The following is a 55,537-nucleotide window of genomic DNA, read 5'->3' as shown; positions in this document are numbered from 1 at the left end:
TGGTGCTTCGCCCGCCCAGACGGCTCCCATTTATGGCGCCGGCTCGGCTCCGGCCTACACCCCGGCCGGCATTACCTTCCCCAGCGAGGCCAACGTGACGCAGGGTGCCGTAGGTACCACGCCCGGCGTAAACCTGCAGACGGCGCTGGCTTCGCTCAACTTCCCGGCCACTGCCTTCTCGGAGGCTTTCGACGAGCCCCTGGACGTGCCGACGGTTTCGACCATTGCCCGCACGTTCACCATCACCAGCAGCACCCTGTTCTAAGCTCCCGGCTCCGAACATTGCCTGCGTACAAAAAGGACGGCCACCCGGTCGTCCTTTTTTTGTTTTAGCTGCCCCGTGCAACTCCGGCCGGGCTTCGGGGCTCCCGGTATTGGTGCATCCCGCATTATCGGAGTACCTTTGTAGAGGGCCGCCTGCGGCCCATCTGATTTTTGCCTGCTAGTCTATTCTGCTGATGTCTGATTCTGTTGCTGACCAATCTTTTCTGGGGCGGGTAATGCGCCGCCGCTCTTTTCTCCGGGTGGCCGGAGCTACGGCAGCCACCTCGGCGCTGGTGCTGGCTGGTTGTGATGATACGGAACCCACCGTGCAGTCACCGTTCTTGAACGTGGGCAAGGGCGACGGAGGGGTTTTCAACTACTTCCTGCTGCTTGAGCAGCTTGAAGCCGCTTTCTACCAAAAGGTGGTGGATGCTCCCCCCGCTGATTTCATTGCCGGGGACCTGGCGTACTTCACTGACCTGCGCGACCATGAAGTGATTCACCGGGAGTTTTTCAACCACGTGCTGGGCGCGAACCGGTTCGGAACCATGGAATTCGACTTTTCCTCGGTCAACTTCACTTCCCGCAGCAGTGTACTGGCGGCGGCTAAAACCATTGAGGACATCGGGGTGGCCGCCTACAACGGCGCCATCAGCCTGCTGGTGCAGCCGGTGTACCTGGCCCTGCTCGCCAAAATTGCCTCCGTGGAAGCCCGGCACGCAGCCCTCGTGCGCGACCTGGCCCAGCCCAGCCTGGTTCAGTCCACTGCCTTTGCCGGTGCCGACGTAGTAGAAGCCACCGGCACGTTTGCCGGCCTCGAACGCGCGCTGACGCCCACACAGGTTATTGCGGCCACTGCCCAGTTCTATAAAATCCCCGTTATCGTGTCAGATCTGCCCACAAGCTAGGTCCGGACTGCTTTCTGCTCTGCCTTTCATGAACATATTCAAACTACTGTCGGCCCTGGCCGAGGCTGATCCTGCCGTTTACGAGCGCCCGAGCGTGCGGCGCACCGTGCTCAGCTCCCTGGGTCGCAAGGCTGTGGCGGCCCTGCCCCTGGCTTTCGGCGCCATGCTGCCCCAGGCCTACGGCCGCAACCTGCGCACGATTCAGGACGTGCTGACCCTGGCCCTGACGCTCGAGCACCTCGAAAACGAGTTTTACCTGCAGGCCCTGGCTCAGCCGGCTTCCTTTTTCCCGACCGGAACCCGGCCCGCCATTGAGTTGATTCAGCAGCACGAAGCCCAGCACGTCGCGTTCCTGACCACTGTCATCCGCTCGTCAGGGGCAGAGGTGCCGGCCAAGCCTAACTTCGACTTCACGGGCAGTAAGAACGGCGCTACGGCTGCTGTCTTTCCCACGGTATTCCAGAACTTCGACGACTTCCTGAAAGTGGCCCAGACCCTGGAAGACGCCGGCGTGCGCGCCTACAAAGGCCAGCTGGGCTTTCTGAGCACCGATAACGCCCTGTTGCAGGCTGCGCTGCGCATCCATGCTGTAGAAGCCCGGCACGCATCCCACATTCGCTCGATGCGCCGCAGCCGCGGGGCGGCGGTAAAAAGCTGGATCAGTGAGTCGGACGCGTCGATTACGGTACCCGGCAAAACGGAGGTAGTGTACGCCGGGGAAAACTCCCAGGTCCAGACCCTGCCCAGCGGGCTCCCGGTTCCGTTCTCGACTTTACCTATCGGCAGCGGGGCCAATATTCTGAAAGCAGTAGCCGAAGCCTTTGATGAGCCCGTTACGGCTGAAGTAGCCACCGACCTGGTAAGTTTGTTTGTGTACTAAACGCAAGCGGCATTTTTACCCCCGGAAAAAGGAGCATTAGTTGCTCCTTTTTTTGGGCCTTTTCGGGTGATTTATATAAAAAAGTATTGCTCAGCTTGCATTTTGGGGGTTTATTTCTTTAAATTCATACATAATAAAAGCTTCATGCCCAACACATGTATGCTTTTTCGGTTTCGACCGTATACATGCCCAGTTTACTGTTCTACTCTCACAACCAAACCTCCCACCCCGATGCTGGAATACGCAAAAACCATCCTGCTCAAAGTCAGCTTCGACCAGATCCTCTTCGAGAAAGAGCTGCGCAAGGCGCTCCGGATGCTTGTCCCCGACGAGCTCGTTCAACTCAAAGAGTGGTGCTACAACCAGTTTTCCAACGTCTACCGCCGGATTCTCAACCGCGTCTTCGGACAGCCGGCGCAGGCGTAGGCAGCCGTCAACTGCAACAGTAGACAACCAGAAAGGGCTATTCAGCCCTTTCTTCGTTTTGGGGCAGTACCAGCTCCCCGTTGGTTATAAACTGAATGTTGCGGGTCAGGCCCGCGTAGCCCGTGCGCTTAACGGCTGACTGCCGGAACAGCTCCGAAAACAACTCGTGCGTGATTTCCTGCCAGTCGGCCGGGCGCAGCTCCTTAAGCTGGGGGTGCGCCTGAAACTGGGGTTCCTGATGGGGCTTGGCAAACCGGTTCCAGGGGCACACGTCCTGGCAGATGTCGCAGCCGAACATCCACTGCCCGAACTTGCCGCCTACCTCCTGCGGAATCTGGTCTTTCAGCTCAATGGTGAAGTAGCTGATGCACTTGCTGCCATCCACCACGTAGGGCTCGGTGATGGCGCCGGTGGGACAGGCATCCATGCATCGGGTACAGGTGCCGCAGTAATCCTTGATCGGCCCGTCGTAGTCGAGGGCCAGGTCGATAATGAGCTCGGCAATAAAGTAGAACGAGCCGGTGCCGGGCGTAATCAGGTTGGCGTTCTTGCCCATCCAGCCCAGTCCGCTCTTTTTCGCCCAGGCCTTGTCCATCACCGGGGCCGAGTCCACGAACACCCGGCCGTCTACCTCCCCGATTTCCGTCTGGATGTCGGCCAGCAGCGTTTTCAGCTTGTCCTTGATGACGAAGTGATAGTCGCGACCATAGGCATACTTGCTGATCTGAAGCGTGTCGGCCGGCTGCTGGTCTTCGGGGGCCGGAAAGTAGTTGAGCAGCAGAGAAACTACCGATTTGGCCCCGGGCACCAGCAGACGCGGGTCGAGGCGCTTGTCGAAGTGGTTGGCCATGTAGCCCATCTGCCCGTGCATGTTGCGGTTCAGCCAGTTTTCCAGCCGGGGCGCCTCCTCCTCCAGAAACTCGGCCTTGGAGATGCCGCAGTACATAAAGCCCAGCTCCGCCGCGCGGCGCTTGATAAAAGCAGTGTACTGGGCGGTGGGAAGCATAGAGAATGGGGGTAGCGGGCAAACCGCCGGGAAAGAATGCGTTGTAGCCGACCATGGCCGGCGTGGCCTAGGCCTCACAACAGCCAGCAAGGCCCGGGTAGTTCAGCGCTGCGGATTAGCGAAACGCTAAAATGTCGCCGGGCTGGCAATCCAGGGCTTTGCACAAAGCCTCCAGCGTGCTGAAACGCACGGCCTTGGCTTTACCGGTTTTCAGGATGGAGAGGTTGGCCAGGGTCAGGTCAACCTTGCCGGCAAGCTCGCTCAGGGACATTTTCCGTTGGGCCATCACGACGTCCAGGTTTACAATAATGGGCATGGCTATACGGTCAGGTCGTTTTCCGCCTGGATGTCGGTGCCCCGCTGAAAAACCTGGGCAATGATGAAGATGATGCCGGCCAGCAGCAGAAACTCCCCGCCGGGCCACGTCAGCGTTTCGACAGCGTCACTTTTCATGAGCCACTTGCTGTAGCGGGTGGCGAGCAGGCCCACTACACCGGCGCCCAGGGCGAGGTGACTGATTTTAGTTATCAGGACGGCGACTTCAGCACTGAAGGGCGCTTCCATATCTATTTTCCGGAAGATCTGAATCACCAGGTAGGCCATGCAGGCTTTAACTGCCACGAAGTACACGTAAAAGGATACAATACTGATGTAATGCGCTTCGCTGTACTTCTTCAGGGCGGCCAGGTTCATTCCCATATAGAGGTTCTGCGCCGCATCCGGGTTGACGAACTCACTTACCAGGAAGGAGATGACCAAGGACCCGGCCTGGATGCAAAAGCCAATGAAAAGTATCCAGAACAGGATGTGCATGATCTTCAGGGGAAGGGTTGACTGTGTCCGCATAGCTGTGGTTGCTAGTTACTACTGGATGCTCCGCCTTGTTTCCGCCCCGTGCGGCAGGCTGTATCCGCCGCAATTATCAATAAATATTTATCGAAAAGCAATAAAATATTTTCACTAATCACTCTCCGTGCTCCTGTTGGTTCAGTTTGCTGTCTGCAATGTCAAATCCAAGACATTCGTGCTAAACCGGTGTATCGACTGACTTCTGATCATATGCCGCCTGCGTGCAAGTCCTTCTTTTTCGAGAAGCGTTGTCCCCAGCCTGTTGCCTTTCAAAAGCACTATATACCGCTTATTGCTAGTCAAGCGGGTGCGGAATAAACCCACAAGCCTCTCTAGAATACCCATCACACCAGAAAAAAGAAGGGCTCTATAAACGACAAAACTTTCGCATGCTGTCCCGACCGGGACAGTATGCGAAAGTTTAAGTGCCGGCTAAGCCGGGCTTTTTACGCCTGGCCGCCGAACAGGTCGGTGGTATTACCGCGCAGATGCTGGGGCAGCAGCTTGCCGAGGTGCACGTAGGCGGCTTCGGTGGCTTCGCGGCCCCGGGAGGTACGCTTGATGTAGCCTTCCTGGATCAGGAACGGCTCGTACACTTCCTCGATGGTTTCGGCTTCTTCCCCGCAGGCGGTGGCAATGGTGCCGAGGCCTACCGGACCACCTTTGAACTTGTCGATGATGGTGTTCAGGATGCGCTTGTCCATGTCGTCGAGGCCGCGGGCGTCCACGTCGAGGGCATTCAGGGCAAACTGGGCAATATCCTGGGTGATGGTGCCGGTGCCTTTGATCTGAGCGAAGTCGCGGGTACGGCGCAGCAGGTTGTTGGCAATACGCGGCGTACCGCGGGAGCGGCGGGCAATTTCGAAGGCGGCATCCTCGTGGATGGGCGTGCCCAGAATCTCAGCCGAGCGCTGCACGATGCTCGTCAGCAGTTGGGCGTCGTAGTACTCCAGGCGGGAGCTGATGCCGAAGCGGGCCCGCAGCGGCGAGGTGAGCATGCCCGAGCGGGTGGTAGCCCCAATCAGCGTGAAGGGCGACAGCGAGATCTGCACCGAGCGGGCGTTCGGGCCCGAGTCGAGCATGATGTCGATGCGGTAATCCTCCATAGCCGAGTACAGATATTCTTCCACCACCGGGTTCAGGCGGTGAATCTCGTCGATGAAGAGCACGTCGTGCGGCTCCAGGTTAGTGAGCAGGCCGGCCAGATCGGAAGGCTTGTCGAGTACCGGGCCGGACGTCATCTTGATGCCGGCACCCAGCTCGTTGGCGATGATGTGCGAGAGCGTGGTTTTGCCCAGACCGGGAGGGCCGTGCAGCAGCACGTGGTCGAGGGCTTCGCCGCGCTGCTTGGCCGCGCCCACGAATACCTTCAGGTTTTCCACCACTTTGTCCTGGCCCGCGAAATCGGAAAAGCTGAGCGGGCGCAAAGCCTTGTCGATTTCCTTTTCGGCCGGGCTGAGGTGGTCGGTGCCACCGGTTAGAAATTGTTCGCGCATAGGGGCAAAAATAGTCGTTGCGTTGTCGAAAGGTAACGCTTTGAATCCGCAAAAAGCTCCCGTTCTTTAGCAAAAAGAAGTCGAAATCCGTCATCCGGCCGACTATTTGCCAACCTTATTAGCAAATTCAGCTGGTGACTGCTAGGCGGCGGCAACTACTGGCTTTAGCGCTTGTTGGGCACCGGTCTTGCGCAGCCGCCACAACTGCCGGATGGACAGCACGTGCAGGCAGTAAGCCAGCGGCACCACGAACGTAGGCAGCCAGATCATCGGGAAATGGGTGATGACGGTGTTGGCCGGCTCGTTGAAGAATTGCCGGATCGGCATCGGGGCCGACAGCATTGCAATCGTCACGATGTTAAGCAGCAAGGCCAGGCCCAGCAGGTTCCAGGCAAGAGCAGCTTTCCAGTGCTGGTGCCCGGCTCTAAAGCAGAAATACGCTGCCAGCGGAGCCGTGAGGCCGGTCAGCACGTCCCAGTTCAGCCCTTCGAACGTCATCTGCACCGGCACCGCGCCGCCCAGAAACAGCAGCCAGAGCACTACCTCCACCACAACCCGGCAGCTTTGCAGGTAAATCAGTCCGCTGCGGGGCACAGCATTGAGCAGCCGGCCCACGGCTGCCGACCGGGCAAGCCAGAAAGCCAGCCCCAGGGGCGGCAGCAACAGCAGCAGCAGCCGGGGCGGGCGGGCGCCGAAGTCGCTAAGCTGGCCCGTGGCCGCCAGCGTTGCCGTTAGCCCCAGCCAGAGCAGCAGACCGGCCCGCACCAGCAGCTTCCCACGCAGCGCAGTGGGGGCATCGTACTGCCGCCGCAGCGCCCGGCTTACGCCCCGGATGACGAGCACGCCTAATGCTGCTACCAAACCAACAAACAACCAGCCGGCCAGCCCGGCAATACCCGTTTCCATTGCGCTTCAGCTTTTGTGAGTGAATGCCCAAAACTAGCCGGGACCGGGCCGGCAGCATTGACAAAAATTGCTAATTCCGGCTAGGCCTGCCGGTACGCCTGGGGCCACTGCCCGGTGCACTGCCGGAATGCCCGGCAAAACGAGCTGCTGCTGTCGAACCCCACGAGGGTGCCCACCTCCCCTACCGGCAACACCCCGGTGCGCAGCAGGCGCCGGGCCTTCTGCACCCGCAGCTGCCGCAGAAAGGCGTAGGGCGTCTGCCCCTGCCAGGCCCGGAACAGGCGCAGGTAATGAAACTTCGACAGGCAGGCTACCCCGGCCAGCTCGTCGAGGCTGAGGTCGGTGGCGTAGCGGGAGTACAGGTAGTCGAGCGACACGCTCAGGCGGCGGAACAGCTCGGTGCGGGTACTGCTGCGCAGGGCGGGAAGGCTGGCTACGCGCTGCTGAAGGCGGCGGTGCTCCCCGAGCAGGTACGCCAGCACCTGCAGCAGCAGCTGCTCCCGAAGCAGAGCATTGGTATTGTAGTCGTCGGCCTGCCGGGTAATAGCGGCCAGCAACGCGTCGAGCGTCGGGTCCTTGCCGTACAGCCGGTTGAAGAAGCGCACGGGTGGCCCGGACGTGAAAGGCTCGTCGAGTAGCTGGCTGGTGGGCGCTACCAGGTCGCGCAGCACGGTTTCGGCCAGGGCGGTGCCGAAGTGGATGTTGAACGTCTCTGTTTGGCCGGGCTCTTCCACGTCGAGCGTGTAGTGCTCGTCGGCGTTGGTGAGGAAGTAGCAGTCGGGCTCGATGCGGACCCGGTGCCGGCCCACCGCGCAGTAGCTGGCCCCGCTGCGGTTGGTAAACAACGACAGGGGTCCGCGGATGTCGGGGCGGTGCTCGGCTGCCGTGGGTCGGGCCTGGATAATGACGCTGGGCCAGCCCCGGCCGGAAGTGAGGTTGCGGGCTACTTCGCTTTTCAACCAGGTGAGGTCGGGAAAGGCGGTGCGAAGCATAGCAGACCAGGTTAGCGCCTTTTCAGATCAGTACAGGGCGGCCGCCCGGAAGCTTTTACGCGTGCTGGCCGGGCAGCAGCACTTCAATCTCCAGCTGCAGCCACTCGTCTTCCCAGTCTTTGTGGGTGAGGCGGGCGGCAATGGGAAAGCCGGCGTCGAGCAGCCGGGCCACGGTTTCGTTGCGCACCTCGGGCAGGTAGCCCAGCCACAGTTCCCCGGCCTCGGCGGTGGTCAGCACTTTCACGGCCCAGTCGTCGTACTTGCTGTCGGGCTCCCGCACCAGCTGCAGGACCTGGCCCACCAGCAGGCCGGGCTCGTGCTGGCGAAGGTTTTCGCGGTGGGTGGTGCCGGCCACGAGGCATTCCAGAAGAACCAGGCCGGTGGGCGGCAGCGAAGGATACGTCGTATTCATACTGCCAAAGTACGGGGGCTACGCGAAGTTTCTACTTTTGCGTCGGCTGCGGGCCGTTCTACAGCTTTTGCTCCCGGCCTGCCGTATGGTATCCTGCCGGTCCTGCCACCCCGCCCGACCCGCTTCCACCTGGCCTGCTTTACCTCGGCCGTTCCCTTATTGATTCAGCTACCTCTATGCCCAGCCAATCCGACATCGATGACTTTCTGCAGGGCCTGCCCGACAACTTCTACGCCACGCTCGCCCCGGGCATTTCCCTGTGCGGCATGGGTTGCCTGCAGCTGTTTGCCCGTCCGCAGGACGCGGCGGCCCAGGAAGTAACCGCGCTGACCGGCCTGGATACGGCGCGGGTGCAGCACATCAGCGCCCTGCAAAGCAACGAAGCCCTGGGCCGGATGCTGGTAGAAGAGCCCGAGCAGCTTTACGACTTTCTGCTGGTGGGCCAGCTGTGCCTCGAAAGCCCCCTGGCCCGGCCGGTCATGGCTTTTTTGCAGCACCAGATGCAGATTCCCTACGAGCAGGTGGAAACCGTGCGCGACCATGCCGCCACCATCAGCACCTCGTTTATGAGCTCCCTGAAAGAGCACCTCGAAGCCCGGGGCGACCAGGCCGCCGAAAGCCTGGCTTTGCGCCGCCTGCAGCTCGAAGGCATCTTTGCCCGCCACTCGGCCGACCTGGAAGCGGCAGTCCAGCCCACCGCAGCCGGAGCAAGCCAGCCGGCGGCGGTTGTGATGCAGGTGTCCTTGAATGCCCCGCAGCTGGAGATGCTGCGGCTGGCGGCCTCCTTGCCGGCGTTGCTGCCCGCGGTATTTGAGCACCCCTTTGCCCAGGCCCTGACCCAGGTAGCGAGCTTCGGGGAAGAAAACCTGGAAGCCGTGCGCGCCGGGCTGCGCGAGATGCCCGTCAACACCCCGGTCGGGCTGACGATGCAGCAGGTGCTGGTGCTTTACCAGGCCGTGCAGGTGTGCGGACTGGTATTCGTATCCGACCAGTTCGTGGAACTGCTGGCTCCCCTGCTCACCGGCGACCCGAATCCCGGAAGTTCCGACATACCGGCTCCTTCGCCTGAGGAAGCCGAAGCTACCTTCCGGCAGCTGCGCGACGGGGTGTGCGCCATGGCCGGCGGCTTTGCCGGTTTGGTCTCGGAGCTGTTCGCCAACGATGCTCAGGTCGCTGCGGCCCGCCAGGAAATCGAAGCCCTGGCTGATCTGCTCTAACCGGTTTTTCGATGCGCAACCATTACCTGCTGGCTGTGGTCCTGCTCGGCGCCCTACCGGCCGTGGCCCAGACCCAGTCCGATTCCCTGGCCGGTCGGTTGAGCCTGAAGCTGGCCCCACTGGCTTTGCTCGACCCTAACTACAGCACCCTGCAGGTGGGCGTCGACTACCGCCTGGACCCGCGCTACAGCGTCTGGCTGAGCTACGGCCTGCAAAGCTCCGTCGTAAAGCTGTTTCAGTGGCATAACGACCGGCCCGACCTTCGGTATCACAAGCTGCGAACGGGCGTGCGCCGCTACTTCCGGGTAGCCCGGCAGCTGGAGTCCTATGTAGAGGCCGAAGCCTTTTTCATTCCGGTGCGCTACACGATTTCTAGCTACCGCACCGCCAACGGGGTGCATACCTTCGACGCTACCCGGGCCCGGCGCGACATCTGGGGCGGCGCCCTGAACGGGGGCCTGCTCTGGCACCTGGGCCCACGCTGGCAGTTCGATGCCGCAGCGGGACTGGGAGCCCGCCACGTAGAGACAAACTACGCGGTGCGCAACGAGCAGATTGTTGCCAGAGGCGGGTTTTACGAACACTTTTTTGAGCAGAGCAACGCGCCGGGCCGATCCGACTGGCGCCCCCACCTCACGTTTCGCCTGGGCATTGGCTACCAGCTTACCGGTATTCGTTAGCATTCCTGACTATGTACAGCAAAACAGAAGTCACCCAGCTGCGCCAGGCGTTCTGGACCACCTTCGGCCAGTATATGCAGCCGGTACCTTCGGCTGAGGGCGGGCCGGTAAACTGGATCAACTACAAAACCGGGCTCAAGCACGTCTACTTCCGCCTGCACGCCGACGTGAAGCGGGCCACCATCGGCATTGAGCTGACCCACCCCGACGCGGGCGTGCGGGAACTGTTCTTCGAGCAGTTCCGGGAGCTGCGCCTGATGCTGGAGGAAGCCCAGGGTGAAGCCTGGACCTGGGAAGCCGACGTGCCCGACGCCAACGGGCAGATCATCAGCCGCATCTACCGGGAGCTGCAGCCCGTGAACCTATTCAGCCGCGACGACTGGCCCCGGCTTATCTCGTTTTTCAAGCCCCGGCTTGTGGCGCTGGATGAGTTCTGGAGCAATGCCCAGTACGCGTTTGACGCGCTGCGGTAGGGCGGCTTACTCGTTCATTTCTACAAGAAACAAAAACGGCCGCTCCCCAAAAGGAGAGCGGCCGTTTTTATAGACTAAACAAGTCTTACTTAAACGCCTGAATGCCGGTAATATCGGCGCCGGTGATGAGCAGGTGGATGTCGTGGGTGCCTTCGTAGGTGATAACCGACTCCAGGTTCATCATGTGGCGCATGATGGGGTACTCGCCAGTGATGCCCATGCCGCCGTGAATCTGGCGGGCTTCGCGGGCAATGTGCAGGGCCATGTCGACGGAATTGCGCTTGGCCATCGAAATCTGGGCGGAGGTGGCTTTGCCCTCGTTCTTGAGCACGCCCAGGCGCCAGGCCATCAGCTGGGCCTTGGTGATTTCAGTTATCATCTCGGCCAGCTTTTTCTGCTGGAGCTGGTAGGAGGCAATCGGCTTGCCGAACTGCTCCCGCTGCAGCGAGTACTTCAGGGCCGACTCGTAGCAATCGATGGCGGCGCCGATGGCGCCCCAGGCAATGCCGAAGCGGGCCGAGTCGAGGCAGGACAGGGGTCCTTTGAGGCCGTCGATGTTGGGCAGCACGTTTTCCTTCGGGATGCGCACGTTGTCGAACACCAGCTCGCCGGTGCAGGACGCGCGCAGGCTCCACTTGTTGTGAATCTCGGGAGTCGTGAAGCCTTCCATGCCCCGCTCCACAATCACGCCTTTGATGCGGCCCTCCTCGTTCTTGGCCCACACCACGGCTACCTGGCACTCGGGGGAGTTGGAAATCCAGAGCTTGGCGCCGTTGAGCAGGTAGTAGTCCCCCTTGTCTTCGAGCTTGGTGATCATGCCGCCGGGGTTGGAGCCGTGGTCGGGTTCGGTGAGGCCGAAGCAGCCGAGCCACTCGCCCGAGGCCAGCTTGGGCAGGTACTTCTTGCGCTGCTCTTCCGAGCCGTACTGGTAGATCGGGAACATCACCAGGGAGCCCTGCACCGAGGCGGTGGAGCGCATGCCCGAGTCGCCACGCTCAATCTCCTGCATGATGAGGCCGTAGCTGATGTAGTCGAGGCCGCCGCCGCCGTACTCGGTGGGGATGGTGGGCCCGAACGCGCCCACGTCGCCGAACTTGCGCACGATTTCGGAGGGGAAGTGGCCTTCCTGGGCCCACCGCTCAATGCTGGGACTGATTTCGCGCTTTACAAAGTCGCGGATGCTCTGGCGGATCAGCAGGTGCTCCTCGGTGAGCAGGCCGTCGATGTCGTAGTAGTCGGTGAAGCCGGCGGCGTTGGTAGAGCCTTTCTGGGCGCTGTGGGCCTTGGCCTGGGGCGAGAGGACGTCGGATTGGGAAGCCATAACGGGTTTTGTGGGTGGGAGTAAGGGCTCAAAGATAGACATTTCAGCAGGTTGGAATAGTGCCCGGGCCACCCGGTTAACCCCGGACTGATGCGAATATTCTCAAAAAGCCGTATCCTTTCCGGCGGCTCCGCTCGTAAGGCAGCCAACCAAGCCCAACCGGGAGCAGTTGCCTCCCCCCTACCCCTGAATCTGCTTCACCTCACCCATGAGCGCCACCCATAAGAAGCTGAACGAGCTGGAGGCTACGGCCATCTGCGGCAACGATATTTCTTCTTCCTGCCTGTACGTCTCGGCCCTGGCCATTTCCTACGCCGGCCAGTACGCCTGGCTTTCATTGCTCATGGTGGGCGCCGTGCTGTTTCTGTTCCGCCGGATCTACGGTGAGGTAGTCGGCGCCCTGCCGCTGAACGGCGGCGCCTACAACGTGCTGCTCAACACCACCAGCAAGCGCAACGCGGCCCTGGCGGCCTGCCTCACCATCCTGTCGTACATGGCCACCGCCGTCATCTCCGCCGCCGACGCCATGCACTACCTGCACACGCTGTGGCACGGGCTGCCCATCATCCCGGCCACGATGGGACTGCTGGGGTTATTCCTGGCTCTTACCCTGCTGGGTATGTCGGAATCGGCCATTGTAGCGGTCGTCATCTTTATCACCCACATGGTTTCGCTCACCCTCCTGTCGGGGGTGGCCATCTGGTTTGTTGCCACCAACGGCCTCGACAACCTGACGATGAACTTTCAGGCGCCGGTGAAGGGCGGCAGCATCGTCGGGGCGCTGTTCTTTGGGTTTAGCGCGGCCATGCTGGGCATCTCGGGCTTCGAAAGCTCGGCCAACTTTGTGGAGGAGCAGGCCCCGGGCGTGTTCCAGAAAACCCTGCGCAACATGTGGGTGGTCGTCACGGTGTTTAACCCGCTGCTGGCGTTTCTGGCCATTGCGGTGCTGCCCCTGGCCGAAATCGGTGAGCACAAAGAAACCGTTCTCGCCTACCTGGGCACCAAAACCGGCGGCCCCTGGCTGGGCACTGCTATTTCGGTAAATGCCGTGGCCGTGCTGAGTGGGGCCGTGCTCACCTCGTTTGTGGGCGTGAGCGGCCTGATGAAGCGCATGACCCTGGACCGCATCCTGCCGCAGTTCTTCCTCAAGGAAAACAAGCGCAAGAGCAACTACCTCATCCTGATTACCTTTTTCCTGCTGTGCATATCGGTGCTGCTCATTACCCGGGGGCAGCTGGGCCCGCTGGCAGGCGTGTACACCATCTCGTTCCTGTCGGTCATGGCGTTTTTCGCCCTTGGCAACTTCCTGCTGAAGAGCAAGCGCCCCCGCCTGCCCCGACCAGTGTACGCCGGCGTGCTAGTGGTGACGCTGGCATTGCTGGGCGTAATCGTCGGCCTGTTCGGCAACGTCAAGATTCACCCGGAGTACCTGGTGGTGTTCCTGCAGTACTTCGTGCCCACCATGCTGGTGGTGTACATCATGCTCAACCGCATTGCCATCCTGAACCTGCTGCTGGCCGCCGCCGACCAGTTTGCCAAGCACTCTCCCCGACTTTCCCGCTTTAGCCGCCTTACGCTGCGCCGCGCGCTGCGGGAGCTCAACCAGCAGGAGTTCGTATTCTTTACCAAAGGCGACAACGTGTCGAACCTCAACAAGGTGATGGCCTACGTGGTGGAAAACGAGTTTACGACCCGCCTGAAAATCGTGACCCTGCTCCGCGACGGCGAGAAGTACCCCGAAGACCTGCTCAACGACATCCGGGTGCTGGACCGCGCCTACGAGCAGATTGTGGTCGACTTCGTGACCCTGGACGGCAAATTCGGACCCGAGCTGATCGATGAGCTTTCGCAGAAGTGGGGCATTCCGAAGAACTTCATGTTTATCGGCTCCCCCGGCGACCAGTTCCCCTACCACATTTCCGAGCTGGGCGGCGTCCGCCTGATTATCTGAGCGGCCGGAATCTGGGACGTGGGCCCACAAAAAACGGCTGCCGGAATTCCGGCAGCCGTTTTGTATTTTCCCGATGACCCACTTTCGAAGCAGGTTCGGGGTAGGTTCGATGGAGCTATATCCAAAACGCCCCGTCTGGGCCCGCCTGGTCGGCGCTCCGGATTGCACATTTCCGGACTGCTAGAACTTCACCCCTACCGACGCCAGGAAATTGCGGGTAGCCTGGGGGTAGTAGAAGTTAAACGTCTGCTGCCGGCCGGCTCCGTCGGGGTAGCCGTAGGTGTAGCCGTTGGCCACGTACTCCCGGTTCAGCAGGTTGCTGACCAGCAAACCCAACTCAATCTCCTTCATAAACGACGGGCGGATGGCGTAGCGGGCCCGGAAGTCGAGGACCTGGTAGGGCTTGATCATCCGGTCCTCGCTCGTGGAGTTGTCGAGGTACTGCCGGCTCACGGTCTTGTAGAGCAAGGCCAGGCGCAGGCCCTTCAGCGGCTGCCCTTCCAGGGTGTGGGCCGATACGGTGCTGGGCGAGTAGGAAATCGTGGTCGTGCGGGCCTCGGCTGCCACCACGGGCTCGAAGTCGGCGTTGTAGGTTACGTCGCGGTAGTTGAGGATGCGGTTGCGGCTCAGCGTGAGCGTGCTGCTCAGGCTGATCTTGTCGTTGGCCGATACCCCGCCGGTCAGCTCGACGCCGGTCCGGTAGCTGCGAGCCACGTTGGTGCGCAGGGCGGCCCCCACGTCGTTAAGCTGCCCGGTAGCCACGAGCTGGTTCCGGTAGCCCATGTAGTAGCCGGTGGCTTCGAAGCGCAGGCCGGTGTTGGCCCCCAGCAGGTCGGCGCGGCTGAAGCGGTAGCCGCCTTCCACATCGTGCAGGGTTTCGGGCCTGGCGGTCTGGTCGCCGACGGGGCGGTCGGTGAAGTCGGATCGCACCGGCTCCCGATTCCCCACGGCGTAGCTGGCGTACAGCTGCTGTCCCTCGGCCAGCGTCAGGGTGGCCCCGCCTTTCGGGTTGAAGAACGTGTAGCTTACGTGGGTACCCAGCGCCGACCGGTCGTCGTCGATGCCGTCGATGTTGTAGTTGATGTGCCGGCCCTGCAGGTCGAGGTAGAGGCTGAGCCGGGGAATCAGCTGCCAGGTAGTGCGGGCGTAGGCGTTGTAGTCGGTCTTGACCGCGTCGCTGAAGTAGTAGCGGTGGCGGATGCTGCCGGTGGAGGCGTACTGGGCCCAGATCACCTCGCCGTAGTGGTCGTTGAGAAACCGGTTCCAGGCCCCACCCACCGTCACCTGTAGCTTATCGTAGCTCTGCGGGTGGAAGCTCAGCGCCCCGGTGCTGCCGAAAAAGTAGTTGTCGAGCCACTTCTGATCGATCAGGTTGGTGCGGCTGATGGTCTGGTTACCGATAACCACGTTCGGCAGGTCGTAGGCCGAGAAGCGGCGGTTGGTCCGGTAGCTTTCGTAGTAGCCAAAGCCCCGGGTCAGGTGGTTGGTCAGCGTCAGGCTCCAGCTGGGCCCCAGCTCCTGGGCCAGGTGCAGCTGGTAGTGGTTCTGCTGGTAGTTGTCGGTCTGGTTGTCGTAGGTGTAGTAGCTGAAGCGCCGCCCTTCCTGCCGCAGCCGCTCGGCATCGGCCGCGCTCAGCTCCCCGTTGTCGACAAACTGCTTCAGCAGCTGCTGGTCGCCGGTGATGCCGGGCTCGGGCACCCCGTTCCAGGCCTGGTAGGTTTTCTCCCGCCCCGAAAAAGTGATGAACTTTACCAGGGTGCTCCTGCCCTGGTAGCCGGCCGAGAGGTAGTACGACTTCAGGTCCGACGCCCCGCGGTTTACGTAGCCATCGGAGACAATGCGCGACAGGCGCCCATCGACGGTGAAGTGCCCGTTGATAAGGCCGGTACCGAAGGAAACGGTGTTTTTCCAGGTATCAAAGGAGCCGAAGGAGTTCTGGCTTTCGGCGTAGGCTTCGCGGCGGTTTTCCAGGGTGCTGATGTTGATGCTGGCCCCGAAGGCCGCCCCCCCGTTCTGGCTGGTGCCCACGCCCCGCTGAATCTGCAGGCTGCTGATGGACGAGCTCAGGTCGGGCAGGTTCACCAGAAACGAGCCGTGCGACTCGGCATCGTTGAGCGGCACCCCGTTGATGGTCATGTTGATGCCGGTGTTGTTGACGCCCCGGATGCGGATGTCGGTGTAGCCTACCCCGGCCCCGGCGTCGGAGTTTACCACCACCGAGGGCGTCTGGTCGAGCAGGTAAGGCAAATCCTGGCCGAAGTTGCGGGCCGCCAGCTGCTCTTTGCTCACGTTGGTGTAGGTGGTGGCCGTGCGCTCGTTGGCGCGGGTCGCCGTCACTACGGCTTCGCCGGTCAGGATTCCGCCCGACTGCAAACCCAGGCTTACCTGCTGGGCTTCGGCCTGGCCCTGCACCGTGCGGGTCAGGGTCTGGTAGCCCAGGAAGGTTACGCGCAGCTCGTGGGAGCCGGCGGGTACGGCGGGCAGGGCAAAGGCCCCGCTGGCGTCGGTAGCGCCGGCCGGCGCGCCGTCGAGCAGGATGGTAGCGCCGGGCAGCGCCGCGCCCGTGCGGGCATCGGTGATGGTGCCGGACACGGGACCCTGCGCCCACGCCGACGTGCAGGGCAGCGCCAGCAGCGCCGCTCCCAAAACCAGAAAGTTTTTCAAGGGTGTAAAAAAGGAAAAAGTGGAACGGGCCCTACGCCAGGGGTCGGCGCACAAGGCTTTCACGCTCGCGGATCGGTTATTCCCTTCGCCGGCATTACCCGGATCAGGTTCAATGGGTATGATCTCAGCCGGGCAGCGGTACGAAGCCGCCAGGCACCCCTAAACTCTGCAACAAACCTACGGCGGGATTCCGCGGCGTGCAATACCCCCCCCGGCAAACACTTTATTTCACCCTCTGAATCAGCTATATTAGCCTAGCGCTCAGTTGATCCGGACATTTTCAAATTAAAGCGCACGACGGGCAAAAAACCCCGCGTTCGGCAAAACAACTCCTCGCCCGGGCCCGTTAATTTCCAGCAGCGTCCCGGCTTCCTTCTCAGCATTTACTGCCATGATCAACCTCGTCTATTTATTCGCGGTCCTCTTCATCCTGGTTTACTTTCTGCTGATGCCCCGGCGCCGCTACCTGCGCCCCCCGGCCCCCGACAATGACGACGACGGGGGTGAGCCGCTCGACGACGGCCTGCCCGATCTGGACCTGCCCCCGGGCATCTCCCGCCCGATCAACGACTGGGAGCCTGACTATGGCACGCCGTACACGCCCCGGCCTACGCCCGAGCCCAACCTCTCCTAAAGCACCGGTGTCCCGGGGCTATACTTCCCGCTGCATCCGCTGGTAGGGAACCGCCCCCTTGTAGAACACCGCCCCCTCAGGCTGCATGCCGAAGCGGTGATAAAAGGCACACGCCTCCTGGCGGGCATCGCACCACAGCGCCCGGGCCCCGAGCCGGCGCGCCTCGGCCAGCACCCGCTCCATCAGCTGCGTACCGATGCCCTGGCGCTGGCAGTCGGGGCGGGTGGCAAACTTGCGGAAGCGCCCTTCGGGCCCGGCCACGAACAGCGAAATAACCGCTACCAGCTCGCCGGCCCGGAAGGCGCCGAAGTGGTACCCCTGCTCGTCGTCCTCGACTTTGACGTACTCCAGCGGCTTACCGGGCCAGAGCACCGCGTGGCGCAGCGGGTACGTTTCGGCGGCGCTGATAACCCGGATTTCCAGCGTGAGGGCGGCCGGCATCCTACCCTACCGTTATGGAGTAGCTTGTCCGAAACTGCTGCCCGGGCTCCAGGCTCAGGATGCCTTCCTTGTCGGCCAGCTCGGGCGGCGGGCCCACGCTGCTGGCAATGCCCTGCCAGGGCTCCACGCACACAAAGCCGGCCCCCTCGCCCTTGGTCCAGAGGCCCAGGTAGGGGAAACCGTCGAAGCACAGGGTTACAAACCGCTCGGAGCGGCGGCTGCGCAGGGAAATGCGGGTAAAGTCAAAGCCTTTGAGCACCAGGGCATCGTCGCGGAACAGGTCGTAGGTGAGCGGCAGCTCGGTCTGGGTGCGGAGCACCGGCGTAGTCTGCCCGTTGAGCAGCCCTCCGCTCAGCAGGTGGCGGTCGAAGCTTACGGGGTGGTCAAACTGAAAGAAGTAGTCCTCAAACGCTTCACCCTCCAGCAGCGGGCAGCGAAAAGCCGGGTGGGCGCCGATACTGAACAGCAGCTCCGCGGCGCCTGGGTTGCTCACTTCCCACTCGATGTGCAGGGTAGCTTCGGTCAGGCGGTAGCGAATAGTCAGCAGAAAGTCGAAGGGAAACTGCTGCCGGCTATCGGCATCCGCCCGGAGCGTAAAGGTGAGCGTGTCGGCCGTCTGAGCCGCCAGGGAGAAGTCCCGGTCGCGGGCAAAGCCGTGCTGGGGCAGCTGGTAGCGTTGGCCCTGGTGCGTATAGGTATCCTGGGGCAGCCGGCCCACGATGGGAAACAGCACCGGGGCGTGCCGGGCCCATACCGCGGGCTCAGCCGGCCAGATGTACTCCAGTCCGTCGGCAACGTCTTTCCGGACAAACGAGCTGAGCTCTGCGCCATGCCGGTTCACGCCCACGCGGCACCGGTTATTTTCAAGGTAGTGGGTCGTCATAGGGTCGGCTTTTGGCTATTAGCTGTTGGCAGATGGCTTTGGTAACAGGCGTAGTAGGGTATAGTGGGCATACTGACGACTTGCTTCTCGACGCAAGCCGGGAAAAGAAACGGTAGCCCGCGTTAGCGGGAGGCCAGCAACGCATCCACGGCTTTGATGGCCTGTTGCAGGCGCTGCTCGGGCGGGCCGCTGATTTCGACGAAGGGCCAGCTGCGCTCGGTCAGCTCCCGGCGGTAGAGCTCGTAGAAGTGCCGGCGCTGGGCAGGTTCCGGATGCTCGCGCAGCGGGTCGGGTTCCCAGGGCAGGTCGACGCCAAGCAGCAGGGTGAGGTCGTAGCGGGGCTCGCGAAGCTGGTGCAGCACCCAGGCCGGGCAGCGGCCAAAGGCGTGTTCGGCCCAGATCTTTATCACCAGCAGGTCGGTGTCGCAGAACAGCACCCGGCGGGAGCGGCCGGTGGTGGCTTCTTCCGCGGCCAGCTGCCCGCGGGCCATCAGCTCCAGGTCCGGCAGCGCGTAGCCCGGGCCGTGCTCATCGAGGTAGGTACGGGCATACTCGGGCACCCAGACCGTATCGTAGTGCCCGGCCAGCAGCCGGCTCAGCGTCGACTTGCCCGTAGACTCCGGGCCGGTTATGCTCACCCGCTTCATCATATGCCTACTGCCGCTTGCACTGCTGCCCGCTCTGCCCGGCGCCATTCCACATAGCCGTAGACGGCCAGCACCAGGTACACGGCGTACAGGCCACAGGTTGGGTACAGCTGCTTGTACCACAGGATCGGTACGTAGATGATATCAACCATAATCCAGAGCAGCCAGTTTTCAAGGCGCTTGCGCACCAGCAGGTACTGGGCCGCCAGGCTGCCGGCGGTAGTAAAACTATCCCAGTACGGCAGCGCCGCGTCGGTGTTATAGCGGAGGTAGTAGCCAAACAGGGCCGTAAATAACGCTATGCCAACGCCTACCAGTAGCCATTCCCCCGGACGGGTCCGCGTCACGACCAGCGTGGTGTTGCGTGCGCCGCCGTACTGCCACTCATACCAGCCATACAGGCTTATGAGAATAAAAAAGCCCTGCAGGCCGCAGTCGGCATAAAGCTGCTTGCCGAAATACACGAAGATGTATAGCGCGCAGCTGATGATGGCGACCGGGAAGTTCCAGAGCGACTCCCGGGCAACCAGCCACACGCAGGCAAACCCGGTGACGACGGCCACCCATTCCAGGGGCGTGTTGCCTGCGGCAGCGGTCCAGAGCTCGTAGAGGGAATGTAGCAAGCGGATGGAGTTAAGCGGAAAAAGGCCGGTACCCGGCCGGCCAAAGCTAGCAGGTTAAGCCGGGGCCGCCAATGGGGCTGACAGCACCCGACAAGTCCTGTAGACTTTCTCTTCCATTTTTTTAAAAGGTCTACTGACTTGTAGACTTCATTTCATTTTATCCGAAAAAGTCTACAAGCCGGATGCCGGCTTATGCAGAGAATACGGCGCTTGGGCCGGCCAGTTGAAAGCGCCGGCATTCAGTGGTGAGGTCAAATAGCTAATTTTGCTTTCCCATCCCCACTGCCTTAGCCTCCTTATGCTGCCCGAACTCACCCCCGAAGACCTGCACCGGCGCCTCCAGCAGGGCGAGAATCTGCAGCTGATTGACGTCCGGGAGCCCGAAGAGTTTGAGTACTGCCGGATCGAAGGCAGCCGGCTCATTTCCCTGGGCGACATTCCGGCCCATGCCGAGGAGCTTCCCACCGACCGGCCGGTGGTGCTGATCTGCCACCACGGCGTCCGTTCGGGTCAGGCCCTGGCGTACCTGCAGCACCGTCACGGCTTTACCAACCTGCTCAACCTCCGCGGCGGCATCCACGCCTGGTCGGTGCGGGTCGACCCGTCGGTGGCGGTGTATTAGTGGTTTTTGGTTGTTAGTTGTTTGTTGTTGGATTCAGGCATGTCATCCTTGATCCGACGTTTGGTGCCAGCGGAAGGGCCTAATCATGTTTGTGCCACAAGCGCCCGAATGATACGCCTCGCAACGACTTACTTAAATCGGCCAAGGGCCGTCGGCTCAGGATGACAACCGCTGAGTTCCGATAACCAAAAACCAACGACTACAAACCAACACCAAAGCATGCTCCTCCCCGACCTTCCCATCTGCGCCGCTTTGCCCGAGCTGCTGGCTACGCTGGGCCGGACGACCTGCGCGGTGCTGCAGGCGCCGCCCGGGGCGGGCAAAACCACCATCGTACCCCTGGCTCTGCTCGCAGCCGACTGGATGCCGCCCACCGGCCGCATCATCGTGCTGGAGCCGCGCCGCCTCGCTGCCCGCGCCGCCGCGACCCGCATGGCCAGCATTCTGGGCGAGCCGGTGGGTAAAACCGTCGGCTACCGGGTCCGCCTGGAAAGCCGCATCTCCTCCCAGACCCGCATTGAGGTGGCCACGGAGGTGATTCTGACCCGGATGCTGCAGGACGACCCGTCCCTGGAAGGCGTGGCGGCGGTGCTGTTCGACGAGTTTCATGAGCGCAGCCTCCAGGCCGACCTGGGCCTGGCCCTGGCCCTCGATGCCCAGGCCGTGCTGCGCCCGGACCTGCGCCTGCTCATCATGAGCGCCACGCTCGAAGCTGAGCGGCTCGGTGCCTGGCTCGGGGCCCCGGTGGTGCGCAGCGCCGGCCTGCAACACCCCGTCGACACCCACTACCTGACCCCGGCCCGGGTAGCGGCGGCCGGCAGCCGCCCCGCCGACCGCCTGACGGCCCTGGCGCCGGCAATGGTGCGCGAAGCCCTGGCCCAGCATCCGGCCGGCGACGTGCTGGTGTTCCTGCCCGGCCTGGCCGACCAGCGCCGCACCGGCGACAAGCTCAGCGCCAGCCTGCCCGGCACCATCGACATCCACGTGCTGCACGGGGAGCTGCCGGCCGAGCAGCAGGACGCCGCCCTGCGCCCCGCCCCCGCCGGGCGGCGCAAGGTGGTGCTGGCGACCAGCATTGCCGAAACCAGCCTGACCATCGAAGGTGTGCGGGTGGTGGTGGACGGTGGCTACGCCCGGATTCCGCACTTCGAGCCCCGCACCGGCCTTACGACCCTGCAGACCGTGCCCGTCAGCCAGGCCGCGGCCGACCAGCGCCGGGGCCGGGCCGGCCGCCTCGGGCCCGGCACCTGCTACCGCCTCTGGACGGCTTCGGAGCACGAAATGCGCCCGGCCCACCTGCCCCCCGAAATCCTGACCGCCGACCTGAGCGGACTGGCCCTGGAGCTGGCGCTGTGGGGAATCCAGGATGCCGCGAGCCTGCGCTGGCTGGATGCGCCCCCGGCGGCGGCCCTTGCCCAGGCCCGGGAACTGCTGATACGCCTCGGCGCCCTCACCACCGACGGCAAGCCGACGCCCCACGGCCGGGCCCTGGCCGGGCTGGGCCTCGTGCCCCGACTGGGCCATTTGGTCGTGCGGGGAATTGAAATAAGTCACGGCGCTACGGCCTGCGCGCTGGCGGCGCTACTCACGGAGCGCGACATCCTGCGCCCCGCCGACGGCAGCACCGCCCCGCCCGACCTGCGCCTGCGGCTCGAAGCGTTGGCCAGCGGCCGGGCGCCGCTCCCGGGCCTGCTCCCCGACCAGGGCGCCCTGCACCGGGTGCGGGAGGCTGCCGCCGTGCTCCGGACCCGGGCCGGGGTGGCCAATACCGCCCTGGAGCCCGAAGCAGCCGGCCTGCTGACGGCCCTGGCGTATCCCGACCGCCTCGCCCAGCGTGAAAACCCCGAGCGGGTGCGCCTGATTACGGGCCAGCGGGCGGCGCTGCCGGCCGAGCACTTTGCCCGCGACACCGCCTTTTTTGCCGCTGCCTACCTCGATGGGCCAGCGGCGGCTCCGCGGGTTGTGCTGGCTGCCCCTTTAGATAAGGCCGAGCTGAAAACTCACTTCGGGGAGCAGGTTTCCACTATCGAAGAAGTACGCTGGGACCCGACCACGGAAAAGGTCACGGCCCGGCGGGTGCAGCGCCTGGGCGCCCTGGTGCTCGACGACGCGCCCCTGCAGCCCAATCCGGAGCAGGTAGCCGCAGCTCTGCTCGACGGGCTGCGCGCCCGGGGCATCGACCGGCTGCCCTGGGGCGAGCGGGCTTCCCGGCTGCGGGAGCGGCTGGCGTTTGTGCACCACCTCGAGCCTGAGTCCTGGCCGGATGTGTCGGATGCTGCCCTGCTCGACCAGCTCGAAACCTGGCTTGGGCCCTACCTGACCGGCCTGCGCAGCCTGGCTGACGTGAGCCGGCTCGATCTGGCCGAAGCCCTGCTGGGGTTGCTGCCGGGGGGCTGGGCCCAGCGCCAGGAGCTGGACCGCCTCGCCCCGGCACACCTGCAGGTCCCGACCGGCTCCCAGATTACGCTCGACTACTCTGACCCAGCCACCCCGGTCTTGGCCGTGCGTCTGCAGGAAGTGTTTGGCCTTTTCGAAACACCCCGGGTTGCCGGGGGAAAAGTCGTGCTGACGATGCACCTGCTTTCCCCGGGCCACCGGCCGGTGCAGGTCACGCGCGACCTGCGCAGCTTCTGGGCCAATGGCTACTTCGAGGTGCGCAAAGACCTGCGGGGGCGCTATCCCAAGCACTACTGGCCCGAAAACCCACTCGAAGCCGAGCCGATGCGCGGCACCCGCCGACAGAACGGACTGAAGTAGCGGGGAGCCTAAACAGATGGTATGCCCGTGTTGGCTTCCGGTTCAGCCAGGTTAGCGATATGATGCGGCTTTGCGCGGCAGACCGGGTTAAAAGCCTATTAAAAGGCAACTCTTGGTTGCCAAAGGCGGTAGGGGCTTAACTATTCGGTAATTTTGGCCCAATGTTTCAACTTTCGCATACTGCTTCCAAGCTCTCAGGGCTGCTGCTTTGCTGCTGCCTTTTCGCTTCCACTGCCCAGGCTCAGACCACCCCACCTTTCCGGACCCGGGACACGAATACCAACAGCTGGCTGATGTATTTCAGCGACGCCCGCCTCACGGAGCGGTGGGGCGTGCACACGGAGGCTCAGGTGCGCCGCGCCCGCGTGCTGCGCGACCCGCTGCAGAACTTTGCCCGCGTGGGCATCAACTACTACGTGGACAAACAACTCATGCTGACCGGGGGCTACGGCTACTTTTACTCGTATCCGTACGGCGACTATCCGGCCGTCGGCAACTCCTCCGAGCACCGGATCTATCAGCAGGCCCTGGTCAAGAGCAGCGTGGGCCGCTCTACCCTGCTGCACCGCTACCGGCTGGAGCAGCGCTGGGTGCTGCGCCCAAACCAGACCGAGCATACCTACCTCAACCGGGCCCGGTACATGGCCCGGCTGGTGCTGCCCTTCAAGGGCAGCACGCTCGACCCGGGCACGCCCTTTCTGGCTTTGTCGGACGAGATTCTGATTGGCTTCGGTAAAAATGTAACCGGCAATATCTTCGACCAGAACCGGGCCTACGCCGCCCTGGGCTACCAGTTCACGAAAGCTACTTCGGTGGAAGTGGGGTACCTGCACCATATCGTGCTGCAGGGCAGCGGCCGGGTATACGAAAGCAACCACACCCTGCAGCTGGCGCTCAACTTCAACCCGGACTTCCGCCGCCCGGCCTCCACTCCTTCCCCGGAGCCCGGAGCAATACCGGCCACGCCTGAGCAAAAGCAGCCCTAGTTCCTGTTAAGTTTTTGGCCCCACTGCCATGGGCCAAACTTTTCCGCGTAGCTTTACCCGGCAAAAGGAACCTACTAACTTCCATTTGCCATGGCCGACGCCCCCGCCAAGATTGCCTTCGAGGCCCTCACCTACGACGATGTGCTGCTTTTGCCAGCCTATTCCGAGGTGCTGCCCCGCGACGCCGACACCAGCACCCCCCTTACCCGCCTGATTCGCCTGAACCTGCCGTTCATCTCGGCGGCCATGGACACGGTGACCGAGGCGGAAATGGCCATTGCCATGGCCCAGGAAGGCGGCCTCGGCATCATCCACAAGAACATGAGCATCCGGGCCCAGGCCGAGCAGGTGCGACGGGTGAAGCGCTCCGAGAGCGGGATGATTCTCGACCCCTACACGCTCGATGAGTCGGCCACGCTTGACGACGCCAAGCGCCTGATGCGCAAGCACAACATCGGGGGTATTCCCATCGTCGACCAGGACCGGCGCCTGAAGGGCATGCTCACCAACCGGGACCTGCGCTTCGAGAAAAACCTGGCCTTGTCGGTTACCGAAGTGATGACGGCCGTGCCCCTCGTTACCGTTCCGGCCGGCACCGACCTGGCTACGGCCGAAGGCATCCTGCACGACTCTAAAGTTGAAAAGCTGCCGATTGTGGATTCCGAAGGTCGCCTAGCGGGCCTGATTACCTATAAAGATATCCGCAAGCGCCGCCGCAGCCCCCGGGCCTGCAAAGACGAGCTGGGCCGCCTGCGGGTAGGCGCTGCCGTGGGCATCACCGCTGACCTGCTGGATCGGGTAGCGGCCCTGATCGAAGCAGGGGTGGACGTTATCAGCATCGATACAGCCCACGGCCACTCGAAGGGGGTACTCGACGCCGTTCGGAGTATCAAGCAGCAGTACCCCGATTTGCAGGTGATGGCCGGCAACGTGGCTACCGCCGAGGGAGCCCGGGCCCTGGCCGACGCCGGCGCCGATGCCGTGAAAGTGGGCGTGGGGCCGGGCTCGATCTGCACTACCCGCATCATTGCCGGCATTGGCGTACCGCAGCTGTCGGCCGTGATGGAAGCGGCCCGGGGCCTCGAAGGCACCGGCGTACCGCTTATTGCCGACGGGGGCGTGAAGTTTTCGGGGGATGCAGTGAAAGCCCTGGCGGGCGGAGCATCGTCCATTATGGTAGGCTCCCTGCTGGCCGGCACCGAGGAGGCCCCCGGTGAAATCATTATCTACGAAGGCCGCAAGTTCAAGACCTACCGCGGCATGGGCTCGGTGGAGGCCATGGAGGACGGCTCCAAGGACCGCTATTTTCAGGATGCCGAGGACGACGTGAAGAAGCTGGTCCCCGAAGGTATTGTGGGCCGGGTACCATTCAAGGGCGGCGTGGCCGAGGTGCTGTACCAGCTGGCCGGGGGCCTGCGGGCGGGTATGGGCTACTGCGGCGCTCCGACCATCGAAGCCCTGCAGCAGGCCCGGATGGTGCGCATCACCAACGCCGGCCTGCGCGAAAGTCACCCCCACGATGTGCAGGTAACCCGGGAAGCACCCAACTACAGCAGCCGCTAAGGCGTAGTACGTGTAACGCAAAGGCGGCAAATCCGGTAAAAAGCAGCTAAACTCACCGGCTGCCGGATTCTGGGCGTCACCTCCTATCTTCACCAGCCAGTTGGTTGCCCGGGGGCTTTGCCGTACAGTTGTCTTCCGCGGCCCGTTTGCCGGCCTTTTCCCTCACCGTGAGAGTACCCGTAATTTTCCTTTCCGCATGTCCTTGCCCCCGGCGCTAAGAGCTGCCCTGCTGCCGCTCATGCTTCTGAGCTGGGCATTGGTGCTGACCAGCACGCTGCTGCGGCTAAATCAGCCGGCCGCGCCGACGGGCCTTGCTACGCCGCTGGCCGGGCTGCTGGCCCTGGCGGTATTTACCGCGGCCACGTTTGCCTACCAGCGCAGCCGCCCTGACCCACTTCGGGGCACTGACTTCGTGGGTTTGCTGCGCCGGCTGCTGCTGGGCCCCGGCCTGCTGGTGCTGGTGTGCGGAGTATGCTACCTGCTCGAGCGTTTCCTGGTTCAGGAGCGGCCCGGGTATGAGCAGCAGTTCTTTGCGGCTTCCTACACGCTGAACGCCGGCCTGTTTATCCTGCTGCTTACCTATTCCACCTACGCCTGGCGCTCTTTGGTGCTGTTTCGCTCGTCAAGCCAGCTGCGCACCCAGTGGCGGGCCTTCGAGGTGCTGCTGGCTTTGGTGCTGGTACGGCTGTTCGTTCCTACGTTCTCCCCGGTGGCCAACTTCATCACCCTGGGTTTGATTGCCCTTATCGGGGTGTACATGAGCGGCAACCAGCGCTGGGTGGCCTACCTGAACCGGCGGCAGAAGTGGGAAGTGCTGCTGCTCCAGCTCGGATTGCTGCTTTCCCTGATGGGCTTCTCCGCTTATTTCCTGCATGTCGGCTCGCGCCTGCAGGGCATCGTGCCGGTGCAGCAGCAGGACTTTATCCTGAATCTGACCTTGATGGCCACGTTCTTCTCGGGGATGGGCCTGCTGGTGACACTTTTCAACCTGCCCACGGCGGGGGTATTTGAGCAGAAGCGGGAAGAGATTCTGAGTCTGCAGCGCCTGACGCAGCTGATTCAGAAAGGCCAGAGCGAGCAGGAAGTATACACGATGCTTTTCGACGCGGCCGTGCAGACGGTATCCGCCGATGCCGCCTGGCTGGAAATCGACGACGAAACCCTGCCCCTGGAAAACCGCGCCTACAACGTGCGCCCGGAGCAAAGCACCCTTATCCGCAACCTGCTGGCCGAGTACAACCTCAGCCAGATTGAATACCTGAACAACGACCTGCCCAACAGCAGCGGCTTCCGCACCCTGGACCTGGGGTTCGGGTCGTTGCTGGTGATGCCGCTGCGCTCGGCCAAGCGGCAGTACGGCTCCCTGTACCTACTCAAGGAGCAGCGCCACGGCTTCGACCGCGAAAGCCTGAGCATTCTGCAAACCTTCACCAGCCAGACCGTGCTCAGTATCGAGAACCTGCAGCTGCTGGCCGCTTCCATCCAGAGCGAGCGGGTCAAGGAAGAGCTGAAGATTGCCTCCTCGGTGCAGGACAGCCTCATCCCCAAGGAGCTACCGACCGACAACTGGTTTGAAATCAGCTCCCACGCCCTGGCGGCCAAGGAAGTAGGCGGCGACTTCTACGACTTTCTGCACCTGCCCGGCCGGCGCCTCGCCATTCTGATTGGTGACGTGTCGGGCAAGGGGGTGACGGCGGCCTTCCACATGGCCCAGATGAAAGGGATTTTCCACGCCCTGATGCAGGAAAACCCCCTGGCCCGGGACGAGCGGGAGAAGTTTCCGGTACCCAGCAAGTTTATGGCCATGGCCAATCGCGCGCTGGTGCACTGCCTGGAGCGGTCCTCGTTCATCACGGCGGCCCTCTACATCATCGACTACGAGCACGGGGGCTTCGTTTTTGCCCGGGCCGGCCATTGCCACACGCTGTACTACCACTCCATCAAGGAGGAGGTGTCGTACTTCCGCACCGCGGGGCTGGGGCTGGGCATCATCCGCACCGACTCCTACGAGAAGCACATCAAAAACCAGTTCTACGACTACAACCCCGGCGACGTGATGGTGATTTACACCGACGGCATCGTGGAAGCGCGCGGGGCCAACCAGGAAGAATACGGGGAAGAGCGCCTGCAGCAGATGCTGGAGCGCACCTACTATCTCGAAGCCAGTGAAATCAAAGAGCAGATGCTGGCCGACCTAAATGAATTCAGCAAAGGCCAGCCCATGCACGACGACCAGACCCTGCTGGTTATTAAGTTCAAAGCGGCCCAACCCGAAACCTCCAACTGACGTACTGCCCACCTATGAAAGTAACTCAAACCTCAGATAATAACATTCTTACGTTAAGCCTTGACGGTGAACTGGATGCCAGCTCCGCCGTGCTGCTGGATACGGAGCTCAACAAGCCCGATGTGCTCCAGTACCAGAAAGTTCTTATCGACTGCCAGCGCCTGAACTACATTTCGTCGGCCGGCCTGGGCGTTTTTATTTCCCATCTGCAGCGGTTTCAGGACGCCGGCGTCAAGCTCGTGTTCTTCAACATGCAGGAGAAAGTGCACAACGTATTTGAGATTCTCGGGCTCGACACGCTCATGACCATCGTGCCGTCGCAGGCCGAGGCTACTGCTGTTTAACCGCCGTTAGGAAAAGCAGGGCATGAGAGACTCGCTCCGGATTAGCTGTAATCGCCACAACCTGAAGGTGGTGCGTGATTTCGTGACTAATTTTCTGGAAAAATACTCGCTGCTGGAGCTGCAGGTCAACCAGATTGTGCTGGCCGTTGACGAAGTAGTAGCCAACCTGATCATCCACGGAAACGCCGAAGACGATTCCAAGTTTCTGACGCTGCGCGTGAGCGTTATCGATGGGCTGTTCACGATTGAAATCGAAGACGACAGTCCTACCTCCTACTCCCCCGCTACCTACCGGGAGCCCGATCTGCAGGAGTTTATCCGGCAGGGCAAAAAAGGCGGGGTAGGCATGACGCTCGTCAACCGCATCATGGACCGGGTGGAATTCACCAACGACGACCACCACAACCTTTGCCGGCTTTCCAAAAAGATCGGCTGAGCTGAGCAGCACTCCTGTCAGAAGGCATCTCCTCCGGGGGATGCCTTTTTTGGCTTGAGAGCCGGGCTGGTGCTGATGGCGAGGCCGAAAAAAATCCGTAAAATTGCATCAGCCAGTCAACCGTTTTTTAGGCTTATCCGGGGCTGACTGCTCTGAAGTTTCTTATTCTCTGTATGCACAAACGCATTCTGTACGTCGGTACTGCCGCCGTAACCCTGCTGGCCGGATGCCAGACCACGAAACCTACTACTGCCGCCAAACAGCCCGTCATCGAAACCCTCGGCACCCGGGAGGTGCCCGCGGCGGAGTTTGCCTACGTGTACCGCAAAAACAACGGCACCGCCCCGGACTACGGCACCCGCAGCAGCGTGCAGGAGTACCTGGATCTGTACACCAACTTTAAGCTGAAGGTGCTCGAAGCCGAGCAGCGCGGCCTCGATACCACCCAGGCATTCAAGCGGGAGCTCGACGGCTACAAGCAGCAGCTGGCCCAGCCTTACCTCACGGAGAAAAGCGTAACCGACCAGCTTGTGCGTGAGGCCTACGACCGGATGGGCAAGGAAATCAGCGCGGCCCACGTGTTGATCCGCCTCGCCCCCGACGCCGACCCCAAAGACACGCTGGCGGCCTACCAGAAAGTAATGGCGTTGCGCCAGCGCGTGACGGGCGGGGAGGATTTCACCAAAGTTGCCAAGGAAGCCTCGGAAGACCCCTCGGCCCGGGAAAACGGCGGCAAGCTCGGCTATTTTACGGCCATGCAGATGGTGTACCCGTTTGAGTCGGCAGCCTATAAAACGCCCGTGGGGCAGGTTTCGCAGCCGGTCCGGACCCGCTTCGGCTACCACCTGATCAAGGTCAACGACGTGCGCACGGCCCAGGGCGAGATTAAAGTGGCTCACCTGATGATCCGGGCCACCCCCGGCATGCCCAAGGCTGACTCCGTGACGGCCAAAAAGAAAATCGACGAGCTGTACAGCCGCCTGCAGCGCAAGGAAAACTGGGACAAGCTCGTGGCCCAGTTCTCGGAAGACGCCGGCTCGGCCGCCAATGGCGGGGAGCTGCCCCCCTTCGGCACCGGCCGCATGATTCCCTCGTTCGAGGAAGTTGCCTTCAAGCTCCAGAATCCCGGCGACATTGCCGCCCCCGTGCAGACGCCCTACGGCTGGCACATCATCAAGCTGATTGAAAAGCAGCCCGTACCGAAGTTTGAAGACCTGGAGCCTTCCCTGAAAAGCAAGGTGGCCAAGGACTCCCGCTCGGAGCTCAACCGCGCCGCCTTCCTCAAGCGCATCCGCCAGGAAAATCAGTTCACCGAAAACAAAGCCGGCAAGGACTTCGCGTTCAGCAAAGCGGATACCTCGCTTGTAAACGGCCGCTTCAAGTACACGGCGCCGGCGGCTGCGGCGAAGGCCAGCAAAGCCACGGACGGCAACGCGACGCTGTTTACTATCAAAGGCAAGCCCTACCTGGTAAAGGACTTCCTGTCCTACGTGCAGCAAAACCAGCGGGCCCGGGCCGGCTCGGAGCCCCGCTACGCCATGCAGCTGCTCTACGACCAGTACGTGGACCAGAGCCTGACCGACTTCGAGAAAAGCAACCTCGAAACCAAGTACGAGGACTACCGCATGCTCGTGAAAGAGTACCGCGACGGTATTCTGTTGTTCCAGCTGATGGACGAGAAGGTATGGAGCAAAGCCATTGAAGACACCACCGGCCTGCAGAAGTTCTTCACCGAGAACCAGAGCAAGTACCAGTGGGACACCCGCGTGCAGGGCACCGTGGTCAGCGCCGCCTCGCCCCAGCTGCTTGCCCAGGCCCGCAAGTCGATGACGACCGGCCGCTACGCGCTCAAGGATGCTCCTTTGGTTGTTCCCTTCCGAACCGGCGCGGCCGAGGTATCAAACAAAGCCGGCTGGCTGAATATGGATAAGCTCGCCACCCGCATGAGCGCCGACACTACCCTGCTCGTTACGGTAACCGGCCGCGTGAAGCGGGGCGAAACGGCTACTCTGGCCAAGCGCCGCGCTGCCCTGGTTACCGACTACCTGACCCGGAAAGGCGTACCGGCCCGGCGCATCACCTCGGCTACCGCCGCTGCCCCGGCCGCCGAGAATACGGCCCTGGTAACGCTGAGCAGCACCAGCCCGACTGCCCTCGAAGAGCAGCTGAACGCCCAGAACCCGCTGTCGGTGCAGATTCAGCAGCGCATCTTCCAGAAGGGCGACAACAAGGTGATGGACGAGCTGCTGACCCGGGGCCCCGGCACCTACGAAGTGCAGAAGGATGGCCGCTACTACGCCATCACGATTGACAAAACTCTTCCTTCGGGTCCCAAAACCCTGAGCGAGGCCCGCGGCCAGGCTACTTCCGACTACCAGAATTATCTGGAAAAGCAGTGGATAGCCCAGCTACGCGAGAAGTATCCCGTGAAAGTAAACCAGGCCGAGCTCGACAAGCTGGTAACCAAGTAGCTTTCCTTTCGCTGATGAATCCGCAACGCCCCGGCCCCGCCGGGGCGTTTTGCTGACCGCCCGGCCCAACCCGGATGCAACTGCCGGCAGTCGGGCGGGCTCCTTAGGCTACGCCGGACTGTCGGGCCGGAAAAGCCGGCTTTTGCCGGTGCCAGGATTTATGTTGAAATTTGCGCGCGGCTTTGTGCGTTTCACCAGCTGTACGGACCGGGCACTGCTTCCTGTCGGGTCGAGACTTTCTTTGCTACCAATGATTCAATTGTTTTCAACGTCGGCCCGTCGGGCGCTGCTGAGCGTGGCCCTGCTGGCCGGTACCATCGTTTCTGGCTATGCTCAGCTGGGCATTGGCCGGCCGGTTGGCCGTCAGATTGTCGACGGCATCATCGTGAAGGTGGACAACCAGATTGTGCTCCGCTCGGACCTGGAAAACATCTACGCCCAGCAGCAGGCCCAGGCCGAAGGCCGCCCCCTGCCCCCCGACCTGCGCTGCCGCATCCTGCAGAGCATCGTGATGAACAAGCTGCTGCTGGCCAAGGCCGAAACCGACTCCGTGGTGGTGACCGACGAACAGGTGCGCGGGGAGCTGGACCGCCGCATGGCTTACTTCGTGCAGCAGATCGGCTCGGAGAAAAAGCTGGAAGAATACTACAACAAGCCTCTGAAGCAGCTCAAGGACGACCTGCGTCCCCAGGTACGGGAGCAGCTGATTCAGCAGAAGATGCAGCAGGAAATTGCCGGCCGGGTGACCGTTACGCCCCGGGAGGTGCGCCAGTACTTCAACCGCGTGCCCAAGGACAGCCTGCCGTACTTCTCGACCGAGGTGGAAGTAGGCCAGATCGTGAAGTTTGCCCAGGTGAACCCCCGCGCCAAGCAGGAAGCCCAGACCAAGCTCAACGAAATCCGGGCCCGCATCCAGGCCGGGGAAGACTTCGCCACCCTGGCCAAGCAGTATTCCCAGGACCCCGGCTCGGCCGTGGAAGGCGGCTACCTGGGCTTCTTTAAGCGCAAGGAACTGGTGCCCCAGTACGAAGCGGCCGCCCTGCGCCTGGAGCCGGGGCAGCTTTCCCCGGTGGTTGAGTCGCAGTTTGGCTTCCACCTTATCCAGCTGATTGAGCGGAAAGGCGAAACCTACAGTACCCGCCACATCCTGATCAAGCCCGAAACCGGCGGCAACGACGTAAACGAAGCCGCCAAGGAGCTCAGCAAAATCCGCAGGCGGATCATGCAGGACAGCATCTCGTTTACCAAAGCTGCCCGGGACCTGTCGGATGACAAGAACAGCGGTGCCAACGGCGGACTGCTGGCCAACCGGGAAGACGGCAGCTCCTACCTGCCCCTCGACAAGCTCGACCCGGCCATCTTCTTCACCATCGACACCATGAAAGTGGGCCACATCACGCCTCCCATGCCTTACCGTACCGACGACGGCAAGGAGGCCATGCGGATTCTGTGGCTGAAGTCCAATACCCCGCCCCACCAGGCCAACCTCAAGGACGACTACCAGAAGATTGCCGGAGCCGCCCTGAACGAGAAGAAAAACAAAGCACTGGACGAGTGGTTTCGTGAGAACCGCGGCAGCGTTTACATCGAGGCCGACCCCCAGTATGCCGACTGCAAGCTGCTGGACACGGTAAACTAATTTTTGAGGAGCTGGGAGCCCGGAGTTAGAAGCCAGGAGAGTATTGCTCCGGTGCCCTGACTTTTACCTCCTGACTCCTAGCTCCTATCTCCTAGCTTCTGATTTAATGCCTTTCTCCTCCGATAAAGAAGCCGCTGACGCGCTGGCCGCCTCCTTCAAGACCCTGCGCCAGGAAATCGGCAAGGTCATCGTGGGGCAGGACGAAGTCGTGCGCCTGGTACTGACGGCCGTTTTCTCCCAGGGCCACTGCCTGCTGGTAGGCGTACCCGGCCTGGCCAAGACGCTGCTGATTCACACCATTGCCGAGTCGCTGGATTTGTCGTTCAACCGCATTCAGTTCACGCCCGACCTGATGCCGTCCGACATCGTGGGCTCCGAGACGCTGACCCAGAGCCGGGAGTTTCAGTTTGTGCGCGGACCGGTGTTTGCCAACATTGTGCTGGCCGACGAAATCAACCGGACGCCACCGAAAACCCAGGCCGCCTTGCTCGAAAGCATGCAGGAATACTCCGTGACGGTAGCCGGCAAACGGTATCCGCTGGAGCGTCCTTTCTTTGTGCTGGCCACCCAGAACCCGATCGAGCAGGAAGGCACCTACCCCCTACCCGAGGCGCAGCTGGACCGTTTCATGTTCAACATCCAGCTGGGCTACCCCAGCTACCAGGAAGAGCTGAACATCGTGAAAGGCACCACGTCCGACAAACTGCAGAAGGTGGGCAAGATTCTGAACTCGGCTCAGATTCAGGAATTTCAGCAGCTGGTGCGCCGCGTACCCGTGGCCGACAACGTGGTGGAGTATGCCGTAAGCCTCGTGCACAAAACCCGCCCCAACACCGAGCGGGCACACGCCCGCGTAAGTCAGCTGCTGGAATGGGGCGCGGGACCCCGGGCTTCGCAGCACCTGATTGTGGGCGCCAAGTGCAATGCCCTGCTCAACGGCAAGTACTCGCCCGACATCGAGGACGTAAAGGCCGTAGCTCTGCCCATCCTGCGCCACCGCCTCGTCCGTAACTTCAAGGCCGAAGCCGAAGGCATTTCCGTTGAGCAGATCGTAAAAGACCTTTTGTAGGTCGGTTAGTGGGGTCTTGGATAGTAGGGTCCTGGTGTTTTACTCCGGACCTGTCGCAGACTGTGCGGAATAGCCGTCCATCCCAAGACCCTAAGCCCCCAACATCCAAGACCCCAAGACCCTAAGACCCCAACCACATGGAAGTTTCCGGCTACTACGAGCAGTTTAAGCGCAACGTCGACATTATCCTGGATGCCCTGCGGGCTGGCCTGGAGCTGCGCACGACGCCGCTCGAAACCGCGCTGCCCCTCGAAGTGTACGTGCTCTGCGAGGTGCTGAACCAGGGCGGTGACCGTTTTCGCCTCACTACCGACGGCTTGGCCCGCCTGGCCGAGTTCAGGGACCAGTACCTGCAGCACGAAACCGAGACGGAAGCTATCATGCGCCGCATCCTGGAAGACAAACGCTCCTACATGCGTACACCCGAAGGCCGCGTGCTGACCAAGGAAATGCTGATCCGCTGTTTGGAATTCTTCAATGAAACGGCCCGCCTCGTGAACGTGATGCGCATCCAGCAGGCCCTGGGCAGCCCCTACCAGCATCCTCACCCCCACCTCCAGGGCCTGGCTGTGGTTAAGAAATAAGCTATTAGCCACTAGCTGATAGCTATTAGCTTTCGGCCTGACAAAGCAGAAGCCTCTCAAACAGAAAAGCCGCCCTCGTCAACCAGGGCGGCTTTTTGTATTCAGCAAAAAAGCTAACAGCCATCAGCTAGCAGCTTAAAAGAATCAGCTCATGTGGCCGGCGGCGTCGGGGCGGATTTTGGTGTGGCCGTCTTTGGCATGTTCCAGGTTGAGCTCCCCGGCCGGCTCCTTTTTGAGGCTGCTCGGTACATCGTCGCCGTGGGGGCCCTTGGAGACGGTAGTGCCGCCATCCACGAAATACAGCGCCCCGGTTACGTAGCTGGCCTCGTCGGAAGCCAGGAATAAGTAGACGTTAGCTACCTCCTCGGGCGTGCCCCGCCGGCCCATGGGCGTACCCGATATCAACCCCTTCTCCATCTTGGCGTCCATCGGGCCGGTTTCCTTGTGGGTCCAGGCCGTGTCGATAGGGCCGGGGCACACGCAGTTGGCCCGCACGCCGTACTGGGCCTGCTCCACGGCGACGCCCCGCATGAACGAGTGAATAAAGCCTTTCGTGCCGCCGTAGGGCGTGTTCTGGGCAATGCCCATCCGGCCCGACTCGGAACCCGCTGAAACGATGTTGCCCCGCGTTTTCTGCAGGTAAGGCAGCGCCGCCCGGCTCATCATAAAGGCGGAGTAGATATTGTTCTTAATCATGTACTCGAAGGCTTCTACCGGGTACTCGTCCAGCGTGGCCGTGGCCGGGAAAACGCCCGCGTTGTTGACCAGCACGTCGAGCTGGCCGAAGTGCCTCACGGCCAGCTGTACGCAGGCTTCGGCGGTAGTCTGGTCGGAAATGTCGCCGGTGAAGGCCACGGCCTGCCTGCCGGCCGACAGGATCTCCTCGACCACGGCGTGTACCGGGTCCTCGGCAAAGCCACACACGACTATCTGTGCCCCTTCCTGGGCAAACTTCTTGCTGATGGCCTCGCCGATGCCGGCGCCCCCGCCAGTGACAATAGCTACTTTGCCTTCGAGTCTTCTTTTCATCTGCTGTAATTGTTTGGCACGCCTGCTCAGCGCGGCCGGGTTAGGATAGATTGAGTAAGCCGCTGTCCACCGGTGGGCAGCTTCTGGCTAAACGCTCCTGCCGCTGCCGGGTTACTTCCCACGTGCAACCCGGCACCCGGAATGCCGTCAGACGCGTAGGTACTGCTCCCGACCCTGTTGCTATGCTTTTTGGCGCCCCCGTCTACGCTCCGCCCCGGCAGCCGCTTTGCACGGCCCGCCTGCTGCTGCGTCCCTACTGCGAGGCCGACGAAGCCGTCTTCTTTAAGCTGCTAAGCGAAAACCGGGAGCGGCTTCAGCCCGCATTTCCCTCCCGGGTAGCGGCTGTACAGACGCCGGCGGATGCCCGCCGGGTGCTGGTGGGCTTCGATCAGGACTGGCGCACCGGCCGGCTCTACGTATTTGGTTTTTGGGAGCAGACCACCGGGCACTACCTGGGCGACATCAGCCTGAAGCCAACCTGGCAGGAGCCCGTCACGGCCGAAATCGGCTACTATCTGTCGCGGGAGGCGGAAGGCCACGGCTACGCCCGCGAGGCCCTGGCAGCCGCCGTCGAGTTCGGCTTCCGGGAGATACCCGGCGCGGCCCGCCTGCTGATCCGCTGCCGCTCCGACAACCCGCGCAGCTGCGCCGTAGCGGAAGCCTGTGGTTTTCGCCGGGCCAATGGCCGCACGCGGCGCTGGCCCGGCCGCAGCCAGCCGGAAATCTTCTACTATGCCCTGGCCCGCCCGCAGTAAGACGCCGGTTTGGCCCTGTTTCTACAGACAGCCTTTCCTTCTACTACAGCTGCCGGTACTGTACCTCAAAGGTTTCGATCTGTGCCTCGCTGCCCAATACCAGCAGCACGTCGCCCGGAGCGGGGCAATAATCCGCATCCGGGCTTACCAGCAGGGCCCCGCTTTGCTGACGCAGGGCAATGACGGTGGCGCCGGTGAGGGAGCGGACGTCCAGCTCCCGGATGCTGCGGCCCTGCAGGTCGCGCCGGAGCTGCTGGAAGCTCAGCTCCTCCAGGCGCAGCTTGCCGGCACTAAGCCCCGAAATCAAATCAATAAACCGGATTACCTCGGGGCGCACCACCAGATCGGCCATGTGGGAGCCCCCGATTTCATCGGGCATCACCACGGAATTGGCTCCGGCCGCAATCAGCTTGCGTTCCGAGGCTTTCAGCGAGGCGCGGGCAATGATATTGAGCCGCGGATTCAGGGCCCGGGCCGAGAGGGACACCGACATGTTATCCGAATCCTTGGGCAGGGCCGCAATGATGGCGGAAGCGCGGCCGATGCCGGCCTGCTCCATCACCGGATCCAGGGTGGCGTCGCCGAGCACGTAGAAGATCTTGCCGCCGGGCACCCCGTCGCCGTCAATGTCCGCCCCGTTCCGGCCCTCGGTCAGCTCCTTGATGAGCTGCTCGTTTTGCTCGATTACCACCACCCGCACGTTGTTGTGGAGCAGCTTCTGGTAGGCTTTGCGCCCGTTGCTGCCGAACCCGCAGATAATGACGTGGCCGCTGAAGCGCTTAATCTCCTGATCCGTCCGGTACATTTTGAAAATCTTTTGCAGCTCCCCGTCGAAAATGAAGGTCGTAATCACCGACACGAGGTAGGCAACGACCAGCAGGTTGTAGAGGATATAGAAGGAAGTGAAGATACGCCCGGCCTGGGACAGGGGCCGCAATACGTCGTAGCCGCCGCCCGCCACCGTAATCACCGACATATAAAAAGAGTCGGGCGCGTTGAACCGCTCGATGGTCATGAACCCGGTTATCCCGATGACAACGCTGGAGAGCGTGAGGGCAGCGGCGTATTTCAGCCGGTTGATCTGGGAGGGTCGCAAGGGCATCAGTCGGCGCGGCGCAGCGTAGTCAGCAGAAACTCCTGGTTGAAGTTTAGGTAGAGCGCAAAGGAAAAGTCGATGCTTTTGTTGCCCAGGTCGTAGAGCGGCTCGAAGCGCGTGGTCAGCGTGAGGGTTTTGTGCAGGTGGTAGTCGTGTAGCAGGCGCAGGATAATCAGCTCCCGCACCTGCTCCGTGTAGTTGGGGTCACTGACGGTGGCGGAGATGGACCGATACAGCCGCCCGCCCAGAGGAGAAATGTACCCATTACCCCGCCAGTACGCCAGCTGCAGGGAGGAAATCCGGGTATCCACGCCCGCGTTCAGGTAGAGTCCATTGCCTTTCTGATAGGGCAGCACGGAGGTAAAGGAGTAGTCGATAAACCGGGTCACGTAGCCGTCGGCGTGCACGGCGCGGAAAAACGTCGAGGGCAGCTGCTTACGCACCCGCAGGCCGGTAGCGAAGTTGAACAGCGTCTGCAGGGGCTTGTCGAGTGTGTCGATCTGCCCGCCGTTGTGGGAGGCCGTGAACTGAAACGGTACCCCTACCCGCCAGCCCGAGGAATCCTGGTGCACGGTGTACTCGGTGCTGAGTCCGCCTACTACTTCCTCCTGGAAGTTGCTGAACCGGTACTGCTGCCGCACCCAGTTCACCCAGGCATCCAGCTGCACGCGCCGGGTTTTGAGCTGGTACTGGGAGCCTTCCTCGAGCCGGTTGGTCATCACCCGCTCAAAGTCGAACATAGGCTCGATGTAGCCGTGGTGCAGGTGGCCCTGAATGTTGCCGAACAGCAGGCGGTGGGGGCCGTTCTGGTAGATGGCCGTAAACAGGGGCCGCACCTGCTGCAGGCGGGGCGTACCATAGTCTTTCCACAGAAACACCCCGGCTTCGAGGCGCAGGTTGGGGCTGGGAAAGTAAATCAGCCGCGGTGCCAGGTGGGCCCCGTAGTAGGTACGGCCGTCGTCAATCTTGTTGAAGTACTCGTTGTCCTTGTTGAAGAGGAAGCCCTCTACGCTCAGGCGCAGCTGCTGGTCGTACTCGGGTCGCACGTCCAGCGGCTGCAGAAACGCCTGGTTGTTGAGCTGGGCCTGACCCGGCAGGCTGCTGAAGAGAAAAAAAAGCAGGGCCCCGATTGCCAGTTTAAGTGGTTCGCGCTGGGTATCAGGGGCTAACTTTGACAAAATTTTTAGCATACAATCTTTACCCCTTTTTCAGCAAATTTTTTTAGCATTGCGGGAACGGAATATAGACTCCGGCGGTTTCGAATAGCCACCCGAAAGCAGGCTTCCCAGCCCGCAAGAAAGCCGGCCCAACACTTGTAAAAACGCCCTCAAAAGGCTACATTCACCAAACCTAAGCATTTATCCCTAACCCCTTTCTAATGGCTGCTACTACTGACAAAGCCGTCAACGCCAACGCCGAAAAAATGAAAGCCCTCCAGCTGACCATGGACAAGCTGGACAAGGCCTACGGCAAAGGCACCGTAATGAAGCTCAGCGACAACAAGGTGGTCGATATTCCGGCCATCAGCACCGGTTCGCTGGGTCTCGACATTGCCCTCGGCATCGGCGGCTTGCCCCGCGGCCGGGTAGTGGAAATCTACGGCCCGGAATCGTCGGGTAAGACGACGCTGACCATGCACTGCATTGCCGAAGCGCAGAAGAAAGGTGGCATTGCCGCCTTCATTGACGCCGAGCACGCATTTGACAAAGCCTACGCCGAAAAGCTGGGTATCGACACCACCAACCTGCTCATCGCCCAGCCCGACAATGGCGAGCAGGCCCTCGAAATTGCCGACCACCTGATTTCCTCGGGTGCCATCGACATCATCGTGATTGACTCTGTGGCCGCCCTGGTGCCCAAAGGCGAACTGGAAGGCGACATGGGTGAGTCGAAGATGGGTCTGCAGGCCCGCCTCATGAGCCAGGCCCTGCGCAAGCTCACCGGTACCATCAACAAAACCGGCTGCTGCTGCATCTTCATCAACCAGTTGCGTGAGAAAATTGGCGTGATGTTCGGTAACCCCGAAACCACCACTGGTGGTAACGCCCTGAAGTTCTATGCTTCGGTTCGCCTCGACATCCGTCGGATCGGCCAGATCAAGGAAGACAAGGACAACGTGACCGGCAACCGCACCAAGGTGAAGGTGGTAAAAAACAAAGTGGCCCCGCCCTTCAAGGTGGTCGAGTTCGACATCATCTACGGTGAAGGCATCAGCAAAATCGGTGAAATCCTCGACCTGGGCGTCGACATGGGCATCATTGCCAAGTCGGGCTCCTGGTTCTCCTACAACGGCGACCGGCTTGGCCAGGGCCGCGAGGGCGTAAAAACCATCCTGCACGACAACCCCGAGCTGGCCGACAAGATCGAGCAGCAGATCCGGGACCTGGTGAAGGGTGAGCCTGCCGCTGCGCTGGCTGCCATCCCGGTTGAGGAAGGCGACGAAGACGACGATACGCTGTAAGCCTTTTGGCTTCTAGCTTCTGTAAAAAGCTCGCTGCACCCGCAGCGGGCTTTTTTGTTTCCAGCTGAACCTAACTAGCTAATCTGAAAGACCAACGTGCAACATAAACGGCAGCAGCTGCGCTAGAAAGGCCGGGGAGCCGCTATGCGCCGGTAAATCTTGCTGGCATTGCCTTTGCGTATAGGAGGCTGCATTTGATTGATTACCTTCGTACACACTTCCATGAATCGTCGCTGGCTCCTGTCTGCTCCCCTCCTGTTGCCCACCCTGGGTCTGCTGCTGGCGTTTAGCCCCAGCGACGTCATCCGGTCGGTGCCCAACAACAGCTTTACCAAGGGGGAGGTCGTCAGGTACAAGGTCCACTACGGCCTGATCAACGCGGCCGACGCCACCATCGAGATTGCCGGTGACATTCACCGGGTGAACGACCGGCCCTGCTACAAGGCCACCGTCACGGGCCGCACCATCGGCTCCTTCGACTACTTCCTGCGCATCCGCGACACCTGGCGGTCCTACATCGACACCACCAGCATTCTGCCCCAGAAGTTTTTCCGCAACATCGAGGAAAACCGCTACCGCAAAAAGGAAACCGTCGACTTCGACCATTCCCGGGATATGGCATTGGTCGAAAGCCGGGGCGACGACAAGGATCCGCTGAAAAAGGAATCCTTCAAGGTGCCCAACAACGTGCAGGATATGGTCAGCGGCTTTTTCTTTCTGCGCACGCTCAACTACGACCAGCGCAAGGTAGGCGAGCTTATCCGCGTGCAGGGCTTCTTCGACGGGCAGGTGTTTAACCTCGACGTCATCTACAAGGGACGGGAAACGGTGGAAACCAAGGCCGGCGTGATTCGCACCATCCGGCTGGTTCCGCGGATGCCGGAAAACAAGCTTTTCAGCGGAGAGAATGCGGTTTCGGTGTATCTCTCCGACGACCGGAACAAGATTCCGGTGCTCATCCAAGCCGAGCTTGTCGTCGGCTCCGTTAAAGTGGATATGTACAAATACCAGGGCCTGAAAAACCGGCTGAATCTGGTAGCCAAAAACTGACCTCCTTTTCAAGCGACCCCGCCGGGTCGCTTTTTTTTTGCCTGCCATGACCGTGCTTCACAAAAACGTAACACTGCCCGCACCGCCGCCACCGGTATTTTTGTCATCACGGCTGTTCTTTTACTCTTCCTCACCCTCAACCCGCCGACGTCCTGTGCAAAGCTCTACCACCCCTACCGCTTACAAGATTCTCGTAGTCGACGACGACCCGGACATTGTGGAGCTGCTTGAATACAACCTCCGCCGGGAGGGCTACACCGTCAGCAGCGCGCCCAACGGCCGCCGGGCCCTGGAAATGGCGGCGGAGGTAAAGCCCGATATCATTCTGCTGGACGTGATGATGCCCCAGCTCGACGGCATTGCCACCTGCCGGCTGCTGCGGGAGCAGCCCCAGTTTCGCGACACTTATATCATTTTCCTAACGGCCCGGGCCGAGGAATTTTCGGAAGTAGCTGCTTTCGACGCCGGCGCCGACGACTTTATTGCCAAGCCTATTAAGCCCCGGGCCCTGCTCAGCCGCCTTACAGCCTACGCCCGCCGCGACCGGGACCCGCAGCCCCAGTCGGAAACCATCAAAATTAACGGCCTGACCATCGACCGCACCGGCTACGCCGTGTACCAGGGCGGGCAGAAGATTATGCTGCCAAAAAAGGAGTTTGAGCTGTTGTCGTTTCTGGCCGCCTCGCCCCACAAGGTGTTCGGGCGCGACGAGCTGTTGCAAAACATCTGGGGCAACGACGTGTTTGTGCTGGCCCGCACCGTGGATGTGCACGTGCGCAAGGTGCGTGAGAAGGTGGGTGACCACCACATTCAGACCATCAAGGGCGTGGGCTACAAGTTCAACAAGGAGTAGCAGGTTGCCCGTTTAGTGTCCGTTTGCCGCAGCAGAACACTCCCGTTCGGCCCTACTCCGTTATTCCGCTTTCCGTCAAGATAGCGGCACCTTTGTCTGGAATGAACCTCTCGTCCCGCACCATTGCGCTGATTTTGTCGCTGCTCGTGGCAGCCACGCTGACCACGTTTGCCTGGGCAGTGACGACGATGTCGTTTCGGGAAGCGTTTCTGGCGGCGGGGCTCACGGTGTCGGGGTGCTTTATTCTGGTGTACCTGTCGTTTGAGGCGCTGATTTTTCGGGAAGTCAACAACCTGTACGCCGACCTCGAGCACATCAAGCGCAAGGAGTTCCGGCGGCTGTCGAACAAGTTCCTGTTCCGGCCCGAGCCCCTGAAGCGGATGCGGGAGGAGATTGTGCAGATGGCCGAGCGCAAGCAGCAGGAAATCGACGAGCTGAAACGCCTGCAGGCCCTGCGCCGGGAGTTCCTGGCCGACGTGTCGCACGAGCTGAAGACGCCCATCTTCGCCGCCCAGGGCTTTCTGCACACCGTGCTCGACGGCGACGTGGACGACGAGCAGGTGCGGGAGCGGTTTCTGCAGAAAACGGCCGTCAGCCTCGATACGCTCAACGCTCTGGTGCAGGACCTGGTCACGATTTCCCAGCTGGAAAAGGGCGTGGTGCGCATGCGCCGGCAGACGTTTGACCTGGCGGCTTTGGTCACGGAAATCTTCGAGCAGCTGGAGCTGAAGGCGGCCCAGCGCGACGTAAAGCTTCAGCTTTTCCCACCCCGGCTGCCGGAGGAGGGCATGCCGGTGCTGGCCGACCGGAACCGCATCCGGCAGGTGCTGGTAAACCTCATTGACAATGCCATCAAGTACGGCCGGGAACAGGGCCACGTCACCGTCACGCTCACCGAGGGCAGCAAAGCCGTGCGCGTGGCCGTGCGCGACGATGGGGAAGGCATTGCCAAGGAGCACCAGAGCCGCATCTTCGAACGGTTCTACCGCATCGACAAAAGCCGTTCCCGCGACTCGGGCGGCTCGGGCCTGGGCCTGGCCATCAGCAAGCACATCGTCGAAGCGCACAAGTCTACCATCCGGGTCCGGAGCGAGGTCGGGCAGGGTACCGTTCTGGAGTTCAAGCTGACGCGCCCCCGCCAGCTGGTAGGTTAGTTGTCCGTTGTCCGTTGTCAGAACGACTCTAACAACGGATAACCAACCACCAACAACTACTCTTCAAGACCCAACTCCATCTTCGTACCTTTGCGGGCCGCTATGAAGCTACCCGATTTCGAAGACCTGATTCTGTTTGAAGACGACGACTTTGTTGTCATCAACAAGCCCCCGTACCTGGCCACGCTGGACGAGCGGATGGGCAATGCCCCCAACATCCTGCGCATGGCCCGGCAGCACCACCCCGACATGCAGGCCTGTCACCGCCTCGACAAGGAAACGTCGGGCGCCCTGGCGCTGGCAAAAAACCCGGAGGCCTACCGCCACCTGTCGATGCAGTTCGAAAACCGGGAGGTAAAGAAATTTTACCACGCCGTTGCGGCCGGGGTGCACCAGTTCGACCGCAAGCTGGTCGACCGCAGCATCGAAACCACGACCAAGGGCAAGGCCCGGCTGGCGTACAAAGGCAAGGAGGCCGAAACCTACTTCACGACCCTGGAAACCTTTGCCCGCCACACCCTGGTTCAGTGCGAGCCCATCACCGGCCGGATGCACCAGATCCGCCTCCACCTTATGTATCTGCAGGCGTCCATCGTGGGCGACACGCTCTACGGCGGCGAGCATTTCTTTCTTTCCAGCCTCAAGCGCAAGTTTAATATGAAGGAAGGCGACGAAGAGCAGCCCTTCATCAAGCGGTTTGCCCTGCACGCGGCCGAGCTTACGTTTGCCCGCCTCAACGGGGAGCCGGTGACGGTAGCGGCCCCCTACCCCAAGGATTTCCGGGTGCTGGTCGACACGCTCCGGCAGTACCGCTAGCCGTGGCTGACGGGCGAAAGTCCGTGGAACTCAATCACAAATAGTACAGTACCGCTTGTTTTTTCAGGATAGAAAGGTAACTTTGTGTCCGTTTTTCCCGGACCCTGGTGGGTTCTATCTCATTTCCAAACGTTTACTCATTTCCCCAATGGATCATCTGAGCTTCAAGACGCAATCCGTCAACAAAGCCAACGCCAACAAGGGCTGGGTCGTCGTTGATGCTAGCGTTGCACCGCTGGGCCGCGTGGCCAGCCAGATTGCTAACATCCTGCGCGGCAAGCACAAGCCCTCGTTCACGCCCAACTCTGATTGTGGCGATTCGGTTATCGTTATCAACGCCGACAAACTGCGCGTGACTGGCAAAAAGATGACCGACAAAATCTACGTATCGCACTCGGGCTACCCCGGTGGCCAGAAGCGTAAGTCGATGCGTGAGGTGATGGAGAAATCCTCGACCCGCGTAATCGAGCACGCCGTACGTGGTATGCTGCCCCACAACCGTCTTGGCCGGGAGCAGTTCCGCAGCCTGTTCGTGTACGAAGGTGCCGAGCACCCGCACGAAGCCCAGCAGCCCAAGCCCGCTGATTTGAACAAACTGTAAGCCCTGACCGGCTTCTCCTTTTCTCTTTATTTTTTCATTAATGGAAATCACCAACACCTCTGGTAGAAGAAAAACCTCGGTGGCCCGCATCTACATGCAGGCCGGGCAAGGGAATATCACTATCAACGACCGGGACATGAAGTCGTACTTCGGCAACGAGCTCCTGGAAAACATCGTGAACCAGCCCTTCGCTACGCTCGAGAAAAACGGGCAGTACGACGTGAAGGTCAACGTGCGCGGCGGCGGCATCTCGGCTCAGGCCGAAGCTATTCGCCTGGCTATCTCGAAGGCCCTTGTGGAAGAAGCCGCTGATACCCGTCCGGCTCTGAAGAAGGAAGGCTTCCTGACCCGCGACCCCCGCATGGTGGAACGCAAGAAGTTCGGCAAGCGCAAAGCACGCCGCTCGTTCCAGTTCTCGAAACGCTAATCCCAGAGGAAATTTATCATGGCTCAGTCCACCACCTATAAAGACCTGCTCGACGCAGGTGCCCACTTTGGTCACCTTACGCGCAAGTGGGATCCGAAAATGGCGCCGTACATCTTCATGGAGAAGAACGGCATCCACATCATCGACCTGAACAAGACCCTGGCTTCGCTGGAGCAGGCCACCTCGGCCATCCGCAACATCGCCAAGAGCGGCCGTAAGGTAATGTTCGTGGCCACCAAGAAGCAGGCGCAGGAAATCGTAACGGCAGAGGCTGAGCGCCTCAAGATGCCGTTCGTAACCGACCGCTGGCTGGGTGGCATGCTCACCAACTTCGCTACCGTTCGCAAGTCGCTGAAGAAGATGAGCACCATCGACAAGATGGTAAAGGAAAACACCGCCTACGCCGCCATGGCTAAGCGCGAGCGTCTGATGATGTCGCGTGAGCGGGAAAAGCTGGAGCGCGTTCTGGGTGGCATCGCCGACCTGAGCCGCCTGCCCGCTGCCCTGTTCGTAGTTGACGTGAAGCGTGAGCACATTGCCGTGAAGGAAGCCCAGAAGCTGGGTATCCCGGTTTTCGCTATCTGCGACACCAACTCCAACCCCGAGCTCGTGCAGTTCCCCATCCCGGCCAACGACGACGCATCGAAGTCGATTGCTTTGATCGTAACCGCTATGGGCAAGGCCATCGAGGAAGGCCTGTCGGAGCGCAAGGTTGACAAAGACGAGGCTGACAAAAAGCAGTCGGAAGACGAAGGCATCAAGGAAAAACAGGCTGCTGACGAATAGTCTTTCAAGGAGCTAGAAGCTAGGAGTCAGGAGCTGGAATTTGTGATGCAGGCAGTTTGCCCATTCAAATCTGGCCCCTGGCTCCTAGCTTCTTTCCGTCCTACTCATTTTGATTCTAACTCCTAGCTTCTAGCTACTAACTCCTACCAAACAATGGCAGCAATTACCGCCGCAGACGTGAACAAGCTCCGCACCATGACCGGTGCCGGCATGATGGATTGTAAAAAAGCACTGACCGAAGCCGATGGCGACTTCGAGGCCGCTCGTGACATTCTGCGCAAGCAGGGTCAGAAGATTGCCGACAAGCGCGCCGACAACGCCACTTCCGAGGGCGTAGTACTGGTGCAGGTTAGCGAAGATGGCTCGAACGGCAAGCTCGTAGCCTTGGCCTGCGAAACGGAATCAGTAGCCAAGGTGGCTAACTTCCGCGAGCTGGTGCAGCGCATCCTCGATGCTGCTGTGCGTACCAACGCCACCACCAAAGAAGAAGTACTGTCGGCCAAGGAAGAGGACGGCCTGACCGTGCAGGAGCACATCACCGACCTGATGGGCAAAATCGGCGAGAAGCTGGACGTGACCTACGCTACGCTGAACGCCGAGAAAGTTGCTTCCTACATCCACTCCGACGGCAAGAAAGGCGTACTCGTAGGCCTGAAGAACGTTGCCGGTGCCGACATCACGGCCGTGGGCCGCGACGTCGCCATGCAGATCGTCGCCATGAAGCCCGTTGCCGTTGACAAAGACGGTGTGGACTCCGCTACCGTTGAGCGCGAAATCGAAATCGGCAAAGAGCAGGCGCGTGCCGAAGGCAAGCCCGAGGCCATGCTGGAGAAGATTGCCCAGGGCAAGCTCAACAAGTTCTACAAGGAGAACACCCTGCTCAACCAGGAGTTCGTGAAGGATAACTCCCTGACCATTGCTCAGCTGCTCGACAAAACGTCGAAAGGCATGACGGTAACCGACTTCAAGCGCGTGGCCATTGGTGCCTAAGCTTTCGGCTTAAATTAAATTGAGAAGCCCCGCTGGCATCGTGCCGGCGGGGCTTTTTGTTGTTTCTCTCCAGCAGGAAAATACGCTAGCGTCCCTGACTGGTGGGAACCGTTCTTTTCGGCCGGTTTACGCCCTGAAGCAGGTTTTTCGCCAGGGCCACCAGCAGGATCAGAAACAGCAATCCGATAAGCAGCCGCGGCCAGTTGATGCCTTGCATGAAGTTGAGGTAAGATTGACGAGCTTATTTGCCCGGCAAAGCTACAACAGCCGTAAGCGGTTGTTCGTCTTCCCAGGTAAACAAGCTTTCCAATGTCCAGCGAAAAACCGTCCGTGTTCAGCCGTGAAGTCCTGCTGGGGCAGCTACAGTCCCGCCCCAGTTGGGACGTGGTCGTTATCGGGGGTGGGGCCACGGGGCTGGGCGTGGCGCTGGATGCGCTAAGCCGGGGCTACTCCACCCTGCTGCTGGAGCGCGACGATTTTGCCAAGGGCACTTCCAGCCGGAGCACCAAGCTGGTTCACGGCGGGGTGCGCTACCTGGCCCAGGGCGACGTGCGGCTCGTGCGGGAGGCGTTGTACGAACGGGGCCTGCTGCTGAAAAACGCGCCTCATTTGGTCAAAAACCAGGATTTTATCATTCCCAACTACGACTGGTGGGGCGGACCTTTCTATACTATCGGGCTCAAGCTCTACGACCTACTGGCTGGCAAGCTGAGCCTGGGAGCATCGGCCCACCTGAGCCGGCAGGAAACCTTGAGCCGTTTGGGCAACCTGCAGCCGGCGGGGCTCCGGGGCGGGGTGCTGTACCACGACGGGCAGTTCGACGACGCCCGCCTGGCCATCAACCTGGCGCAGACGGCCGTGGAGCTGGGCGGCACAATGCTCAACCACTGCGCTGTGCAAAAGCTGTTAAAAGACGCGCAGGGTCAGATTACCGGCGTAGTGGCGGCCGACCAGGAATCCGGCCAGACCTACGACGTACAGGCGAAGACGGTGATAAATGCTACCGGCATCTTCGTGGACGATATCCTGCAGCTCGACGAGCCCGGCGTCCCCAAGCTCGTACGGCCCAGTCAGGGCGTGCACCTGGTGCTCGACCAGTCATTTCTGCCCGGGGAGGATGCGCTAATGATTCCGAAGACTGAGGACGGCCGGGTGCTGTTTGCGGTGCCCTGGCACAACCGCATCGTATTGGGCACCACCGACACGCCCCTGGACATCATCAGCCCCGAGCCCCGGGCCCTGGAAGAGGAAATTGAGTTTATTCTGCGCACCGCGGCCCGTTACCTGGTTCGTCCGCCCCGCCGCTCCGATGTGCTAAGCATCTTTGCCGGGCTGCGCCCGTTGGCCGCGCCCCGGAACGGCTCGGCGAAAACCCGGGAGATTTCGCGCAGCCACAAGATTCTGGTTTCGAAAGCCGGGCTGATTACCATTACCGGGGGCAAGTGGACCACCTACCGCCGCATGGGGGAAGACACCATAGACCGGGCCGTAGCCATGGGCCGGCTTCGCCCCGCCTCCACCCGTACCGCCGAGCTGCCCATTCATGGGGCGCAGCCCACTCCTGACCACCACAGCCACCTCTCCGGGTACGGCACCGATGCCCCGGCTCTGCAGCAGCTAATGACGGAGCACCCGGAGCTGGCCGAGAAGCTGGACCCGGCGCTGGAATTTCGGCAGGTCGAGGTAGTATGGGCGGCGCGGTGGGAAATGGCCCGCACGGTGGAAGATGTGTTGGCCCGACGGGTGCGGGTGCTGTTCCTCGACGCCGCCGCGGCTATCCGCATGGCGCCGCTGGTAGCCCGTCTGCTGGCCCGGGAGCTGGACCGGGATGCCAATTGGCAGCAGCAGCAGGTAATTGAATTCACGCAGCTGGCCCGGCAGTATGTGCTGGCACCCGGGTAAGCGTGACCGGGTGTGAGCAGCTCCCTACTGCCGGCCGATGCTCCTGCGGTACGTGCGCACCCGGGTTTCGGCGTTGTGCCGTACATTCATATAGAACAGACCATAGTCGGCTACGTGGAAGGAATGGCGCAGCTCGGGCATCCCGGGCAGAATAAAGCGCAGGTAGCCAACGGGCTTCGGCACATGCACCCACAGTAGGCCCTGGTGCGGCCGGGCATCCACTACGCCTTTGTCAACGCGGTTAAACAGAAACGGCACACCGCCCAGGTTGAGCGCGGCCGGGGCCGTAGCCGTGTCACGGGTCCAGGTCAGCGGGTTGGTAGCCACGCCCTGGCTGAACTGCGGGTACTCCTGGCCCCACTCTACCGTATTCCAGCTCACGTAGCAGCCGGTCTGGGTGGAGTCCTCGCAGGGCCGGATAGTTGTAAACTCGTCGGGCTTTACGGTGTGCCCCACCAGGTAGGCGGCCACGAGCTGTTTGCGCAGGACCGGGTCGTTTTCGAAAAAGTCGTGCAGCAGGCGGCGCGTGAGGTAAGTACCCTGGCTGTGCCCGGCCAGGATGATGGGCCGGTTGCTCGTGTGGTAGTGGTCGAGGAAATACTGAAAAGCCGCCTTCACGTCGATGTACGCCAGGTCGATGGCAGCTTTGCTGCTGGGGTTGGGCTCGTCGAAAAACGAGTAAAGCGTGGCCTGCCGGTACCGGGGCGCGTAGATGCGGCCTACGGAGTTGAACACGCTGGCCTGATTGCGAATCGTGTTGCGGTCGGTGACGCGGTTGGTAGCGGCGTCAGTCAGCGCGGCATTCCAGGGTCCCCGGCCGTAGTAGGTGGTCGGGTGCAGAAAAAACACGTCGACGGCGGCATTGCGCTGCCGGTCACGCAGACCAGAGTTCTTCGGCACGGCATCCGCCGAGTCGCGCCGCTCGGGCAGGGCGGCCCAGCTGTCCTCCTGGGAATAGTCCGGAGCCGGTGGCGACGGGTAGGCAGCAAAATCGCGCCGGGGGGCCAGCACGTTCAGGCAAGACGAAAGCAGCGGCAGTCCCAGCGCGGCCCACAAGGAAAAGGTGAAACGGGTACTTTTCATGAGCAACAGCAAGACACCGCTCCTCCGCGAATGGTTGCAGCCCGGTCCGGCTACTCGGTGAAGACGTTTTCAAGCAGGCGCTCCTGCCGCAGGTACACGATTTTGCCGTTGCGGTCGAGCCGGACGCGCACCTGCGCCAGCGTCTGCTGGTGCTGCTGCCGCGACTGGCGGAAGGCCTTGCTGCGCTCCTGATAAGTGACGACACGGGAGCCGTCCTCGGCCGGCGGGCCCACCTTCATGGTGCCGGGCTCAATCTCGGTTTCCGCCTGCTGGAACTCCGGGAAATGGCTGCGGGCCAACTCCTCACTGATGGCGGCCGGCGTGGTGTTCTGCTGGGTATAGAAACGCTCCACCGTCGGGGCAAAATGGCGACTGGCATCAAAGGGCGCGGCTTTCAGGTCTTCGTAGTACGCCTCCAGCACCGACTGCGCCTGGCTCCGCACGGCACTTTCGTCGACGGGAGCCGGGGTAGCGGCCGGGGCGGCCGCGGGAGCAGGAGTTACAGCCGCGGAGTCGACCGAGGGGGCCGCTGCCGGGGGAAGGGCAGGCTGGACGCGTACGGTTTCGGGCGCCGGGGCTACGGGCAGGTCAATCTGCTCGCCCTGCGGGCCGGTTTCGGGCGTTACCATCAGGCTGTCGTCGGCGGTGCGGGTTTTACTCGACAGGTGCTCCGACTCACGGTTGCCCAGGGCCAGATACAGCACCAGACTCAGCAGCAGCAGGATTCCGCCGATGATGAGCACCAGGCTGAGCGGGCTGCGGGCGGGGGCTTCTTCCACCTCTACTTCCTCATCCAGGGGCTCCTCCGACGGGCCTACCGGAGCCACCGGGGGCATGGGAGGCACCGGCGGCGCAGAAGTTGTGCGGAAAGTGGGCTCCACCGGAACCGGCCGGCTGTTGTTGCTGAAGCCTGTTGGGGGCGGGGTCACGGGCGGTATCGTCCCGCTGCCGGTTTCGGTTGCAGCCGGCGTCGGCTTCTCCCTTTCTGGAAAGAATTCAACCACCGAAGGCCCGAAAGGACCATCGACCGGCACCGTTTCGGCCAAATGCTCACTCGGAGGAGCAGCCGGCGGAGGTGGGGGCGGCGTTGGAATGGGCGTTGGCAGCGGCGGGGGCGGCGGCGGCACAGGCGCCGGGGGCGTTATGGGCGCCGGAGGGGAAACCGGTGCCGGGGGGACAACTGGAGCTGCCCCGGCGGGAGCGTCCCCGAAAAGCAGCTTGCGCTTCAGCGTTTCAAACTCGGCGGGCGTAATCGTGCCGGCGTCCAGCCACTCTTTCAGCTGGCGAAGGGTATCAAGTGGGGAGGGGTCTTTTTCCATTCCGGTGGTTTGTACTACACGCCGCGTAACCGCGGAGCGCCCCTATTTACGGTCAAGTGCGGTCAGCCGGTCACGCCGCTGCTGCAAACGCAGCTTGTGCAGCTCCATCAGCCGGGCATTATTGATCAGCTTTACCGAGTCCTCGCGGACCTTGAGCATGTTGTCGACGTTCTGCTTTTTGAGGGCCTCGATGCGGGCGAGGTTGCTGGCCGTGCTGGCTTTGAGGGCTCCGGTTTCCTTTTCGAGCCGCTCTCTTTCCTTCTGGGTATCGGCTACCAGCTTGTCGGCGGCTTCGATCTGCTCCCGGTAGGCTTTCAGGCGGGCAGCGGCGGCAAAGCTCTGCACCATGGAGCGCAGGGCGGCGTACTCCTTGGGCGTTTTGTCTTCGCTGAAAAAGGAGTCGGGGCCGTAGCTGCCGAACACGCTCAACTCCGAAACCGAGTCGGAAGGCGAGCTGACGGTGGAATACAGGTCGAGCAGGCGGCCGGAAATGGCATTGGCCGGCGTCTGCTTGGCTACCTGCACGTCCTTTTTGCCGACGCCCATCACGCCCCCGCCCTTGAGCTTGATGTTGTAGTTGTCCTTCAGCCAGTCGGCCCAGAAGTTCCGGGTCCAGTCGGCGGTGCCCTCCACCTGCACTTTCAGAACCTCGCGCTCCTGGCGCTCATAGTTGTAGCTGCCGGCCCGCACGTCGTACAGCTGGGCCGAAGCGCGGGGACCCACCGCCAGAAACAGGGTAAACAAAAACAGAACGGGGTAAAGTCTTTTCATATAAAACGGTTGAGAAGAAAACAGGAATGGGCGGCCTTAAAGATCGTGACGCTGGAAGGCTGCGTGCAGGTCGGCGGCCATTGCCTGGAAGCGGGCCAGGGCCGCGGCCAGAAACGCTTCGTCGAGCAGGTCGCGCACGTCGGCCTCACTGGTCACGTCCATCTCACTGACTTTGTAGGTCTGTTCGAACGGGCCTTTTTCCAGCTTGATGAGGTATTTACCATTCCAGGAAAACAAAGTGATTTTAGCTTCCGGATGCGGAATATCGGCTAGTTGACGCATAAAAGCGGGCGGGGTCGGGCAGCGAAAAAGCGAATATAGGCAGCCCCGGGCCAACATCCGCAGCTCAACGCTAGAAACAGCCGGCTCCGGCCCGCGTATACAGCTGAGCAATAACGCACTACTGTTTCACCTTAACGCACCATCACCATGCCTCAGGGAGATAAATCCGCCTACACCGACAAGCAGAAGCGGCAGGCCGAGCACATTGAAGAAGGCTACGAAAAGCGCGGCGTCCCGGAAGAAGAAGCCGAGCGCCGGGCCTGGGCTACCGTCAATAAAAACGATGGCGGCGGCAAGAAAAGCGGTTCCGGCCGGAAGAAGGAGGATAAATAGCTGCCAGCTGTAAGCCTCAAGCTGCAAGCTTTTTGCCGTTTTGCCATCTTGAGCATTCTGCGTCCCAAGCATCGAACCAGGACCTGTCTCTACTTTGCTTGGCGGCCTACTATGCAAAGCAAAAGCCCCTTTCCATTGCGTGGAAAGGGGCTTTTGCTGATTTATGAAGGCTTCTTGCTTATCGGTGGCAAGTCCTTCGGCTTTGCTTCAGGACGACAGAACGATTTAATAACATCCGCCAAAAATGCTTGCAGCTCCATCTAAGCTACTGTCTGCAGGATAACCCAGAGCGAAACGGCGGAAATCAGCGTCCAGAGCAGCACGCCCTGGGCAAAGGGGCGGATGCCGACGGAGCGCAGCACCTTGGCCGACAGGCCGGCACCAATCAGAAACAACGTCAGCGTAAGGCCCAGCTTGGCGGCTTTGACCACGACAGGGGCAATGGGCGCCAGCGCGGCCACGTAGGTGTTCAAGAGCATGGCGCCGATAAAGCCCAGGATAAAGTAGGGCCACTTGATTTTCGCGCCGGGGGTCTTAAACAAAAGGGCGGTGCCGAGCGACACCGGGATAATCCACAGGGCCCGGGCCAGCTTTACGGTAGTGGCGACCTGCAGAGCTTCGGTACCGTAGTGCTCGGCGGCGCCTACCACCGAGCTGGTATCGTGGATGGCAATGGCGGCCCACAGCCCGAACTGGTTCTGGCTCATGTGCAGCAGGTGCCCCACCGACGGAAACAGAAACAGCGCTACCGAGTTCAGGATAAACACCGTGCCCAGGGCCACCGACAGCTGCGACTCCTCGGCTTTGATGACCGGCCCGACGGCGGCAATAGCGCTGCCCCCGCAGATGGCCGTGCCGCAGGAAATAAGGTGGGACGTCTTGCGGTCGATGCCCAGCCAGCGGCCTACCAGAAAGCCCAGCACCAGCGTGCCGAAGATGGAAGCCACCGTGAACAGGATGCCCTGCCGGCCCGCAGCCAGCGCGGCGTGGGTGTTCATACCAAAGCCCAGCCCGACCACCGACCACTGCAGCAGCTTCCCCGTGTAGCGCCGGCTCTGGGCGAGAACCGGGTTGCCGACGAGCAGGGCGACCATCAGCCCCAGCACCAGCGCCAGCGGTGGGGAGCCCAGCGGGGAAAGGCATATCAGGGCGCCCAGGCCGAAAATCAGCTGCTGGGGTGTGACTTGGACGCCTAATAGCGGGAATGGCTGGTTCAGCCAGGCGGCAAAGGCACCAGCATCGGGGGGCGAAACCGACGGGCGAGGGTGGGTAGCTTTCATGCAGGGCGGGATGGGACCCTAAAAGTACGATGACCGTCTCCCGTTCGATAATCAAAAATGATTATCAGCAATTACCTCAGGTTATACTATCAAACCGCTGGTGGGCAAATACCAGCAGGCGTTGCGCCGCCACCGACAGCGGCTCGCCCTGCACCCAGACGGCTTCGAGCTTCCGGCTAAGGTGCAGGCCCTGCACTGGCACAATCTCCAGCTGCCCCGCCTCCACTTCCTTGCTTAGGGCCCGGCGCGAAACGAACCCCAGGCAGTTGGGTGCCGCTTCGAGGTAGGACTTAATGCCCTCCGTGTTGTCGAGGTACAGCGCCACGTTCAGGCTGCTGAGCTTGATCTGCTGGGCCCGCAGGGCGAATTCCAGCACTTCGAGCGTGCCCGAGCCCCGCTCCCGCAGCACCAGGGGCTGTTCGAGCACGGCCGCCAGGGGCACCGGCTCCGGAGGCGGGCCGGCCGGGGTAGCGCGACGCACTGCCACCAGCTCGTCGTGCAGGAGCAGCTCGTAGTGCAGGTCGCGGTTCTTCACCTGCCCTTCCACAAATCCCAGGTCGAGCTGCCCGCGCAGGAGGGCCTCGGCAATGTGCTCGGAGTTGCCGCTGCGCATCGTGAGCTCGATGCTGGGGTAGCGGGCCTGAAAGGCCGGCAGCAGCGGGGGCAGGATGTACTGGGCCAGGGTGGTGCTGGCCCCGAGCCGGAGCCGGCCCGCGGCCTGGTCGTGGAGGCTGTGCAGCTGGTCGGTAAGCTGCTGGTGCAGGTTTTCAACCTCGTCGGCGTGGGAAAGCAGCAGGCGGCCGGCCTCGGTGAGGCTGACGCGGTTACCGCGCCGCTCGAACAGGCGCTGCCCGTAGCTGCGCTCCAGCTCCCGGATGTGCTTGGTGACGGCGGGCTGGGTGATGAACAGCTCCTGCGCGGCCTTGGTAAAGCTCAGGTGCCGGGCAACCGACTGAAAAACGCGAAGGCGAAAATCGGGCATGGCTGCAAGGTAGTTGACCGTTGTTGGTTGTCAGTTGTCAGTTGTCAGTTGTCAGTTGTCAGTTGTCAGAACGATACGAACAACTAGCAACGGACAGCGAACAACTCACAACGAACTCTGCTTACCTTTCCCAGCCCAATTACTTTCCCACTTCCCTATGACAAAAACCGCACTACTGGCCCTATTGGCCGGTATTACTATTCCCGCTGCCGCGCAGCAGACCCTGACGCCCGAAAAGCTCTGGCAGCTGGGACGCCTGGGCGAAATGCAGGTGTCGCCGGACCGCAAGACGGTGGCGTTTACCGTGACGCGCTACGACCTGGCCGCCAACAAAGGCAACGCCGACATCTTCCTGGTGCCCGTGGCCGGCGGCGCCGTGAAGCAGCTGACCAGCACGCCTGGTAGTGAAAACACCCTGAACTGGCGCCCCGATGGCAAAAAGCTCACCTTTGTTTCGGGCGAAAGTGGCACCGACCAGCTCTACGAAATCAACCCCGACGGCTCGGGACGGCAGCAGATCAGCTCGTTTCCGGACGAGGGCCTGGCAAACCTGAAGATTGCGCCGTCCGGCAACTTCATCCTCTACACCCAGGACGTGAAGGTGGGCAAGGAAGTGAAGGACATCTACCCCGACCTGCCCAAAGCCGACGCCCGCATCATCGACGACCTCAACTACCGGCACTGGAACGTGTGGGACGATTACAAAGTCTCGCACGTATTCTTCCAGCCTTTCGCTGACGGCAAGCCTACCGCTACCGGCAAGGACGTTATGGCCGGGGAGAAGTTCGACTCGCCCCTGCAGCCCCTGGGCGGCTCCGAGCAGCTGGCCTTTGCCCCCGATGGGTACCGCCTGGCCTATACCTCGCGCAAGCTCACCGGCAAGGCCGAAGCCGCCAGCACCAACGCCGACATCTACCTCTACGACGTGCGCGCGGGCCAGACCCAGAACCTGTCGGAAGGCCTGATGGGCTACGACATCGAGCCCGTATTCTCGCCCGATGGCAGCAAAGTGGCCTGGCTGAGCATGGCGACGCCCGGCTTCGAGTCGGACCGCAACGGCATCATCGTGTACGACTTTAAAACCAAAAAGCGCGAAGACGTAACGAAGGGCTCAGAGCAGTCGGCCGGCAACCTGC

General features: G+C 61.7%; 56 protein-coding genes and 1 riboswitch (2 of these 57 cut by a window edge). Of the genes, 33 read left to right on the top strand and 23 right to left on the bottom strand.

All coding sequences use genetic code 11. The features are described 5' to 3' along the window. The 4 genes from LJY25_RS18505 to LJY25_RS18490 form a co-directional block, all read left to right on the top strand. Positions 1-265, top strand: the final stretch of a protein-coding gene (locus LJY25_RS18505) for a ferritin-like domain-containing protein (protein ID WP_227609963.1). The gene continues 755 nt to the left of window position 1, outside the view; only the last 265 of its 1,020 coding nucleotides appear in the window; its start codon lies off the left edge, out of view; it ends in the stop codon at positions 263-265. Positions 266-500: 235 nt separating this feature from the next. Further along, entirely contained in the window at positions 501-1,172 is a 672-nt protein-coding gene (locus LJY25_RS18500; protein ID WP_227609962.1) for a ferritin-like domain-containing protein, read from the top strand. Positions 1,173-1,200: 28 nt separating this feature from the next. Next, the gene (locus LJY25_RS18495) at positions 1,201-2,052 is read left to right on the top strand and encodes a ferritin-like domain-containing protein (RefSeq protein ID WP_227609961.1); all 852 of its coding nucleotides are present in this window, start codon (positions 1,201-1,203) and stop codon (positions 2,050-2,052) included. A 231-nt stretch (positions 2,053-2,283) separates the two neighbouring features. Beyond that, on the top strand, positions 2,284-2,478 hold the full coding sequence (locus tag LJY25_RS18490; RefSeq protein ID WP_227609960.1) for a hypothetical protein: 195 nt from the start codon (positions 2,284-2,286) through the stop codon (positions 2,476-2,478). Between the two features lie 37 nt (positions 2,479-2,515). Here the strand turns inward: LJY25_RS18490 and queG are convergent, their stop codons facing one another. The 7 genes from queG to LJY25_RS18455 form a co-directional block, all read right to left on the bottom strand. Continuing rightward, complete coding sequence (gene queG, locus LJY25_RS18485) at positions 2,516-3,484, bottom strand: tRNA epoxyqueuosine(34) reductase QueG (RefSeq protein WP_227609959.1); 969 nt, start codon at positions 3,482-3,484, stop codon at positions 2,516-2,518. A 115-nt stretch (positions 3,485-3,599) separates the two neighbouring features. Further along, positions 3,600-3,800 (bottom strand): helix-turn-helix domain-containing protein, encoded by a 201-nt coding sequence (locus tag LJY25_RS18480; RefSeq protein ID WP_227609958.1) that lies wholly within the window; start codon positions 3,798-3,800, stop codon positions 3,600-3,602. Between the two features lie 2 nt (positions 3,801-3,802). After that, positions 3,803-4,297 carry a DUF2975 domain-containing protein gene (locus LJY25_RS18475; RefSeq protein ID WP_227609957.1) on the bottom strand — a complete coding sequence of 165 codons (495 nt, stop codon included), beginning with the start codon at positions 4,295-4,297 and terminating at the stop codon, positions 3,803-3,805. A 482-nt stretch (positions 4,298-4,779) separates the two neighbouring features. Continuing rightward, positions 4,780-5,829 carry a Holliday junction branch migration DNA helicase RuvB gene (gene ruvB / locus LJY25_RS18470; protein ID WP_227609956.1) on the bottom strand — a complete coding sequence of 350 codons (1,050 nt, stop codon included), beginning with the start codon at positions 5,827-5,829 and terminating at the stop codon, positions 4,780-4,782. A gap of 141 nt (positions 5,830-5,970) precedes the next feature. Further along, complete coding sequence (locus tag LJY25_RS18465) at positions 5,971-6,735, bottom strand: hypothetical protein (RefSeq protein ID WP_227609955.1); 765 nt, start codon at positions 6,733-6,735, stop codon at positions 5,971-5,973. 80 nt (positions 6,736-6,815) lie between these two features. Beyond that, positions 6,816-7,727: a helix-turn-helix domain-containing protein gene (locus tag LJY25_RS18460; RefSeq protein WP_227609954.1), complete on the bottom strand. Its 912-nt coding sequence runs from the start codon at positions 7,725-7,727 to the stop codon at positions 6,816-6,818. 55 nt (positions 7,728-7,782) lie between these two features. Beyond that, positions 7,783-8,139 carry an HIRAN domain-containing protein gene (locus tag LJY25_RS18455; RefSeq protein ID WP_227609953.1) on the bottom strand — a complete coding sequence of 119 codons (357 nt, stop codon included), beginning with the start codon at positions 8,137-8,139 and terminating at the stop codon, positions 7,783-7,785. 176 nt (positions 8,140-8,315) lie between these two features. On the opposite strand from LJY25_RS18455, the gene LJY25_RS18450 reads away from it, so the two are divergent. Genes LJY25_RS18450 through LJY25_RS18440 form a run of 3 tightly spaced genes read left to right on the top strand, consistent with a single transcriptional unit; the run spans position 8,316 to position 10,509 of the window. Continuing rightward, entirely contained in the window at positions 8,316-9,356 is a 1,041-nt protein-coding gene (locus LJY25_RS18450) for a hypothetical protein (RefSeq protein WP_227609952.1), read from the top strand. Between the two features lie 11 nt (positions 9,357-9,367). After that, positions 9,368-10,036: a DUF3575 domain-containing protein gene (locus tag LJY25_RS18445; RefSeq protein WP_227609951.1), complete on the top strand. Its 669-nt coding sequence runs from the start codon at positions 9,368-9,370 to the stop codon at positions 10,034-10,036. Between the two features lie 11 nt (positions 10,037-10,047). Beyond that, entirely contained in the window at positions 10,048-10,509 is a 462-nt protein-coding gene (locus LJY25_RS18440) for a DUF4268 domain-containing protein (RefSeq protein WP_227609950.1), read from the top strand. Positions 10,510-10,594: 85 nt separating this feature from the next. Here LJY25_RS18440 and LJY25_RS18435 read toward each other — a convergent pair whose 3' ends face one another. After that, on the bottom strand, positions 10,595-11,830 hold the full coding sequence (locus tag LJY25_RS18435) for an acyl-CoA dehydrogenase family protein (protein WP_227609949.1): 1,236 nt from the start codon (positions 11,828-11,830) through the stop codon (positions 10,595-10,597). A 208-nt stretch (positions 11,831-12,038) separates the two neighbouring features. Between LJY25_RS18435 and LJY25_RS18430 the strand changes: the two genes are divergently transcribed. Beyond that, complete coding sequence (locus tag LJY25_RS18430) at positions 12,039-13,781, top strand: APC family permease (protein WP_227609948.1); 1,743 nt, start codon at positions 12,039-12,041, stop codon at positions 13,779-13,781. Between the two features lie 180 nt (positions 13,782-13,961). Here the strand turns inward: LJY25_RS18430 and LJY25_RS18425 are convergent, their stop codons facing one another. Continuing rightward, positions 13,962-16,445 (bottom strand): TonB-dependent receptor, encoded by a 2,484-nt coding sequence (locus LJY25_RS18425; protein ID WP_227609947.1) that lies wholly within the window; start codon positions 16,443-16,445, stop codon positions 13,962-13,964. A 62-nt stretch (positions 16,446-16,507) separates the two neighbouring features. After that, positions 16,508-16,616: riboswitch (TPP riboswitch) on the bottom strand. Positions 16,617-16,836: 220 nt separating this feature from the next. Here LJY25_RS18425 and LJY25_RS18420 point away from each other — a divergent pair. Continuing rightward, complete coding sequence (locus tag LJY25_RS18420) at positions 16,837-17,079, top strand: hypothetical protein (protein ID WP_227609946.1); 243 nt, start codon at positions 16,837-16,839, stop codon at positions 17,077-17,079. Positions 17,080-17,097: 18 nt separating this feature from the next. On the opposite strand, the gene LJY25_RS18415 is transcribed toward LJY25_RS18420, so the two are convergent. From LJY25_RS18415 to pnuC, 4 genes are all read right to left on the bottom strand, one after another. Continuing rightward, entirely contained in the window at positions 17,098-17,520 is a 423-nt protein-coding gene (locus tag LJY25_RS18415; RefSeq protein WP_227609945.1) for a GNAT family N-acetyltransferase, read from the bottom strand. Position 17,521: 1 nt separating this feature from the next. Beyond that, on the bottom strand, positions 17,522-18,403 hold the full coding sequence (locus LJY25_RS18410; protein ID WP_227609944.1) for an aldose 1-epimerase family protein: 882 nt from the start codon (positions 18,401-18,403) through the stop codon (positions 17,522-17,524). Positions 18,404-18,525: 122 nt separating this feature from the next. After that, entirely contained in the window at positions 18,526-19,053 is a 528-nt protein-coding gene (locus tag LJY25_RS18405) for an AAA family ATPase (protein ID WP_227609943.1), read from the bottom strand. Then, the gene (gene pnuC / locus LJY25_RS18400) at positions 19,050-19,673 is read right to left on the bottom strand and encodes a nicotinamide riboside transporter PnuC (RefSeq protein ID WP_227609942.1); all 624 of its coding nucleotides are present in this window, start codon (positions 19,671-19,673) and stop codon (positions 19,050-19,052) included. The genes LJY25_RS18405 and pnuC overlap by 4 nt, the downstream gene beginning before the upstream one ends. 298 nt (positions 19,674-19,971) lie before the next feature. On the opposite strand from pnuC, the gene LJY25_RS18395 reads away from it, so the two are divergent. The 11 genes from LJY25_RS18395 (at position 19,972) to LJY25_RS18345 (ending at position 34,431) form a co-directional block, all read left to right on the top strand. After that, complete coding sequence (locus tag LJY25_RS18395; protein WP_227609941.1) at positions 19,972-20,295, top strand: rhodanese-like domain-containing protein; 324 nt, start codon at positions 19,972-19,974, stop codon at positions 20,293-20,295. Between the two features lie 219 nt (positions 20,296-20,514). Then, positions 20,515-23,052 carry an ATP-dependent helicase HrpB gene (hrpB, locus tag LJY25_RS18390; protein WP_227609940.1) on the top strand — a complete coding sequence of 846 codons (2,538 nt, stop codon included), beginning with the start codon at positions 20,515-20,517 and terminating at the stop codon, positions 23,050-23,052. 161 nt (positions 23,053-23,213) lie between these two features. Next, a complete protein-coding gene (locus LJY25_RS18385; protein WP_227609939.1) occupies positions 23,214-24,038 on the top strand; it encodes a DUF2490 domain-containing protein in 825 nt (274 codons plus the stop codon). Positions 24,039-24,128: 90 nt separating this feature from the next. Then, entirely contained in the window at positions 24,129-25,601 is a 1,473-nt protein-coding gene (guaB, locus tag LJY25_RS18380) for an IMP dehydrogenase (protein WP_227609938.1), read from the top strand. A gap of 196 nt (positions 25,602-25,797) precedes the next feature. Beyond that, positions 25,798-27,888, top strand: a complete 2,091-nt coding sequence (locus LJY25_RS18375; RefSeq protein ID WP_227609937.1) for a PP2C family protein-serine/threonine phosphatase — start codon at positions 25,798-25,800, stop codon at positions 27,886-27,888. Between the two features lie 14 nt (positions 27,889-27,902). Then, a complete protein-coding gene (locus LJY25_RS18370) occupies positions 27,903-28,232 on the top strand; it encodes an STAS domain-containing protein (RefSeq protein ID WP_227609936.1) in 330 nt (109 codons plus the stop codon). 22 nt (positions 28,233-28,254) lie between these two features. After that, the gene (locus LJY25_RS18365) at positions 28,255-28,668 is read left to right on the top strand and encodes an ATP-binding protein (RefSeq protein WP_227609935.1); all 414 of its coding nucleotides are present in this window, start codon (positions 28,255-28,257) and stop codon (positions 28,666-28,668) included. A 173-nt stretch (positions 28,669-28,841) separates the two neighbouring features. Continuing rightward, on the top strand, positions 28,842-31,139 hold the full coding sequence (locus LJY25_RS18360) for a peptidylprolyl isomerase (RefSeq protein WP_227609934.1): 2,298 nt from the start codon (positions 28,842-28,844) through the stop codon (positions 31,137-31,139). A 250-nt stretch (positions 31,140-31,389) separates the two neighbouring features. Next, entirely contained in the window at positions 31,390-32,778 is a 1,389-nt protein-coding gene (locus LJY25_RS18355; protein WP_227609933.1) for a peptidylprolyl isomerase, read from the top strand. A 106-nt stretch (positions 32,779-32,884) separates the two neighbouring features. Beyond that, on the top strand, positions 32,885-33,847 hold the full coding sequence (locus tag LJY25_RS18350; RefSeq protein ID WP_227609932.1) for an AAA family ATPase: 963 nt from the start codon (positions 32,885-32,887) through the stop codon (positions 33,845-33,847). Positions 33,848-33,984: 137 nt separating this feature from the next. Next, entirely contained in the window at positions 33,985-34,431 is a 447-nt protein-coding gene (locus tag LJY25_RS18345) for a hypothetical protein (RefSeq protein ID WP_227609931.1), read from the top strand. Between the two features lie 144 nt (positions 34,432-34,575). Here LJY25_RS18345 and LJY25_RS18340 read toward each other — a convergent pair whose 3' ends face one another. Beyond that, on the bottom strand, positions 34,576-35,460 hold the full coding sequence (locus LJY25_RS18340; RefSeq protein WP_227609930.1) for an SDR family NAD(P)-dependent oxidoreductase: 885 nt from the start codon (positions 35,458-35,460) through the stop codon (positions 34,576-34,578). A gap of 182 nt (positions 35,461-35,642) precedes the next feature. On the opposite strand from LJY25_RS18340, the gene LJY25_RS18335 reads away from it, so the two are divergent. Further along, positions 35,643-36,215, top strand: a complete 573-nt coding sequence (locus tag LJY25_RS18335) for a GNAT family N-acetyltransferase (protein ID WP_227609929.1) — start codon at positions 35,643-35,645, stop codon at positions 36,213-36,215. Between the two features lie 43 nt (positions 36,216-36,258). On the opposite strand, the gene LJY25_RS18330 is transcribed toward LJY25_RS18335, so the two are convergent. Beyond that, the gene (locus LJY25_RS18330; protein WP_227609928.1) at positions 36,259-37,317 is read right to left on the bottom strand and encodes a potassium channel family protein; all 1,059 of its coding nucleotides are present in this window, start codon (positions 37,315-37,317) and stop codon (positions 36,259-36,261) included. Further along, positions 37,317-38,489, bottom strand: a complete 1,173-nt coding sequence (locus LJY25_RS18325; protein ID WP_227609927.1) for a hypothetical protein — start codon at positions 38,487-38,489, stop codon at positions 37,317-37,319. The genes LJY25_RS18330 and LJY25_RS18325 overlap by 1 nt, the downstream gene beginning before the upstream one ends. Before the next feature lie 200 nt (positions 38,490-38,689). Between LJY25_RS18325 and recA the strand changes: the two genes are divergently transcribed. From recA to tsf, 9 genes are all read left to right on the top strand, one after another. Next, positions 38,690-39,772 (top strand): recombinase RecA, encoded by a 1,083-nt coding sequence (gene recA / locus LJY25_RS18320; protein WP_227609926.1) that lies wholly within the window; start codon positions 38,690-38,692, stop codon positions 39,770-39,772. Positions 39,773-39,994: 222 nt separating this feature from the next. Next, the gene (locus tag LJY25_RS18315) at positions 39,995-40,822 is read left to right on the top strand and encodes a DUF3108 domain-containing protein (protein WP_227609925.1); all 828 of its coding nucleotides are present in this window, start codon (positions 39,995-39,997) and stop codon (positions 40,820-40,822) included. A gap of 154 nt (positions 40,823-40,976) precedes the next feature. Continuing rightward, a complete protein-coding gene (locus LJY25_RS18310) occupies positions 40,977-41,675 on the top strand; it encodes a response regulator transcription factor (protein WP_227609924.1) in 699 nt (232 codons plus the stop codon). A gap of 101 nt (positions 41,676-41,776) precedes the next feature. After that, the gene (locus LJY25_RS18305; protein ID WP_227609923.1) at positions 41,777-42,829 is read left to right on the top strand and encodes a sensor histidine kinase; all 1,053 of its coding nucleotides are present in this window, start codon (positions 41,777-41,779) and stop codon (positions 42,827-42,829) included. A gap of 102 nt (positions 42,830-42,931) precedes the next feature. Beyond that, positions 42,932-43,645 carry an RluA family pseudouridine synthase gene (locus tag LJY25_RS18300; protein ID WP_227609922.1) on the top strand — a complete coding sequence of 238 codons (714 nt, stop codon included), beginning with the start codon at positions 42,932-42,934 and terminating at the stop codon, positions 43,643-43,645. 148 nt (positions 43,646-43,793) lie between these two features. Continuing rightward, a complete protein-coding gene (rplM, locus tag LJY25_RS18295) occupies positions 43,794-44,246 on the top strand; it encodes a 50S ribosomal protein L13 (protein WP_227609921.1) in 453 nt (150 codons plus the stop codon). 40 nt (positions 44,247-44,286) lie between these two features. Next, positions 44,287-44,673 carry a 30S ribosomal protein S9 gene (gene rpsI / locus LJY25_RS18290; protein WP_227609920.1) on the top strand — a complete coding sequence of 129 codons (387 nt, stop codon included), beginning with the start codon at positions 44,287-44,289 and terminating at the stop codon, positions 44,671-44,673. 18 nt (positions 44,674-44,691) lie between these two features. After that, the gene (gene rpsB, locus LJY25_RS18285) at positions 44,692-45,459 is read left to right on the top strand and encodes a 30S ribosomal protein S2 (RefSeq protein ID WP_227609919.1); all 768 of its coding nucleotides are present in this window, start codon (positions 44,692-44,694) and stop codon (positions 45,457-45,459) included. Between the two features lie 153 nt (positions 45,460-45,612). After that, positions 45,613-46,449, top strand: coding sequence for a translation elongation factor Ts (gene tsf / locus LJY25_RS18280; RefSeq protein WP_227609918.1), 837 nt, complete (start codon positions 45,613-45,615; stop codon positions 46,447-46,449). 85 nt (positions 46,450-46,534) lie between these two features. Here tsf and LJY25_RS21300 read toward each other — a convergent pair whose 3' ends face one another. Then, positions 46,535-46,666 (bottom strand): hypothetical protein, encoded by a 132-nt coding sequence (locus tag LJY25_RS21300; RefSeq protein ID WP_262908857.1) that lies wholly within the window; start codon positions 46,664-46,666, stop codon positions 46,535-46,537. A 92-nt stretch (positions 46,667-46,758) separates the two neighbouring features. Here LJY25_RS21300 and LJY25_RS18275 point away from each other — a divergent pair, with 92 nt between their 5' ends. Continuing rightward, positions 46,759-48,351, top strand: a complete 1,593-nt coding sequence (locus tag LJY25_RS18275; protein WP_227609917.1) for a glycerol-3-phosphate dehydrogenase/oxidase — start codon at positions 46,759-46,761, stop codon at positions 48,349-48,351. A gap of 24 nt (positions 48,352-48,375) precedes the next feature. Here LJY25_RS18275 and LJY25_RS18270 read toward each other — a convergent pair whose 3' ends face one another. From LJY25_RS18270 to LJY25_RS18255, 4 genes are read right to left on the bottom strand one after another with little or no spacing between them, the layout of a single operon-like run. After that, entirely contained in the window at positions 48,376-49,434 is a 1,059-nt protein-coding gene (locus LJY25_RS18270; RefSeq protein WP_227609916.1) for a DUF3089 domain-containing protein, read from the bottom strand. Between the two features lie 50 nt (positions 49,435-49,484). Next, positions 49,485-50,753 (bottom strand): SHOCT domain-containing protein, encoded by a 1,269-nt coding sequence (locus LJY25_RS18265; RefSeq protein ID WP_227609973.1) that lies wholly within the window; start codon positions 50,751-50,753, stop codon positions 49,485-49,487. Between the two features lie 42 nt (positions 50,754-50,795). Next, on the bottom strand, positions 50,796-51,524 hold the full coding sequence (locus tag LJY25_RS18260; RefSeq protein ID WP_227609915.1) for a hypothetical protein: 729 nt from the start codon (positions 51,522-51,524) through the stop codon (positions 50,796-50,798). Positions 51,525-51,560: 36 nt separating this feature from the next. Next, entirely contained in the window at positions 51,561-51,806 is a 246-nt protein-coding gene (locus tag LJY25_RS18255; RefSeq protein ID WP_227609914.1) for a hypothetical protein, read from the bottom strand. A gap of 147 nt (positions 51,807-51,953) precedes the next feature. Between LJY25_RS18255 and LJY25_RS18250 the strand changes: the two genes are divergently transcribed. Then, on the top strand, positions 51,954-52,139 hold the full coding sequence (locus LJY25_RS18250; RefSeq protein ID WP_227609913.1) for a hypothetical protein: 186 nt from the start codon (positions 51,954-51,956) through the stop codon (positions 52,137-52,139). 260 nt (positions 52,140-52,399) lie between these two features. Here the strand turns inward: LJY25_RS18250 and LJY25_RS18245 are convergent, their stop codons facing one another. Then, positions 52,400-53,419, bottom strand: coding sequence for a YeiH family protein (locus LJY25_RS18245; protein WP_227609912.1), 1,020 nt, complete (start codon positions 53,417-53,419; stop codon positions 52,400-52,402). Between the two features lie 76 nt (positions 53,420-53,495). Further along, positions 53,496-54,401, bottom strand: a complete 906-nt coding sequence (locus LJY25_RS18240; protein WP_227609911.1) for a LysR substrate-binding domain-containing protein — start codon at positions 54,399-54,401, stop codon at positions 53,496-53,498. 157 nt (positions 54,402-54,558) lie between these two features. Between LJY25_RS18240 and LJY25_RS18235 the strand changes: the two genes are divergently transcribed. After that, on the top strand, positions 54,559-55,537 hold the 5' portion of the coding sequence (locus LJY25_RS18235; protein ID WP_227609910.1) for a S9 family peptidase. Its footprint extends 1,064 nt past the window's final position; the window shows 979 of its 2,043 coding nt (coding positions 1-979); it begins with the start codon at positions 54,559-54,561; its stop codon lies beyond the right edge, outside the window.

Origin of the sequence: Hymenobacter translucens, assembly GCF_020685205.1 — a bacterium.
Lineage (GTDB): Bacteria > Bacteroidota > Bacteroidia > Cytophagales > Hymenobacteraceae > Hymenobacter > Hymenobacter translucens.
Note: the sequence above shows the minus strand (reverse complement) of the source record. Positions and strands in the feature narration are given on the sequence as shown.

Excerpts from the sequence above, each read along its gene's own strand:
- LJY25_RS18480 (WP_227609958.1), bottom strand. The coding sequence starts at position 3,800 with ATGCCCATTATTGTAAACCTGGACGTCGTGATGGCCCAACGGAAAATG.
- LJY25_RS18460 (WP_227609954.1), bottom strand. The coding sequence starts at position 7,727 with ATGCTTCGCACCGCCTTTCCCGACCTCACCTGGTTGAAAAGCGAAGTA.
- LJY25_RS18395 (WP_227609941.1), top strand. The coding sequence starts at position 19,972 with ATGCTGCCCGAACTCACCCCCGAAGACCTGCACCGGCGCCTCCAGCAG.
- LJY25_RS18440 (WP_227609950.1), top strand. The coding sequence starts at position 10,048 with ATGTACAGCAAAACAGAAGTCACCCAGCTGCGCCAGGCGTTCTGGACC.
- LJY25_RS18275 (WP_227609917.1), top strand. The coding sequence starts at position 46,759 with ATGTCCAGCGAAAAACCGTCCGTGTTCAGCCGTGAAGTCCTGCTGGGG.
- LJY25_RS18435 (WP_227609949.1), bottom strand. The coding sequence starts at position 11,830 with ATGGCTTCCCAATCCGACGTCCTCTCGCCCCAGGCCAAGGCCCACAGC.
- LJY25_RS18375 (WP_227609937.1), top strand. The coding sequence starts at position 25,798 with ATGTCCTTGCCCCCGGCGCTAAGAGCTGCCCTGCTGCCGCTCATGCTT.
- LJY25_RS18240 (WP_227609911.1), bottom strand. The coding sequence starts at position 54,401 with ATGCCCGATTTTCGCCTTCGCGTTTTTCAGTCGGTTGCCCGGCACCTG.
- tsf (WP_227609918.1), top strand. The coding sequence starts at position 45,613 with ATGGCAGCAATTACCGCCGCAGACGTGAACAAGCTCCGCACCATGACC.
- LJY25_RS18370 (WP_227609936.1), top strand. The coding sequence starts at position 27,903 with ATGAAAGTAACTCAAACCTCAGATAATAACATTCTTACGTTAAGCCTT.
- LJY25_RS18245 (WP_227609912.1), bottom strand. The coding sequence starts at position 53,419 with ATGAAAGCTACCCACCCTCGCCCGTCGGTTTCGCCCCCCGATGCTGGT.
- LJY25_RS18455 (WP_227609953.1), bottom strand. The coding sequence starts at position 8,139 with ATGAATACGACGTATCCTTCGCTGCCGCCCACCGGCCTGGTTCTTCTG.
- LJY25_RS18420 (WP_227609946.1), top strand. The coding sequence starts at position 16,837 with ATGATCAACCTCGTCTATTTATTCGCGGTCCTCTTCATCCTGGTTTAC.
- LJY25_RS18335 (WP_227609929.1), top strand. The coding sequence starts at position 35,643 with ATGCTTTTTGGCGCCCCCGTCTACGCTCCGCCCCGGCAGCCGCTTTGC.
- LJY25_RS18250 (WP_227609913.1), top strand. The coding sequence starts at position 51,954 with ATGCCTCAGGGAGATAAATCCGCCTACACCGACAAGCAGAAGCGGCAG.
- LJY25_RS18500 (WP_227609962.1), top strand. The coding sequence starts at position 501 with ATGCGCCGCCGCTCTTTTCTCCGGGTGGCCGGAGCTACGGCAGCCACC.
- LJY25_RS18330 (WP_227609928.1), bottom strand. The coding sequence starts at position 37,317 with ATGCCCTTGCGACCCTCCCAGATCAACCGGCTGAAATACGCCGCTGCC.
- recA (WP_227609926.1), top strand. The coding sequence starts at position 38,690 with ATGGCTGCTACTACTGACAAAGCCGTCAACGCCAACGCCGAAAAAATG.
- LJY25_RS18465 (WP_227609955.1), bottom strand. The coding sequence starts at position 6,735 with ATGGAAACGGGTATTGCCGGGCTGGCCGGCTGGTTGTTTGTTGGTTTG.
- LJY25_RS18360 (WP_227609934.1), top strand. The coding sequence starts at position 28,842 with ATGCACAAACGCATTCTGTACGTCGGTACTGCCGCCGTAACCCTGCTG.
- LJY25_RS18255 (WP_227609914.1), bottom strand. The coding sequence starts at position 51,806 with ATGCGTCAACTAGCCGATATTCCGCATCCGGAAGCTAAAATCACTTTG.
- LJY25_RS18340 (WP_227609930.1), bottom strand. The coding sequence starts at position 35,460 with ATGAAAAGAAGACTCGAAGGCAAAGTAGCTATTGTCACTGGCGGGGGC.
- LJY25_RS18300 (WP_227609922.1), top strand. The coding sequence starts at position 42,932 with ATGAAGCTACCCGATTTCGAAGACCTGATTCTGTTTGAAGACGACGAC.
- LJY25_RS18270 (WP_227609916.1), bottom strand. The coding sequence starts at position 49,434 with ATGAAAAGTACCCGTTTCACCTTTTCCTTGTGGGCCGCGCTGGGACTG.
- guaB (WP_227609938.1), top strand. The coding sequence starts at position 24,129 with ATGGCCGACGCCCCCGCCAAGATTGCCTTCGAGGCCCTCACCTACGAC.
- LJY25_RS18430 (WP_227609948.1), top strand. The coding sequence starts at position 12,039 with ATGAGCGCCACCCATAAGAAGCTGAACGAGCTGGAGGCTACGGCCATC.
- LJY25_RS18365 (WP_227609935.1), top strand. The coding sequence starts at position 28,255 with ATGAGAGACTCGCTCCGGATTAGCTGTAATCGCCACAACCTGAAGGTG.
- LJY25_RS21300 (WP_262908857.1), bottom strand. The coding sequence starts at position 46,666 with ATGCAAGGCATCAACTGGCCGCGGCTGCTTATCGGATTGCTGTTTCTG.
- LJY25_RS18475 (WP_227609957.1), bottom strand. The coding sequence starts at position 4,297 with ATGCACATCCTGTTCTGGATACTTTTCATTGGCTTTTGCATCCAGGCC.
- rpsI (WP_227609920.1), top strand. The coding sequence starts at position 44,287 with ATGGAAATCACCAACACCTCTGGTAGAAGAAAAACCTCGGTGGCCCGC.
- LJY25_RS18450 (WP_227609952.1), top strand. The coding sequence starts at position 8,316 with ATGCCCAGCCAATCCGACATCGATGACTTTCTGCAGGGCCTGCCCGAC.
- ruvB (WP_227609956.1), bottom strand. The coding sequence starts at position 5,829 with ATGCGCGAACAATTTCTAACCGGTGGCACCGACCACCTCAGCCCGGCC.
- LJY25_RS18265 (WP_227609973.1), bottom strand. The coding sequence starts at position 50,753 with ATGGAAAAAGACCCCTCCCCACTTGATACCCTTCGCCAGCTGAAAGAG.
- LJY25_RS18385 (WP_227609939.1), top strand. The coding sequence starts at position 23,214 with ATGTTTCAACTTTCGCATACTGCTTCCAAGCTCTCAGGGCTGCTGCTT.
- LJY25_RS18410 (WP_227609944.1), bottom strand. The coding sequence starts at position 18,403 with ATGACGACCCACTACCTTGAAAATAACCGGTGCCGCGTGGGCGTGAAC.
- LJY25_RS18305 (WP_227609923.1), top strand. The coding sequence starts at position 41,777 with ATGAACCTCTCGTCCCGCACCATTGCGCTGATTTTGTCGCTGCTCGTG.
- hrpB (WP_227609940.1), top strand. The coding sequence starts at position 20,515 with ATGCTCCTCCCCGACCTTCCCATCTGCGCCGCTTTGCCCGAGCTGCTG.
- LJY25_RS18345 (WP_227609931.1), top strand. The coding sequence starts at position 33,985 with ATGGAAGTTTCCGGCTACTACGAGCAGTTTAAGCGCAACGTCGACATT.
- LJY25_RS18445 (WP_227609951.1), top strand. The coding sequence starts at position 9,368 with ATGCGCAACCATTACCTGCTGGCTGTGGTCCTGCTCGGCGCCCTACCG.
- LJY25_RS18415 (WP_227609945.1), bottom strand. The coding sequence starts at position 17,520 with ATGCCGGCCGCCCTCACGCTGGAAATCCGGGTTATCAGCGCCGCCGAA.
- LJY25_RS18490 (WP_227609960.1), top strand. The coding sequence starts at position 2,284 with ATGCTGGAATACGCAAAAACCATCCTGCTCAAAGTCAGCTTCGACCAG.
- LJY25_RS18405 (WP_227609943.1), bottom strand. The coding sequence starts at position 19,053 with ATGATGAAGCGGGTGAGCATAACCGGCCCGGAGTCTACGGGCAAGTCG.
- rpsB (WP_227609919.1), top strand. The coding sequence starts at position 44,692 with ATGGCTCAGTCCACCACCTATAAAGACCTGCTCGACGCAGGTGCCCAC.
- LJY25_RS18315 (WP_227609925.1), top strand. The coding sequence starts at position 39,995 with ATGAATCGTCGCTGGCTCCTGTCTGCTCCCCTCCTGTTGCCCACCCTG.
- LJY25_RS18355 (WP_227609933.1), top strand. The coding sequence starts at position 31,390 with ATGATTCAATTGTTTTCAACGTCGGCCCGTCGGGCGCTGCTGAGCGTG.
- LJY25_RS18260 (WP_227609915.1), bottom strand. The coding sequence starts at position 51,524 with ATGAAAAGACTTTACCCCGTTCTGTTTTTGTTTACCCTGTTTCTGGCG.
- rplM (WP_227609921.1), top strand. The coding sequence starts at position 43,794 with ATGGATCATCTGAGCTTCAAGACGCAATCCGTCAACAAAGCCAACGCC.
- LJY25_RS18350 (WP_227609932.1), top strand. The coding sequence starts at position 32,885 with ATGCCTTTCTCCTCCGATAAAGAAGCCGCTGACGCGCTGGCCGCCTCC.
- LJY25_RS18495 (WP_227609961.1), top strand. The coding sequence starts at position 1,201 with ATGAACATATTCAAACTACTGTCGGCCCTGGCCGAGGCTGATCCTGCC.
- queG (WP_227609959.1), bottom strand. The coding sequence starts at position 3,484 with ATGCTTCCCACCGCCCAGTACACTGCTTTTATCAAGCGCCGCGCGGCG.